This is a genomic window from Micromonospora sp. NPDC048935 (genome assembly GCF_043197875.1).
Classification (GTDB): Bacteria; Actinomycetota; Actinomycetes; order Mycobacteriales; family Micromonosporaceae; genus Micromonospora.
On the sequence record NZ_JBICTZ010000008.1, the window covers coordinates 237,027 to 293,599 of the forward strand.

Annotated in this window: 50 protein-coding genes (1 of these 50 only partly in view); 28 read left to right on the forward strand and 22 right to left on the reverse strand. The window is 71.7% G+C overall.

The features are described 5' to 3' along the window. The first annotated feature begins 81 nt into the window (after window positions 1-81). The 3 genes from ACGFIW_RS22855 to ACGFIW_RS22865 all read left to right on the forward strand — a co-directional run bounded on the left by ACGFIW_RS22855 (window position 82) and on the right by ACGFIW_RS22865 (window position 1,561). On the forward strand, window positions 82-729 hold the full coding sequence (locus ACGFIW_RS22855; protein WP_393319438.1) for an acVLRF1 family peptidyl-tRNA hydrolase: 648 nt from the start codon (window positions 82-84) through the stop codon (window positions 727-729). Window positions 730-824: 95 nt separating this feature from the next. Then, on the forward strand, window positions 825-1,124 hold the full coding sequence (locus ACGFIW_RS22860) for a muconolactone Delta-isomerase family protein (RefSeq protein ID WP_393319034.1): 300 nt from the start codon (window positions 825-827) through the stop codon (window positions 1,122-1,124). Between the two features lie 77 nt (window positions 1,125-1,201). Beyond that, complete coding sequence (locus tag ACGFIW_RS22865; RefSeq protein ID WP_393319037.1) at window positions 1,202-1,561, forward strand: YybH family protein; 360 nt, start codon at window positions 1,202-1,204, stop codon at window positions 1,559-1,561. Between the two features lie 63 nt (window positions 1,562-1,624). Here ACGFIW_RS22865 and ACGFIW_RS22870 read toward each other — a convergent pair whose 3' ends face one another. Beyond that, window positions 1,625-2,545 (reverse strand): neutral zinc metallopeptidase, encoded by a 921-nt coding sequence (locus ACGFIW_RS22870; protein ID WP_393319039.1) that lies wholly within the window; start codon window positions 2,543-2,545, stop codon window positions 1,625-1,627. Window positions 2,546-2,805: 260 nt separating this feature from the next. Here ACGFIW_RS22870 and ACGFIW_RS22875 point away from each other — a divergent pair, with 260 nt between their 5' ends. Further along, window positions 2,806-4,410, forward strand: a complete 1,605-nt coding sequence (locus tag ACGFIW_RS22875) for an ABC-F family ATP-binding cassette domain-containing protein (protein ID WP_393319042.1) — start codon at window positions 2,806-2,808, stop codon at window positions 4,408-4,410. Between the two features lie 13 nt (window positions 4,411-4,423). Here ACGFIW_RS22875 and ACGFIW_RS22880 read toward each other — a convergent pair whose 3' ends face one another. Further along, window positions 4,424-5,023 (reverse strand): cadmium resistance transporter, encoded by a 600-nt coding sequence (locus ACGFIW_RS22880; protein ID WP_393319045.1) that lies wholly within the window; start codon window positions 5,021-5,023, stop codon window positions 4,424-4,426. A gap of 216 nt (window positions 5,024-5,239) precedes the next feature. Between ACGFIW_RS22880 and ACGFIW_RS22885 the strand changes: the two genes are divergently transcribed. The 3 genes from ACGFIW_RS22885 (at window position 5,240) to ACGFIW_RS22895 (ending at window position 8,372) form a co-directional block, all read left to right on the forward strand. After that, entirely contained in the window at window positions 5,240-5,467 is a 228-nt protein-coding gene (locus ACGFIW_RS22885) for a helix-turn-helix domain-containing protein (protein ID WP_007462679.1), read from the forward strand. 46 nt (window positions 5,468-5,513) lie between these two features. Further along, window positions 5,514-6,281, forward strand: a complete 768-nt coding sequence (locus ACGFIW_RS22890) for an enoyl-CoA hydratase/isomerase family protein (RefSeq protein WP_393319048.1) — start codon at window positions 5,514-5,516, stop codon at window positions 6,279-6,281. 114 nt (window positions 6,282-6,395) lie between these two features. Continuing rightward, window positions 6,396-8,372, forward strand: a complete 1,977-nt coding sequence (locus ACGFIW_RS22895) for an ABC transporter ATP-binding protein (RefSeq protein WP_393319441.1) — start codon at window positions 6,396-6,398, stop codon at window positions 8,370-8,372. 39 nt (window positions 8,373-8,411) lie between these two features. Here ACGFIW_RS22895 and ACGFIW_RS22900 read toward each other — a convergent pair whose 3' ends face one another. From ACGFIW_RS22900 to ACGFIW_RS22930, 7 genes are all read right to left on the reverse strand, one after another. Further along, the gene (locus ACGFIW_RS22900) at window positions 8,412-8,822 is read right to left on the reverse strand and encodes a hypothetical protein (RefSeq protein WP_393319051.1); all 411 of its coding nucleotides are present in this window, start codon (window positions 8,820-8,822) and stop codon (window positions 8,412-8,414) included. Window positions 8,823-8,907: 85 nt separating this feature from the next. Next, complete coding sequence (mug, locus tag ACGFIW_RS22905; RefSeq protein ID WP_393319444.1) at window positions 8,908-9,507, reverse strand: G/U mismatch-specific DNA glycosylase; 600 nt, start codon at window positions 9,505-9,507, stop codon at window positions 8,908-8,910. A 167-nt stretch (window positions 9,508-9,674) separates the two neighbouring features. Continuing rightward, a complete protein-coding gene (locus ACGFIW_RS22910; protein ID WP_393319054.1) occupies window positions 9,675-10,436 on the reverse strand; it encodes an SDR family oxidoreductase in 762 nt (253 codons plus the stop codon). Then, the gene (locus ACGFIW_RS22915; protein WP_393319057.1) at window positions 10,421-10,960 is read right to left on the reverse strand and encodes a hypothetical protein; all 540 of its coding nucleotides are present in this window, start codon (window positions 10,958-10,960) and stop codon (window positions 10,421-10,423) included. Before ACGFIW_RS22915 ends, ACGFIW_RS22910 begins: the two co-directional genes overlap by 16 nt. Next, window positions 10,957-11,775 (reverse strand): DUF692 domain-containing protein, encoded by an 819-nt coding sequence (locus tag ACGFIW_RS22920; RefSeq protein ID WP_393319059.1) that lies wholly within the window; start codon window positions 11,773-11,775, stop codon window positions 10,957-10,959. Before ACGFIW_RS22920 ends, ACGFIW_RS22915 begins: the two co-directional genes overlap by 4 nt. Beyond that, window positions 11,772-12,695: a TIGR04222 domain-containing membrane protein gene (locus ACGFIW_RS22925; protein WP_393319062.1), complete on the reverse strand. Its 924-nt coding sequence runs from the start codon at window positions 12,693-12,695 to the stop codon at window positions 11,772-11,774. The genes ACGFIW_RS22920 and ACGFIW_RS22925 overlap by 4 nt, the downstream gene beginning before the upstream one ends. 83 nt (window positions 12,696-12,778) lie before the next feature. Next, entirely contained in the window at window positions 12,779-13,351 is a 573-nt protein-coding gene (locus tag ACGFIW_RS22930) for a TetR/AcrR family transcriptional regulator (protein WP_234591495.1), read from the reverse strand. A 78-nt stretch (window positions 13,352-13,429) separates the two neighbouring features. On the opposite strand from ACGFIW_RS22930, the gene ACGFIW_RS22935 reads away from it, so the two are divergent. From ACGFIW_RS22935 to ACGFIW_RS22945, 3 genes are all read left to right on the forward strand, one after another. Then, window positions 13,430-14,290, forward strand: coding sequence for a carbon-nitrogen hydrolase family protein (locus ACGFIW_RS22935; protein WP_393319065.1), 861 nt, complete (start codon window positions 13,430-13,432; stop codon window positions 14,288-14,290). Window positions 14,291-14,355: 65 nt separating this feature from the next. Continuing rightward, window positions 14,356-15,000 carry an HAD family hydrolase gene (locus ACGFIW_RS22940; protein ID WP_393319068.1) on the forward strand — a complete coding sequence of 215 codons (645 nt, stop codon included), beginning with the start codon at window positions 14,356-14,358 and terminating at the stop codon, window positions 14,998-15,000. A 291-nt stretch (window positions 15,001-15,291) separates the two neighbouring features. Beyond that, window positions 15,292-16,224, forward strand: coding sequence for an RIO1 family regulatory kinase/ATPase (locus ACGFIW_RS22945; protein ID WP_393319071.1), 933 nt, complete (start codon window positions 15,292-15,294; stop codon window positions 16,222-16,224). Window positions 16,225-16,266: 42 nt separating this feature from the next. Here ACGFIW_RS22945 and ACGFIW_RS22950 read toward each other — a convergent pair whose 3' ends face one another. Then, window positions 16,267-16,515, reverse strand: a complete 249-nt coding sequence (locus ACGFIW_RS22950; protein ID WP_393319074.1) for a DUF2630 family protein — start codon at window positions 16,513-16,515, stop codon at window positions 16,267-16,269. Window positions 16,516-16,994: 479 nt separating this feature from the next. On the opposite strand from ACGFIW_RS22950, the gene ACGFIW_RS22955 reads away from it, so the two are divergent. The 7 genes from ACGFIW_RS22955 to ACGFIW_RS22985 all read left to right on the forward strand — a co-directional run bounded on the left by ACGFIW_RS22955 (window position 16,995) and on the right by ACGFIW_RS22985 (window position 25,032). Further along, window positions 16,995-18,272, forward strand: a complete 1,278-nt coding sequence (locus ACGFIW_RS22955; protein WP_357558021.1) for a cytochrome P450 — start codon at window positions 16,995-16,997, stop codon at window positions 18,270-18,272. Continuing rightward, window positions 18,269-19,180 (forward strand): terpene synthase family protein, encoded by a 912-nt coding sequence (locus ACGFIW_RS22960; RefSeq protein WP_393319077.1) that lies wholly within the window; start codon window positions 18,269-18,271, stop codon window positions 19,178-19,180. The genes ACGFIW_RS22955 and ACGFIW_RS22960 overlap by 4 nt, the downstream gene beginning before the upstream one ends. Beyond that, window positions 19,177-20,808, forward strand: coding sequence for a prenyltransferase/squalene oxidase repeat-containing protein (locus ACGFIW_RS22965; protein ID WP_393319079.1), 1,632 nt, complete (start codon window positions 19,177-19,179; stop codon window positions 20,806-20,808). The genes ACGFIW_RS22960 and ACGFIW_RS22965 overlap by 4 nt, the downstream gene beginning before the upstream one ends. A gap of 97 nt (window positions 20,809-20,905) precedes the next feature. Next, window positions 20,906-23,539 carry a nitrate- and nitrite sensing domain-containing protein gene (locus ACGFIW_RS22970; RefSeq protein ID WP_393319082.1) on the forward strand — a complete coding sequence of 878 codons (2,634 nt, stop codon included), beginning with the start codon at window positions 20,906-20,908 and terminating at the stop codon, window positions 23,537-23,539. Window positions 23,540-23,628: 89 nt separating this feature from the next. Further along, complete coding sequence (locus tag ACGFIW_RS22975) at window positions 23,629-24,048, forward strand: roadblock/LC7 domain-containing protein (RefSeq protein WP_393319084.1); 420 nt, start codon at window positions 23,629-23,631, stop codon at window positions 24,046-24,048. Window positions 24,049-24,053: 5 nt separating this feature from the next. Then, the gene (locus tag ACGFIW_RS22980; RefSeq protein WP_357557950.1) at window positions 24,054-24,440 is read left to right on the forward strand and encodes a DUF742 domain-containing protein; all 387 of its coding nucleotides are present in this window, start codon (window positions 24,054-24,056) and stop codon (window positions 24,438-24,440) included. Next, the gene (locus ACGFIW_RS22985) at window positions 24,421-25,032 is read left to right on the forward strand and encodes an ATP/GTP-binding protein (RefSeq protein ID WP_357557951.1); all 612 of its coding nucleotides are present in this window, start codon (window positions 24,421-24,423) and stop codon (window positions 25,030-25,032) included. Before ACGFIW_RS22980 ends, ACGFIW_RS22985 begins: the two co-directional genes overlap by 20 nt. 479 nt (window positions 25,033-25,511) lie before the next feature. Here the strand turns inward: ACGFIW_RS22985 and ACGFIW_RS22990 are convergent, their stop codons facing one another. Then, a complete protein-coding gene (locus tag ACGFIW_RS22990) occupies window positions 25,512-28,364 on the reverse strand; it encodes an aconitate hydratase (protein ID WP_393319089.1) in 2,853 nt (950 codons plus the stop codon). A gap of 375 nt (window positions 28,365-28,739) precedes the next feature. Here ACGFIW_RS22990 and ACGFIW_RS22995 point away from each other — a divergent pair, with 375 nt between their 5' ends. Then, window positions 28,740-29,486, forward strand: a complete 747-nt coding sequence (locus ACGFIW_RS22995) for a DedA family protein (RefSeq protein WP_393319092.1) — start codon at window positions 28,740-28,742, stop codon at window positions 29,484-29,486. A gap of 85 nt (window positions 29,487-29,571) precedes the next feature. On the opposite strand, the gene ACGFIW_RS23000 is transcribed toward ACGFIW_RS22995, so the two are convergent. The 3 genes from ACGFIW_RS23000 to ACGFIW_RS23010 all read right to left on the reverse strand — a co-directional run bounded on the left by ACGFIW_RS23000 (window position 29,572) and on the right by ACGFIW_RS23010 (window position 32,393). Next, window positions 29,572-30,231, reverse strand: a complete 660-nt coding sequence (locus ACGFIW_RS23000; protein WP_393319095.1) for a C39 family peptidase — start codon at window positions 30,229-30,231, stop codon at window positions 29,572-29,574. Window positions 30,232-30,672: 441 nt separating this feature from the next. Further along, window positions 30,673-31,476 carry an ABC transporter permease gene (locus ACGFIW_RS23005; protein WP_393319098.1) on the reverse strand — a complete coding sequence of 268 codons (804 nt, stop codon included), beginning with the start codon at window positions 31,474-31,476 and terminating at the stop codon, window positions 30,673-30,675. Beyond that, the gene (locus ACGFIW_RS23010) at window positions 31,473-32,393 is read right to left on the reverse strand and encodes an ATP-binding cassette domain-containing protein (protein ID WP_393319101.1); all 921 of its coding nucleotides are present in this window, start codon (window positions 32,391-32,393) and stop codon (window positions 31,473-31,475) included. The genes ACGFIW_RS23005 and ACGFIW_RS23010 overlap by 4 nt, the downstream gene beginning before the upstream one ends. 157 nt (window positions 32,394-32,550) lie before the next feature. Between ACGFIW_RS23010 and ACGFIW_RS23015 the strand changes: the two genes are divergently transcribed. Beyond that, window positions 32,551-33,843 (forward strand): histidine kinase, encoded by a 1,293-nt coding sequence (locus ACGFIW_RS23015; RefSeq protein ID WP_393319104.1) that lies wholly within the window; start codon window positions 32,551-32,553, stop codon window positions 33,841-33,843. Continuing rightward, a complete protein-coding gene (locus ACGFIW_RS23020; RefSeq protein WP_393319107.1) occupies window positions 33,834-34,472 on the forward strand; it encodes a response regulator in 639 nt (212 codons plus the stop codon). Before ACGFIW_RS23015 ends, ACGFIW_RS23020 begins: the two co-directional genes overlap by 10 nt. A 28-nt stretch (window positions 34,473-34,500) precedes the next feature. Here the strand turns inward: ACGFIW_RS23020 and ACGFIW_RS23025 are convergent, their stop codons facing one another. Continuing rightward, complete coding sequence (locus ACGFIW_RS23025; protein WP_393319110.1) at window positions 34,501-34,689, reverse strand: hypothetical protein; 189 nt, start codon at window positions 34,687-34,689, stop codon at window positions 34,501-34,503. Window positions 34,690-34,708: 19 nt separating this feature from the next. Between ACGFIW_RS23025 and ACGFIW_RS23030 the strand changes: the two genes are divergently transcribed. From ACGFIW_RS23030 to pulA, 4 genes are all read left to right on the forward strand, one after another. Then, on the forward strand, window positions 34,709-35,461 hold the full coding sequence (locus ACGFIW_RS23030) for a hypothetical protein (protein ID WP_393319113.1): 753 nt from the start codon (window positions 34,709-34,711) through the stop codon (window positions 35,459-35,461). A 190-nt stretch (window positions 35,462-35,651) separates the two neighbouring features. Next, entirely contained in the window at window positions 35,652-36,350 is a 699-nt protein-coding gene (locus ACGFIW_RS23035) for a hypothetical protein (RefSeq protein ID WP_393319115.1), read from the forward strand. 99 nt (window positions 36,351-36,449) lie between these two features. Beyond that, the gene (locus ACGFIW_RS23040) at window positions 36,450-37,127 is read left to right on the forward strand and encodes a cellulose binding domain-containing protein (protein WP_393319118.1); all 678 of its coding nucleotides are present in this window, start codon (window positions 36,450-36,452) and stop codon (window positions 37,125-37,127) included. A 28-nt stretch (window positions 37,128-37,155) separates the two neighbouring features. After that, complete coding sequence (gene pulA / locus ACGFIW_RS23045) at window positions 37,156-40,143, forward strand: pullulanase-type alpha-1,6-glucosidase (RefSeq protein WP_393319120.1); 2,988 nt, start codon at window positions 37,156-37,158, stop codon at window positions 40,141-40,143. 70 nt (window positions 40,144-40,213) lie between these two features. Here the strand turns inward: pulA and ACGFIW_RS23050 are convergent, their stop codons facing one another. The 3 genes from ACGFIW_RS23050 to ACGFIW_RS23060 form a co-directional block, all read right to left on the reverse strand. Then, complete coding sequence (locus tag ACGFIW_RS23050; RefSeq protein ID WP_393319122.1) at window positions 40,214-41,872, reverse strand: hypothetical protein; 1,659 nt, start codon at window positions 41,870-41,872, stop codon at window positions 40,214-40,216. Window positions 41,873-42,154: 282 nt separating this feature from the next. Beyond that, entirely contained in the window at window positions 42,155-44,125 is a 1,971-nt protein-coding gene (locus ACGFIW_RS23055; protein WP_393319125.1) for a hypothetical protein, read from the reverse strand. 1,053 nt (window positions 44,126-45,178) lie between these two features. Next, window positions 45,179-46,660: an aminopeptidase P family protein gene (locus ACGFIW_RS23060; protein ID WP_393319127.1), complete on the reverse strand. Its 1,482-nt coding sequence runs from the start codon at window positions 46,658-46,660 to the stop codon at window positions 45,179-45,181. A 187-nt stretch (window positions 46,661-46,847) separates the two neighbouring features. Between ACGFIW_RS23060 and asnB the strand changes: the two genes are divergently transcribed. Next, window positions 46,848-48,809: an asparagine synthase (glutamine-hydrolyzing) gene (gene asnB, locus ACGFIW_RS23065; RefSeq protein WP_357077967.1), complete on the forward strand. Its 1,962-nt coding sequence runs from the start codon at window positions 46,848-46,850 to the stop codon at window positions 48,807-48,809. Window positions 48,810-48,888: 79 nt separating this feature from the next. Here the strand turns inward: asnB and ACGFIW_RS23070 are convergent, their stop codons facing one another. Then, window positions 48,889-50,010, reverse strand: coding sequence for a lytic polysaccharide monooxygenase (locus ACGFIW_RS23070; RefSeq protein ID WP_393319447.1), 1,122 nt, complete (start codon window positions 50,008-50,010; stop codon window positions 48,889-48,891). A gap of 368 nt (window positions 50,011-50,378) precedes the next feature. Between ACGFIW_RS23070 and ACGFIW_RS23075 the strand changes: the two genes are divergently transcribed. Together ACGFIW_RS23075 and ACGFIW_RS23080 are read left to right on the forward strand one after the other, a co-directional pair. Next, window positions 50,379-51,563, forward strand: coding sequence for an XdhC family protein (locus ACGFIW_RS23075; protein ID WP_393319130.1), 1,185 nt, complete (start codon window positions 50,379-50,381; stop codon window positions 51,561-51,563). A 115-nt stretch (window positions 51,564-51,678) separates the two neighbouring features. Further along, window positions 51,679-52,614: a PfkB family carbohydrate kinase gene (locus tag ACGFIW_RS23080; protein WP_393319449.1), complete on the forward strand. Its 936-nt coding sequence runs from the start codon at window positions 51,679-51,681 to the stop codon at window positions 52,612-52,614. A gap of 123 nt (window positions 52,615-52,737) precedes the next feature. Here ACGFIW_RS23080 and ACGFIW_RS23085 read toward each other — a convergent pair whose 3' ends face one another. Next, entirely contained in the window at window positions 52,738-53,568 is an 831-nt protein-coding gene (locus tag ACGFIW_RS23085; protein WP_393319132.1) for an MBL fold metallo-hydrolase, read from the reverse strand. Continuing rightward, a complete protein-coding gene (locus ACGFIW_RS23090; RefSeq protein WP_393319134.1) occupies window positions 53,565-53,969 on the reverse strand; it encodes a thioesterase family protein in 405 nt (134 codons plus the stop codon). The genes ACGFIW_RS23085 and ACGFIW_RS23090 overlap by 4 nt, the downstream gene beginning before the upstream one ends. Window positions 53,970-54,096: 127 nt before the next feature. Between ACGFIW_RS23090 and ACGFIW_RS23095 the strand changes: the two genes are divergently transcribed. Further along, entirely contained in the window at window positions 54,097-55,161 is a 1,065-nt protein-coding gene (locus tag ACGFIW_RS23095) for a phosphatase PAP2 family protein (protein ID WP_393319137.1), read from the forward strand. Window positions 55,162-55,183: 22 nt separating this feature from the next. Here the strand turns inward: ACGFIW_RS23095 and ACGFIW_RS23100 are convergent, their stop codons facing one another. Then, window positions 55,184-56,573 carry the 3' portion of a PH domain-containing protein gene (locus ACGFIW_RS23100; RefSeq protein WP_393319140.1) on the reverse strand. The gene runs 110 nt beyond the window's last position, so the window shows 1,390 of its 1,500 coding nt (coding positions 111-1,500); its start codon lies off the right edge, out of view; the stop codon is at window positions 55,184-55,186.

A 56,573-nucleotide genomic window follows, 5' to 3' on the forward strand; every position in this document is an offset into this window, starting at 1 on the left:
GGCCCACCCGCCGACCGACTGCGCCGGTCTGCCGTGCCGCCCGGGGGTCCGGACGGGCTCGCTGTGCCGTACGGTCGGGCGGTGACCAGTCGACCCGCAGCCGGCGGAGGCCGGTGGGTCGAGGTCGACCCGGCCCGTGTCGGTCGCTGGGTCGAGGGCTTCGCCAACCGGCACGGCCCGCCCAGCACCAGCGCGCAGGAGTACGGCCTGCTGCTCGCCGCCCCGGACGGGGCAACCGCCGAGCTGTACACCCCACCGGGTGCGCCGGCCGGCGTGGATGTGGCCGGGTTCGTGGCCGCCGCCGTCATGCCCCGTCGGATCGGCCTGCTGCTGGCCCGCAAGGGTGCGGTGGCGATCGGGGTGGCCGAGGGCACCGACCTCGTCGTCTCCAAGGTGGACACGCGGTACGTGCAGGGGCGCACCGCCGCGGGGGGATGGTCACAACATCGGTTCGCCCGCCGACGCGACAACCAGGCGAAGGCCGCGCTGGGTGACGCGGCGGAGTTGGCCGTACGGCTGCTGTTGCCGGAGGCGGCGAAGCTCGCCGCGCTGGTGTGCGGCGGTGACCGGCGGGCGGTGGACGGGGTGCTGGCCGACCGGCGGTTGGCCCCGCTCGTGCCGTTGCGGGCCGAGCGGTTGCTCGACGTGCCGGAGCCCCGGCACGCGGTGCTGGTCGCGGCGGTGGGCGCGGCCCGTGCGGTGCGGATCCTGGTGCGCGACCCCGACTGACCCCGGTGTGGTCCGGCGGTGCCGGAGGATCGACGACCGGCGCGCGAAACGGGGTTTCCGGCGTGCCGCCCGGCTGGTGGCCGGAGGATGGGCGCGTGGAGTTTCTGGTTGACATGGTGACGACGGTGCCGCGGGGAACCTCGGAGGACGGGGTCGCCGACATGCGTGCGCGAGAGGCGGCGCGTTCGGCCGAGCTGACGGCGCAGGGCAGTCTCCTGCGGCTCTGGCGACCGCCGCTGGCGCCGGGGGAGTGGCGTACGTGGGGGCTGTTCCAGGCCGACGACGCCGATGAGCTGGAAACCGTGCTCGCGTCGATGCCGCTGCGCGCCTGGCGGCGCGAGACCGTGACGCCGTTGACGCCGCACCCGAACGACCCGGGTCAGCCGCCCCGCTGAGCCTGGCGAGGACTGGCCCGCCGTGGGGCAGTTCGACAGGCACGCGCCGGGGCACGTCTTTCAGCAGGGAGGTCATCATGTCCGAGACGCAGATTCTGCGTGCGGTCCTCGACCGGTGGAAGTCGGCGGTCGACGCCCACGAGCCCGATCGGGTCGCGGCGTGCTTCACGGACGACGCAATCTTCCAGGGGTTGCAGCCGTACACGGTCGGTCGTGCCGGCGTCGCCGCGTACTACGCCGGGCAGCCGCTCGGCCTGACCGCCGCGTACGACATCCGGGAGGTCCGCCGTCTCGCCGAGGACGTGCTGCTCGGCTACCTGGAGGTGGAGTTCGGCTTCACCGACCGTCCGGCCCTGAGCGTCAACCTCGGTGTGCTCCTGCGGCGGGTCGACCACGACTGGCTCATCGGCCACTACCAGGTTTCGCGGCTCGCCTGACCCCGCCCCGAACGGCGATCGTGGCAGACCCGCCGTGGGGCCTGCCACAATGCCGCGACGAGGTCAGAGCTGGTCGGTGGCGAAGGTGTCGCAGGTCTTCGGGTCACCGCGGTCGTAGCCCTGGGTGAACCAGCGCTTGCGCTGCTCGGACGTGCCGTGGGTGAACTGGTCCGGGTTGACCCGTCCGCCGGAGCGTTCCTGGATGCTGTCGTCGCCGATCGCCTCGGCCGTGTTGACGGCCTCACTGATGTCGGTCTCGGTGATCGACGTGAACAACGGCTCCTGACCGGTCCTGTCCTTGCTCTCGGTCGCGTGCTTGGCCCAGGCGCCGGCGTAGCAGTCGGCCTGCAACTCCAGCCGCACGGAGGCGGAGCGGGGGCCGCTCTGGTCGCCCTGGCCGGCCTTGGCGTTGGTGCCGAGCAGGTTCTGGATGTGGTGGCCGTACTCGTGCGCGAGCACGTAGGGCTGGGCGAACTCACCCTTGGCGCCGAATCGCGACGCCAGCTCGTCGTAGAAGCTCAGATCGATGTACACCTTCCGGTCGGCCGGGCAGTAGAACGGGCCGACGCCCGAGTCGGCCTGACCGCAGCCGGTGTTCACGGCGGCCTGGAAGAAGTTCGTGTTGGTCGGCTCGTACGTGCCGCTGCCCAGCTCCGGGTACGCCTTCTGCCAGTAGGCCTGGATGCTGTTGACGTAGAGCGCGTTGCGGCAGCGCAGGTCTTCGAGGTGCTCAGGGTTGCTGGTCGCGCACACCTCCTTCAGGTCGGTGCCGCCGGCCTGCCCGGTGTCGTCGCCGTTGGTCATGGCGTTGAGGCCGAAGCCACCGCCGAGCAGCGCGACGAGCACGGCCACCACGATGCCGATGATGCCGCCGCGGCCGCCGCCTCCGGGGATCGGGAAGCCGATGCCGCCGCCCGATCCGCCACCGCGGCCCACGTCGTTGACCTGCGAGGTGTCGATTTCGGCCCGCTCGTTGAGTTCCATGCTGACCCCGATCGCCGTATGTCGGTGAGTGTCGTCTGTGTGTCGTTTCGTCCCATGAGGTGCCGGACGGGGTCCGGACAGGCATTCGGTACCCGATGATCTTGATCGGTAATCCGGGCGGCCCGCCGGGGAGCGCCCGGTACACTTGTCCCCGTGCCGCGCTGCGAAGGCTGAACCGCCCCGCGCCGACGGGCCCCGCCCGCCGGCGCTTTCGCGTGCCCTGAGTCAGCCTTCCAGACCCCGAGAGCGAGTCCCACGAGATGATCACTGCCACCGGCCTGGAACTGCGTGCCGGTTCCCGGATCCTGCTGTCCGACACCACCCTGCGCGTGCAGCCGGGTGACCGGATCGGCCTGGTCGGTCGTAACGGCGCCGGCAAGACCACCACGCTGAAGGTGCTCGCTGGCGAGGGGCAGCCGTACGCCGGCCAGATCGACCAGCGCAGCGCCATCGGCTACCTCCCGCAGGACCCGCGCACCGGCGACCTGGAGGTGACCGGCCGGGATCGGGTGCTGTCCGCCCGCGGCCTGGACGTGCTGATGTCCCAGATGCAGGAGATCGAGGCCCGCCTCGCCGAGGACGCCAACGACAAGCTGGTCCGGCGCTACGGCGCGCTGGAGGACCAGTTCGCCGCGCTCGGCGGGTACGCCGCCGAGGCCGAGGCCGCCCGGATCTGCGCCAACCTCGGTCTGCCCGACCGGGCGCTGGCCCAGACCATCGGCACCCTCTCCGGCGGTCAACGCCGGCGCATCGAGCTGGCCCGGATCCTGTTCCGCGACGCGGGCGAGAACGGCGGCGGCATCCTGCTGCTCGACGAGCCGACCAACCACCTCGACGCCGACTCGATCACCTGGTTGCGCGGCTTCCTCGCCAACCACAAGGGCGGCCTGATCGTGATCTCCCACGACGGCGCGCTGCTGGAGTCGGTGGTCAACAAGGTCTGGTTCCTCGATGCCACCCGGTCCGTCGTCGACGTGTACAACCTGGGCTGGAAGGCGTACCTGGAGGCGCGCGAGACCGACGAGCGACGTCGCCGCCGGGAGCGGGCCAACGCGGAGAAGAAGGCCGGCGCGTTGATGGCGCAGGCCGACAAGATGCGGGCCAAGGCGACCAAGACCGTGGCCGCGCAGAACATGGCCCGCCGCGCCGAGAAACTGATCTCCGGCCTGGAGGAGGTGCGGGTCGCCGACCGGGTGGCCAAGGTGCGTTTCCCCAACCCCGCGCCGTGCGGCAAGACCCCGCTCACCGCGACCGGCCTGTCCAAGTCGTACGGCTCGCTGGAGATCTTCACCGACGTCAACGTCGCGGTGGACCGGGGTTCCCGGGTGGCCATCCTCGGGCTCAACGGCGCCGGCAAGACGACCCTGCTGCGGATGCTCGGCGGGCTGCTCACGCCGGACACCGGCGAGGTGCACGCGGGCCACGGCCTGCGGCTGGGCTACTACGCCCAGGAGCACGAGACGCTGGACGTGGAGCGGACCGTGTTGGAGAACATGCGCGCCGCGGCCGTCGAGCAGTCCGACACCGACCTGCGCAAGATCTTGGGCGCGTTCCTCTTCTCCGGTGACGACGTGAACAAGCCGGCCGGGGTGCTCTCCGGTGGCGAGAAGACCCGGCTGGCCCTGTCCACCCTGGTCTGTTCCGGCGCCAACGTGCTGCTGCTCGACGAACCGACGAACAACCTCGACCCGGTCAGCCGGGAGCAGGTGCTCGACGCCATCGCCAACTACCCGGGCGCGATCGTGCTGGTCACCCACGACCCGGGCGCGGTGCTGGCGCTCAAGCCGGACCGCGCGATCCTGCTGCCCGACGGCGACGAGGACGCGTGGAGCGACGACCTGCTCGAGTTGGTCGAGCTGGCCTGACCGGGCGGGCGGCTCAGCCGAGCAGGTCGACCAGCCGGCCGAGCACACCGGAGCTGCCCAGGATCACCACCCCGACACCGATGAAGATCGTCGGCACCAGCCAGGCACCGGCGCGCTCGACCAGTCGGACCACCCGGCGGTGCCCGCCCAGCCAGGCCCCGGCGGCGCACCAGAGCGCGATCAGCAGCACGAAGACCAGCAGGAACACCGCACTGTCGGCGACCGGAAGAGCCCGGAAGACGGGTACGTAGACGGCCACGTTGTCGGCGCCGTTGGCGATCGTCACGCCGGCCACGCCGAGCAGGCCGGTGACGACAGCCGGAGTCTCGTCGTCGTCGGACCCCAGCAGCGCGCGGACGCCAAGCGCGATCGGCAGCAACCCGAGCAGCCCTGTCCACGGGTCCGGCACCACCAGGAGGCCGGCCGCGATCACCGCGCTGGCCAGTGCGAGCGCGCCGATGCCGAGGTACTGGCCGGCGACGATCTGCCAGGGGCGGGGCCGGCCGGTGGTGCGGGCCGCGACGAAGAACAGGGTCAGGATGACGATGTCGTCGATGTCGGTGGCGGCGAAGACCACGGCGGCTCCGGCCGCGGTGCCCAGCAGGTCGATCACGACCGAAGATTACGGGTCGCCGGCAGCCGCCAGCATCCGGCGGTGTGTACGCCCAGACGCCGCCCGAGGTCGATTGCCAGGATCACTCTATCGGGAAGCTGACATTGCATAGCGTGTCGGTTGGCGAAGAGTTGATATCTGGCGCATGATCGTTCGAGGCGGTCTAATAGGTGGGACCGTATCCGAACCGCACAGTCTGGGACGTGAGGACACAGCATGGCAGCCACTGGCACAGCCACCAGCACTGAGAAGGGTCGCCGGATCGTCGGAGCCGAGCGTCAGACGCTCGCCAAGGACCTGGTAAAGCGGTACACGTCGGGGGAGAGCATCCGCGCGTTGGCGGCCTCGACCGGCCGTTCCTACGGGTTCATCCACCGAGTGCTCACCGAGTCAGGGGTGCAGCTGCGTCAGCGCGGCGGTGCCCGACGCCGCAAGAAGGCGTGACCCGCCTCCCCGCGTCGTCGACAAGCGCGACGCCCCGGACCGCCCGGTGACCACCGAGGCGACCGGGGTTCGGTTGACCTGCGACGGGCCGGTTGCCACGGTGACGTTGTGCCGGCCCGACGTGCTCAATGCCCAGACACCCGCGATGTGGCGGGCGATGAGCGACTTCTCCCGCGATCTGCCCGGCGACGTGCGGGTGGTGGTGGTCCGGGGCGAGGGGCGTGCGTTCTCCGCCGGCCTCGACCTCGCGGTGGCTGGCGCTTCCGGCCCCGGCTCCTTCGCGGAGCTGGCCACGCTGCCCGAGCAGGAGTGCGCCGAGCGCATCGCGGACTTCCAGGCGGGCTTCACCTGGCTGCACCGCCCGGACGTCATCTCCGTCGCGGCCGTGCAGGGGCACGCGATAGGCGCCGGCTTCCAGCTCGCGCTCGCCTGCGATCTGCGCGTGTTGGCAGAGGATGCGAAAATGTCGATGGCTGAGGTGACCCTCGGCCTGGTGCCCGACCTGGCCGGCACGAAGCGCCTCGTGGAGCTGGTCGGCTACGCGCGGGCCCTGGAGATCTGCGCGACCGGCCGCCGGTTGGACGCCGCCGAGGCGGACCGGATCGGGCTGGCGACCCTGGTGGTGCCACCAGCCGAGCTGGACGGCGCGGTCCGCGACCTCACCGCCGGGCTGCTCGCCGGTGCCCGCGACGCGGTCGTGGAGATCAAGGCGCTGCTGGCGGGCGCGGCGGGGCGGTCGCACGCCGACCAACAGCGCGCCGAGCGGGAGGCACAGACCCGCCGACTGCGCGACCTGGCCGGCCAGGGAGAATAGGTAAGGACCGGACGGGAAGATCCGGGTTACGACCGAGGTTGTCACAGTCGTCGGGAGAATTGACCTGACGGTGCAGTCCGCCCGACGACCCGGAGGTGAGCGATGTCCAACCCGATGTCCGGCGGTGGCATGGCCGGGTGGAGCATGCTCCGGGCGATGCGCAACAGCGACGAGGTCTCCACGCACCGGCTCAAGCGCGGGGTCGCCCGACGGATCGTGGCCTTCGCCCAGCCCTACCGGCGTGACATCGTCGTCTTCCTGTTCACCGTGGTCCTGGCCGCCATCATCGGCGTGGCCACACCGGTGCTCGCCGGCGACGTCATCAACGCGATCAACCGGGGCGGCACCGAGGCCGGCCGACTCGTGGTGCGGCTGGCCCTGTTCATCGCCGGGCTGGCGGTCGCCGACGCCCTGCTCTCGCTCGCCCAACGGTGGTATTCGGCCCGCATCGGCGAGGGCATCATCTACAACCTGCGCACCCGCGTCTACGACCACGTGCAGCGGATGCCGTTGCAGTTCTTCACGCGTACCCAGACCGGTGCCCTGGTCAGCAGGCTCAACAACGACGTGCTGGGTGCCCAGCGGGCGTTCACCTCGACGTTGTCCGGCGTGGTCAGCAACGTCATCCAGCTGGTGCTCACCGCGGCGGTGATGTTCACCCTCTCCTGGCAGATCACCGCGCTCTCGCTGGTGCTGTTGCCGATCTTCATCATCCCGGCCCGCCGGGTGGGTCGGCGGCTGGCCGACATCACGCGCGAGTCGTACAACCTCGACGCCAAGATGAACGCCACCATGACCGAACGGTTCGGGGTGGCCGGCGCGCTGCTGGTGAAGCTCTTCGGTCAGCCCGAGATCGAGGCCCGCCGGTTCGCCGGCCGGGCCGAGCGGGTGCGTGACATCGGCATCCAGTCCGCGATGTACTCTCGCACGTTCTTCGTGGCGATGTTGCTGGTCGCCTCACTGGCGCAGGCGCTCACCTACGGCCTCGGCGGCTGGCTCGCGGTGACCGGCGGTGTCAGCGCGGGCACCGTCGTGACGCTCGCGCTGCTGCTCACCCGCCTGTACGGTCCGCTCACCGCGCTCTCCAACGTCCGGGTGGACGTGATGAGCGCGCTTGTCTCGTTCGACCGGGTCTTCGAGGTGCTCGACCTCCAGCCGGGCATCGTGGAGAAGCCCGACGCGGTGGTGGTGCCCCGGGGCGCCGGCCGGGTCGACTTCCGGGACGTGCGGTTCCGCTACCCGAGTGCCGCCGAGATCTCCCTCGCCTCCCTGGAGGAGGTCGCCACCCTGGACCGCACCGTCAACGAGCCGGTGCTCAAGGGGGTCTCGTTCAGCGTGGAGCCGGGGCAGATGGTCGCGCTCGTCGGCCCGTCCGGCGCCGGCAAGTCGACGCTGTCGATGCTCATCTCCCGGATCTACGACGTCACCGACGGGCAGGTGCTGGTCGGCGGGGTGGACGTGCGGGACGCGACGCTCGCCTCCCTGCGCGACGAGATCGGGGTGGTCACGCAGGACTCGCACCTGTTCCACGAGACGATCGCCGAGAACCTGCGGTACGCCAAGCCGGACGCCACCGACGACGAGATCTGGGCGGCGCTCGCCGGCGCGCAGGTCGCCGACCTCGTCCGGTCGCTGCCCGACGGGCTGGACACCACAGTGGGGGAGCGCGGCTACCGCTTCTCCGGTGGCGAGAAGCAACGCATCGCGATTGCCCGGCTGCTGCTCAAGGCCCCGTCGATCGTGATCCTCGACGAGGCGACCGCACACCTGGATTCGGAGAGCGAGGCGGCGGTGCAGCGGGCGCTGTCGGTGGCGCTGGCCGGGCGTACCGCGCTGGTGATCGCGCACCGGCTCTCCACAGTCCGCGACGCCGACCAGATCCTGGTCCTCGACGGCGGTCGGATCGTCGAGCGGGGCCGGCACGAGGAGTTGGTCGCGGTCGGCGGGCTCTACGCCGAGCTGTACCGCACCCAGTTCGCGGTCGCCGACTCGCCCACCCCGTTCGTCGACGCGACCGGCCCCGAGCCGGTGGTCATGCCACTGGGCACGTACCGCGCCGACGAGGTGCTGCCGCCCGCCGCCGCCAACTGACGTTCGGCGACCGGGCCGTCCCCACCGGGCCTGTTCGGCTCAGTCGGCCACGAAGGCAGCGATGATGCTGGCGAACGGCGTGCAGGCGAACACACCGTACGCGGCGGCGAGAGCGGTGGAGGCGACGCACCACCGGTACCGGGATGCCGAGCAGCGGCGGCGCGTCGCCACCAGCACACCGACCCCGATCACCGCGAGCAGGATGCCGGGCACCGGCCCGAGCAGGGTGAGGTAGAGACCCGGCACGCCGAGCAGCCAGCCCGGCAGGATGAAGGTCCAGGTCGGCGGGTACGGCCGGGGGGACCACAGGTAGGGAACGACGGCCGCGGCGAGGTAGGCCGCCACCGCGTACACCTGGAGGCCGACGAGAGTTCGGATCGGCCCGGTGGACGCCTCGGTGGGGGTCTCGACTGCCGAACCCTGGGCCGTGCCGGCTGACAGATCCGTCATTGTCACTCCACTGTGGCGGCATCGCGGTCTGCGCTGAGGGTAGGTGCGCCCCGTGCCGCGCGACCAGCTCGTCGCCGACCGCTGGTCAGAATGCCGCCCCGTGCAGCTCGGCGAAGGCCAGGCCCAGGGTGACCGGGGTGAAGTGCGCGTTCAGGCCGCTCGGGTTGGGCAGCACCCACAGGCGGGCGCCGGCCAGCGACTCCGGCTGCGGCCCGAAGGCGGCCTTCGGCCGTTGAAAACCGATCCGGTACGCGGTCACCCCCACCACCGCCACCCAGCGCGGCCGGTACCGGGCCACCTTGTCGGTCAGGATCGCCGCGCCGTCGAGAAGTTCATCGGTGCTCAGCTCGTCCGCGCGGGCGCTGGCCCGGGCGGCCATGTTGGTGATGCCGAGCCCGAGCGCGGGCAACTCGCCCTGTTCGCTCGGGTGCAGCAGGCGGGGGGTGAAACCGCCCCGGTGCAGGGCGGGCCAGAACCTGTTGCCGGGCCGGGCGAAGTGCCAGCCCGTCGCGGCCGACCAGAGGCCCGGGTTGATGCCGACGAAGAGCACCGCCAACCCCGGCGCGAGCACGTCGGGAATGGTCCGATCGGCGGCCGCCGCCAGCTCCGCCCGGGTGGGTCGGGCTGGCTCTGCCCGGGTGGGTCGGGCGGTGCGGGGCGCTGCTGGCTCTGCCCGGCGGTTGATCGACTCGGGTTCCTGAAAGTCGGGGTGTCCTGGTCGCGTCGACCGCCCGGTTTCCTTGAAGCCGAGTCGATCAACGGCCGGGTGGTCCGGCTTGGCCTTCTCGGGCGACGTCGCGGCGGGGGTCCCGTCGGGGGTCGCGGCAGGGGCAGGTCGCGCCCGGTCGGCTGTCACAGCCCGCGCAGCGCGCCGCCGTCGACCGGCAGGGTGATGCCGGTGAGGTAGCTCGCGGCGGGGGAGAGCACGAACGCGGCCACCCGGCCGAACTCGGCCGGGTCGCCGATGCGGCGCAGCGGGATGGTGGCCTCCGCCTCGGCGCGGGCCCGTTCCGGATCGCCGGTCGCCCCGAAGAGCTCCCGGTTGCGATCGGTCATGATCCGGCCGGGCAACAGGCCGACCACCCGTACGCCGCGCGGGCCGAAGTCGTCGGCGATGTCCTTCGCGGCCCCGACCAGCCCGGGCCGCAGGCCGTTGGAGATGCCGAGGCCGGGCACCGGACCTCGGGCCGAGGTGGAGAGCACAAGCCCGATCGCACCGCCCTCGGGCAGCGCGGCGGCGATCGTGCGGACCGCACGGATCGTGCCCAGGAAAACGGTCTCGAAGGAGAGCCGCCACTGCTCGTCGCTGATCGCGGCGGCGTTGCCCGCCGGTGGCCCGCCGACCGAGATCAGCGCGCCGTCGAGCCGGCCGAAGTGCTCCCGGGCGGCGGCGACGAGCTGCTCCGGGGTCGCCGGGTCGGCCAGGTCGGCGGTCAGCCCGACGGCATGCTCGGGACCGCCGAGCTGCTGCGCGGCGGCGGCCACCGCGTCCGGGTCGCGTGCCGAGAGCACCACCCGCGCCCCGTCGGCGACGAGGCTCTGCGCGGTCGCGTAACCCAGACCGCGGGAGGCACCGGTGAGGACGTACACGCGGTCGGTCAGTCCGAGATCCATAACTCCGATCCTGCCGCATCCGGTACGGCGTCGCCAGCAAGGGTGGACACCCGCGGGGCGGGGCGCAGCAGGCGTACCCGGCCGGCGATCTGCACCGCCACGGCGCCGCCGGCGCGGCCCACCGCCGGCAACCGGCGCGGACGCGGCGTGCCACGCCCGTCGTAGCGCAGGCGCGCCTCCCGGACGGCCAGCTCCTCGGCGGCAGCCGGGGGCAGCGCATCCTGTTCGCGCAACGTCCGGGCCAGGTCCCAACCGTCGCGCAGTGATCCGGCGGTGGGTCGTCGGGCGGCCCAGTCGGCGAAGGTGGTCGACCACCCGGCACCGAGGCCGGCGGCGAGCAGCGGCCAGTGCCGGGCCACCTCGCCGGCCCGCTTGCGCAGCAGGGCCGCGCGGGTGGCGGCCAGCGGGCCCGGTGCGAACCCCGCCGGTGGCTCACCACCGGCGACAAGCGCCGCGACCAGTTCGGCCTGCCGTTCGGCGAGCCCCACGCGGGGCGTGGGCGCGCGGTCAGGTGTGCCGGTCATGTCACGGCCGGAAAGCCCGCCACGGCGGCCAGGGTGTCCAGTTCGGCCCGCAGCTCGGCGGCCGGCGGGTAGTGGCCGTCGCGTTCCAGCAGCAGCGCCGGCGGTCGTTGCCGCGCGCAGAGCGCGCCGACCAGCTCCAGCACCGCCGCCGGCACCGGGTCGGTGTGGGTGTCGTGGTAGAGACCGGCGTGCTCCGCGCCCCCGGCCACGTGGGCGTACGCGACCCGCTCCAGCGGCAGACGGTCCAGCAACGCCAGCGGGTCGCCGCCGCGGTTGCGGGCGTTGGCGTGCACGTTGGCCACGTCCAGCAGCAGCAGCGCCCCGGTCCGGTCGAGGATCTCGGTGAGGAAGTCCGCCTCGTCCAACTCGTCGTCGGGCCAGTCGACAAGCGCGGCGATCGGTTCCAGCGCGATCGGCACCGGAAGCTCGGCCTGTGCCCGCGCCACGTTGGCGCAGACCGCGTCGACGGCCTCCCGGCTGCGCGGCAGCGGCAGCAGGTGCCCGGCCTCCAGGCCGCCCGCCCGGACGAACGCGATGTGCTCGCTGACCAGCGGCGCGTCCAGGCGCTGTGCCACCGCGGCCAGGTGGGCGACCCGGGCCGGGTCGACCGGCTCGGCGCCGCCGAGGGAGAGCCGCACCCCGTGCGGTACGACAGTCACCGCGCGTTCCCGTAGCTGCGTCAGGCCGGGTGGGAGCGGCCCGGTGGCGGGCACTCCCTCGGCCACCACCTCGACGAAGCGCAGCCCCGGCAGCTCGGCCACGAAGCCGGCGATCTCCGGTCGCCAGCCGATACCGACACCGGACGGGCCGGTCATCCGCCGCACCCCCCGCCGCCGCCGCAGCCGCCGCCACCACCGCCGCCACCGCAGGAGCCGCCGCCGCCACAGGAGCTGCCGCCACCGGACGATCCGTCGGAGCCACCCGTCCAACCGCCGCTACTGGAGATGGCCTGGCGCTGGATCTCGGCCTGCTCGGCGAAGCCCGGGTCGAGCGCCCAGAGCGAGGCGGTACCGAACAGGGCCACGCCCATCGCGGCGCCGGCCGCACCGTAGGTGGCGTACGCCGGCGCGGAGGCCGGCGACAGGTGGGTGTGCTGGCGGCGGATGTCGCGCAGCGCGGCCTGCCCGGCTCGGGTGCGCCTGGGCGCCCGGGCCACCAGCAGCGTCGCGACCAGCAGCCCGGCCAGGGTGAGGAGCAGGTAACCCACCGGACGGCCGTTGCCTAGGCCAAAGAGCAGCCGGAGTACGCCGAGGCCCAGCAGGGTCAGCAGGGCCGTCCGCCAGAGCCTGGCCCGCTGGCGCTGAGTGTCGTTCGCCAGCAACCCACGCTGTTCCAGGCCGTTGCGGAGCTGGTCGAGCGCGGTGCGTACACGCTGGTCCTGGGGCAGGTCGCGGACCCGCGCGTGTTGGTGGGCGGCCCAGTGGATTGCCTGGTCCAGGGGGGTGAGCCCGGACGGCGCGGCACCCACGGTGGTCAGCCGGCGGTCCGGGCGCACGGCGATCGCGCCGCTGCCCCGCAGCCCCCCGAGTGCGGCGTGCACGGCGAGCTGGGGCCCACCGTTGAGGTACGCGACCTGCTGCGGCCCGAGTGGATCGAGCGTGTGGTGCCCCGGGGCGGTCAGCAGGCGGACCCGGTAGTAGGCCGCGATCGCGACCACCACGACGGCCGTCGCGATGTAGTACCGGAGGAAGGTCGGGCCGGGGATGCCCCAGGTGTCGCTCGCGTGGACGATCATCGACTGCTCCTGTCACCGGAGGGATCGGCGGCCCCATTGTGGGGCAGCCTCGCCACGGTCGAGTGACCGGTGTCCCCGCGCGGTCAGCGGCGGCGGACCGCCTCCTCGACGAGGTCGAGCACCGGGCCCAGGTCACCGGCGGGCCGGCCCATCGCCAGGTGCAGCACCAGGCCGTCGTAGGCCAGCTCCAGGAACTGGGCCAGCACGTCGATCGGAACGTCCTCGCGCAGCACCCCGGCGTCACGCTGGCGGGCCAACCGGTCGCGGGTCGCCTCGGCGATCGCGGCGGACCGCTCGGCCCAGCGCTTGGCGAACGCGGGGTCGGTGCGCAGCCGGCGGGAGACCTCCAGTTGGCTGCCCAGCCAGCCGGTGGTGTCGGGGGAGACGGCGCGGGCGAGCAGGTCGCGCATCACCTGCACCAGACCGTTTCGGGCCACCGTCTCGACCATGGCCGCCGCGTCGTCCTCGGCGACGGCCAGGAAGAGCGAGTCCTTGTCGCGGAAGTGGTGGAAGATCGCGCCGCGGGACAGGCCGGTGGCCTCTTCGAGGCGGCGTACTGTCGCCCCCTCGTAGCCGAGCCGGGCGAAACACGCCCGCGCGGCGGCGAGGATCTCCTGCCGGCGCGCGTCGAGCTGGTCCTGGCTTACTCTGGGCACGCGTCGATCGTCGCAGGTCACCCACGGGGCACGCAAACCGTACGTACGGCTTGGTATGTCGCCGACTACCATCGCCCGGTGACCCCGCCCCACACCGTGCCCACCGCTCCGCTGACCGTGGCCACCGTCCAGGCCACGCCCACGCCGGGTGACGTCGCCGGAAACGCGGTCGCCGCCGCGCATCTGGTTCGCCGAGCCGGTGAGCTGGGCGCCCGGGTGGCCGTCCTGCCGGAGTTGTTCCTCTGCGCGTACCACCCGCCGACCCTCGCCGCCGACCCGGCCGGCACGGACGTCGCGGCCGATCCGGCCGGTGACGTCGCGGATCCCCGGCTCGACCCGCTGCGCGTCGCGGCGCGCGAGGCCGGCGTCACCGCGCTTGTCGGTGCCGCCGCCCGACACCCGGACCGACGGCGGACCATCGCCGCGCTGATGGTCGACCGGGCCGGCGCGGTCCGGGTCGGCTACGACAAGCAGCAGTTGTGGGGCAGCGAGCGCGACCTGTTCAGCGCCGGGGACCGGGGTGCCACGCTACTCGTCGACGACTGGCGGCTCGGGCTCGGCATCTGCTACGACGGCTGTTTCCCCGAACACGGCCGGGCCGCCGCCCTCGACGGCGCACACGGTTACCTGTGTCCCAGCGGATACCTGACCGGCTCCGAGCACCGCCGGGACCTCTACTACGCGGCGCGAGCCCTCGACAACACGATGTTCGTGGTCTTCGCCAACGCGGTCGGCGGCGTCGACCCGTGGCGGTTCAACGGCGGCGCCGCGATCTACGACCCACAGGGACGGGCGCTGGCCCGGGGCGCCGACGAGGGCACGGCGGTGCTGGTGGCGACGCTGGACCCGGCCGAGTTGGCGGCCACCCGATCGGCCCATTCGATGCTCGCCGATCGACTCGCGGACCAGGGCGGCCCCCGGTCGTCGATGTCCGGCTGAGCACATCGTCAGGTAGGTACCCGCTGCATCTGTTGGCGGACACATCGGTCCCGTAGGGTGCCCGAGTGCCACTGCTCCTGCTGGACCTGGACAACACCCTGCTGGATCGGGCCGGGCCGTTCCGCCGCTGGGGTGAACGCTTCCTGGACGGCATCGGCGCGCCCCCCACCGACATCGACTGGCTGATCTCGATTGACGCCGACGGTCTGACCGACCGTTGGGACCTCGCCGACGCCATCCGGGACCGCTACGAGCTGCGCATCCCCTCGATCGACCTGGTGGAGGACCTGCACGACGGGGTGGTGGAGCAGACCCGGCTCGACCCGCTGACCGCCTGCGCGCTGCGGATCGCCGACGACGCCGGCTGGGTGCCGGTGGTGGTCTGCAACGGCACGCTCCGCGTCGACGACGCCAAGATTCGCCGGACCGGCCTGGACCGCTACGTCGCCGACTGGGTGATCTCCGAGGAGGCCGGGGTCAGCAAGCCCAACCCGCGGATCTTCGCGCTCGCCGCCCAGCGGGTACGGATGCCGTTGCGCGGTGCTTGGGTGGTCGGCGACAGCCCGGAGGCCGACATCGGCGGCGCCGCCGCGGTCGGGCTGCCCAGCGTCTGGCTACACCGGGGTCGCACCTGGTCGGACGTCCGGTTCGCGCCCAGCCGCACCGTGGACGGGCTGATCGCCGCGGTCGCCACCATCCTCGCCCACTAACACCCGCGCGCCCGCCCCGGCGCGCCCGCCCCTGCCGCAAGATCCGCGCAAGATCCTTGATGGTGCTGCCTCGGGACGCTTCGAGACGGCAAGATCCCTGATGGTGCTGCCTCGGGACGCTTCGAGACGCGGTAATTCGGTTGACCGGTCGACGCGATGAGCCGAGCATTGTCGGCGCATGGTGCACCCCGGGCGTGTGTCCGGTCGAGGGAAAAGGAGGTCGGTCATGGCCGTCTTCTCAGGTCGCTTCCAGCCGCCTTTCTCAGCCTCGACCAAGGGAACCTCACCACAGTGCGCGATCATGACCTTCCGGCGCTGGAGCGCCGGAGCCGCGGCAAGAGCCGCTTCGACGACGACGAACCGCAGTTTCTGAAGCGCGGGCGGCACACCGAGCCGCCCGCAGACCCGGACAGCGACCCTGACCCGGCCACCGGCGAACGCTGGTCGTCCTGGGACGACGCCGTCCACGGACCCGAGCCGCACCCCGACTGGCTCGTCACCGAGTTGGCCGCCAAGGACGCCGAGTTGGGTGTGCTGAAGACCGGCAAGGAGGCGGACGTCCACCTGGTCCGCCGGGCCGTGCCCGACACCGACCGGTCCTGCCTGCTGGCGGTCAAGCGTTACCGCGACCCCGAGCACCGGCTGTTCCATCGCGATGCCGGCTACCTGGAGGGTCGCCGGGTGCGCCGCTCCCGGGAGAACCGGGCCATGGCCGGCCGGACGGCGTTCGGCCGGCAGATGATCGCCGGGCAGTGGGCGGCCGCCGAGTTCGCCGCCCTGGCCCGGCTCTGGGAGATCAGCGCCGGGAACGACCGGATCGCCGTGCCGTACCCCGTGCAACTGCGGGGCACCGAGCTGATGCTGGAGTTCGTCGGTGACGCCGAGTCGGGGCAGGCGGCACCCCGACTGGCCCAGCTGCGACCCGGTCTGGTCGAGCTGCGCGACCTGTGGGCCCAGCTGGTGGAGGCACTGCGGGTGCTGGCGCGGGCCGGCTACGCCCACGGCGACCTGTCGCCGTACAACCTGCTCGTACACCGGGGTCGACTGGTGGTGATCGACCTGCCGCAGGTGGTCGACGTGGTGGCGAACCCGCAGGGGCCGGAGTTCCTGGCCCGTGACGTGCGGGTGGTCGGTGCCTGGTTCGCGGCCCGGGGTCTCCCCGCCGAGCAGACCGACCCCGCCGCCTTGACCAGCGAGTTGTTGCGCGAGGCGGGCCTGCGCTGATCGGCGCGGGTCGGGCGGCGCGGACCGCCCGACCCGCCACGGTTACTGTAGGTAGCGCTCCACCTCGGGCTTGGGTCGCTCGCCCTGTGCGTCCGGGTCGCCGTGGGTGTCCCGGGCGGCCCGTCTGCGGCGCAGGAGGTCCCAGCACTGGTCGAGGGACTCCTCCAGGGCGCGCAGCCGCTCGCTGGTCTCGCCCTCGGTGCCCGACTCGTGGGCCTGGGCATCCGCCCGCAGCCGGTGTTCCTCATCGACCAGTTCGGTGATCCGGTTCAGGATGGTCTTGTCGTCCATGACAAGAGCCTGGCACAGGGTGCCGGGCATCGCCCGGATTCGGTCGTTCCGCCGGCTCGGCGCGTGGGCGCGGGTGGGGCGGGGCCGAGCCGACGATTCCCCGGGCGGACCCGACAAGTGAAGAGCGAGTGACGTTCGTCACTATCGAAGATCACCCCTTTTGACCGAGGACCCCGACCACCGTCACCTGCGACATCCGTCGCGGGCCCGCAATTCGGCGCTCCGATTCTCCGGTGACGCAATCCTTGCGCATGAAAATTTCACGTAGTGCGCCTAGATGAAGTCGGTTGCGCGGTGGCATGCTCCACGAATACCTAACTCCGCATAGTCGTTCCGCGACACCGAGTATCCACAAGGGAGTGTCAGTTCCCGTGGTAGCACCTCACACCGTGCCGGTTCAGCCACGACGGGCGGGCTCGGTCCCGCTGCGCCACGTGGTGCCCAACCTGTTCCGTGATCCGGCCCGCACCCTGGTCGAGATGGGCGAACGGTCACAGGGCGAGGTGGTGAAGCTCAGCCTCGGTGCGTTCCGGCCCTACCTGGTCACCCGGCCGGAGCACCTGCAACGGGTTCTGCGCGAGAAACCCGACAACTACGTCCGCGCCGGTGACGGTCTGCAGTGGCGCCCGCTGAAGCGGTTGTTTGGCGACGGCATCCTCAGCGACGGCGAATACTGGAAGAACAGCCGCCACGTGCTCCAGCCGCTGTTCACCGCCCGGCGGGTCGACTCACTGGTGGACCGGCTGGCCGAGGCGATCGAGGATGCCGTCGACGAGCTTGACGAGCCGGCCCGCACCGGTCAGCCCGTCGACATGGGCACCGTCCAGGCCCAGATCGTCTGCTCGGCGATCATGCGGGTCTTCTTCGCCGACAAGATCTCGGTGCCGCAGGCCATGCGCATCATGCAGGCGCAGGACGCGATCGCCTGGTCGGTGATGCCGCGGCTGATGGTGCCGTGGGCGCCGCTGGCCATGCCGATGCCCGGCGACCGGGCCTTCCGCAGTGCCGTCCAGGTCATCGACGACACGCTGCTCCCGATCGTGCGCGCGGCCCGGGAGACGGCCGAGACCGATGGCGACGACATCATCTCCACGTTGTGGCGGGGGCGCACGGAGGCCGGCGGGCGGCTCGACGAGCGGCAGGTCCGCGACGACACCGTCTCCATGGTCGCCACCACCACCGAGACCACGATCAGCGTCCTGACCTGGCTCTGGCCGCACATCGCCCAGGACGAGCAGATCGCCGAGCGACTGTACGAGGAGATCGATCGGGTGGTCGGTGACGCGCCGGTCCGGCGTGAGCACCTGCGCGAGCTGCGCTACACCCGGCAGGTGCTCGACGAGTTGCTGCGGCTCTACCCGATCGGCTGGCTCTTCCCGCGGCGTGCGGTGGAGGCCGACGTGATCGGCGGCGTCCGGATCGAGGCCGGCGCGACGCTCGTGGTCAGCCCGCTGATCACCCACCGGATGTCCGCCTTCTGGGACCGGCCCGACGTGTTCGACCCCGACCGCTTCGACCCCGAGCAGGTCCGGCACCGGCACCGGTACGCGCACTTCCCCTTCGGCGGCGGCCCGCACCAGTGCATCGGCATGCACCTGTTCTACCTGGAGGCGATGCTGATCGTGGCCACCGTGCTGAGCCGGTTCCGCTTCAGCCTGCAACGGCAGGCCGTGCCCGGCATCAAGGTGGCAGCCGCGCTGCGTCCCCTTGAGCGGGTCGAGGTGACCCTGCGACCGGTACGGAGCGTCTCCGCATGACCGCGGAGCTCGCGTCGCCGCCGACAGTCGGTGGCGACCAGATGGCGCTGGCCGCGGAGCAGGGCCGGATCTGCGCACTCGCCGCGAAGGGCCAACGTGACCTGGCCGAGCGTGCCGCCGCGTACCCCGATCTCTTCCCGGCGCGACCGTTCGACCCGGCGCTGTTCGGCAACGTCGCGATGGCCATCGCGTTCGGGGCGCCCTGGTGTGACCTCGACCAGTTGCGCGTCACGAACCGGGCCGTGTTGTGGGGCTTCGCGGTCGACTGGCTCGTCGACCACGAGGCGCGCAGCCGGGACGAGATCGACAGGTTGACGGCGGGCTGCCTCGCGGTGGCCGAGGGCGGGGCACCGGCCGAAGGCGACTCCCTCGGCCGCTTCCTCGCCGAGCTGCGCGACGAACTGGCCGCCGTGCCGGCGTACGCGACCCACGGGGCGGTGTGGCGCACCGAGTTGCGGACGATGTTCGACGCCATGGCGCGGGAGTGGGACTGGAAGCAGGCCGCCGACACCGGCGTGCTGCCCACCCTCGACGAGTATCTGGCCAACGCGGCGAACCTCGCCTGCACGGTGGTCAACGTCGCGCACTGGATCCACTCCGACGATCCCGCGACACTGGCCCACCTCGACGCGCTCGTGGTGGCCAGTGACCAGGTGCAACGGATCATCCGGTTGGTCAACGACCTGGCCAGCTACGAACGCGACAAGCGGTGGGGTGACCTCAACGCGTTGATGGTGGTGCCGGAGCGGGCCGACGTCGAGCGCCGGATCACCGACCTGGTGGCGTACGCCCGCGAACTGCTCGACCCACTACACGCCACCTGCCCGGTGCCGGCCAACTACCTCGCCCGGCAGATCGGCTTCAGCACGGGCTTCTACGGGTCGACCGATTTCTGGGGTGTGTCGTGACCACCGCACCAGCCGCCGGTGCCCGGGGCGAGTCGGCGGTGGCCGCGTCGGCCCGGGAGCTACTCGCCGCCCTGGTGCTCGAGCCGGCGGGCCGGGTCGGCCCGTCGGTGTACGAGACCGGCCGGGTCGTCGCCGACGCACCGTGGCTCACCGGTCATGATCGACGGCTGCGGTATCTGCTCGACGCCCAGCGTGCCGACGGCGGTTGGGGCGGTGCCGACGGCTACGCCGTGGTGCCGACGGTGAGCGCGGTGGAGGCCCTGCTCGGAACGCTGCGCGGCACCGAGGACACCGTCCCGGACCCACTGGCCGCCGCGGCTGTCCGCGGGTTGGAGGTGCTCGCCGACCGGCTGGGCAGAGGCACCCCGCTCCCGGACACACCGGCGGCCGACCTCATCGTTCCGGCCCTGGTGGAGCGGATCAACGACCACCTCGCGTTCTTCGCCACCCGCGACGATCGGAGGTTCGCCGACGGGCTCCGTGCCCTGCCCGGCGTGGACCGCCGACGGCTCGACGCGGTACGCGCGCTGGTGGGCAGCGGCCGTCCGGTGCCGCAGAAACTGGTGCACGCCTTCGAGGTGCTCGGGCCGCTCGCGCGTCGGCACGGCGGCGTGGCCCCGGTCGCCGGGGCCATCGGTGCGTCGCCGGCCGCCACCGCGGCCTGGATCGGCGACCCGGCGACACCCGGCGCCGACCCGGAGGCGCTGGCCTACCTGCGCGACGCTGTCGGCCCTCTCGACGGGCCGGTGCCCTGCTGTACGCCGATCACCGTGTTCGAGCGGGCCTGGGCGCTGAGCAACCTGGCGCGAGCGGGAGTGCCGGTCCGACCCGCCCCGAAGCTTGTCGCCGAGTTGTCCGCCGCGCTCGGCCCGCAGGGCACCCAGACCGGGCCGGGGCTACCCGCCGACGCGGACACCACCTCGGTCACGCTCTACGCGCTCGCCCGCTCCGGTCACCCGGTGGACCCGGCGAGCCTGCTGCGGTTCGACCTCGGCACCCACTTCTGCACCTGGCAGGGGGAGGACGGCCGGTCGGTCACCACCAACGCGCACGTGCTGGAGGCACTCGGCTGGCACGCCCGGCACACGTCGGCCGGTGCGAGCCGCTACGCCGACCGGGTGGCCGCGCTGGCCGGGTGGCTGGGCGACGAACAACAACCCGACGGCTCCTGGGCCGACCGCTGGCACGCGTCGCCGTACTACGCCACCTCCTGCGTCGTGGCGGCCCTGGACCGGTACGCCCCGGCCGACATCGCCGGATCGGCGGTGGACCGGGCCGTGGACTGGTTGGTCGCCACCCAACGGGCCGACGGGGCCTGGGGGCGCTGGGCGGGCACCGCGGAGGAGACGGCGTACGCCCTGCACGTGCTGCTCGGGGTGCGTCGAGCGGCGCGCCCGGGGGTGCCGGAGGCGATCGGCCGTGGGCTGCGTCATCTGACCGAAGTGGACGATGGTGCCGAGCACCCTCCACTGTGGCATGACAAGGATCTCTACGCCCCCGTGCTGATCATCCGTGCGGCCGTCCTCGCCGCCCGGCAGTTGGCGATGACCAGGTCCGACCTGGTGAGCAACCCGGGCCCGGTCGCCGCGGCGCGCCCGTACGGTGGTCACATGATCGGCAGCGCTTGAGCATTAGCCCCGGACGCTGCTAGCGTGCGCCGGGGTCGATGCGTGCATGACGCACTCCTGACTGAACAATCACACAGGCCGCGCCAGGGACGGTGTAATGGGTTCCCGCAGTACGAATCTGCGTACCAAGGTTGTCGCTCTTCTCGTCTCGCTTGTCGCGCTCTGGGGCTTCACGGCCTGGGTCACCATCCGGGACGGGGTCAACCTGCTCGGTGTGCAGACGCTGGACACCAAGGTCTTCGATCCCACCGAGCCGCTGCTGTTGCAGTTGCAGTCGGAGCGTCGGGCGTCGCTGACCTACCTGGGCCAGCCCGACGAGGCGCAGCGCGCGGCGCTTGCCCAACTGCGGCAGCGCACCGACGAGTTGGCCGAGACGTTCACCAGGTCCACGGAGGACTGGCAGGTCGGCACGCTGGGCAGTGACGCCCTCGACCAACGGATCAAGGCTCTCATCACCGGTCTGGACGAGCTGAACAAGACCCGCACGGCTGTCGACGACCGGAGCATCGACCGGGCCGGGGCCATCGCGACCTTCACCGGTGTGATCGAGTCGATCTACCGGGTGTACGACGTGCTCGGCAATCTCGACGACGACCAGGTCGCCGAGGACACCTCCGCGCTGATCGGCCTCAACCGGTCTCGGGAGCTGCTGTCCCAGGAGGACGCGCTGCTGGCCGGTGTGCTGGCCGCCGGGCGGATCACCGCGGCCGAGCGGGCGGAGTTCACCCGGATCGTCGGTGCCCGGCAGTTCGCCGCCTCCTCGGCGCTGGTCCGGCTCCCCGCCAGCGACCAGGGTCGCTACCAGGCGATGTCGACGGGCCCCACCTTCACCCGGCTGACCGTCCTGGAAACCCAGGTCATGCAGGGCGCCGGTGCCGGGCGCCCGCCGCTCACCGCCACGGAGTGGGGTGACACGACCGGCCCGGCGCTGACCGAGATCCGTGCGGTCGTGCTGGCCGGCGGTGACGGCGTCGTCGACCGCGCCACCCCGGTCGCCGTCGGTGTCGTCGTCCGGCTGGCGCTGGCCACCGGCCTCGGTCTGCTCGCCGTCATCGCGTCGATCATCGTGTCCATCACCACCGCCCGCGCCCTGGTGCGGCAACTGGAACGGCTGCGCGGGGCGGCCTTCCGCCTCGCCAACGAGCGGCTGCCCGGCGTGGTCGAGCGGCTCGGTCGCGGCGAAGAGGTCGACGTGGCCACCGAGGCACCACCCCTGGAGTTCGGCACCGACGAGATCGGCCAGGTCGGCAAGGCCTTCAACGCGGTCCAGGAGACCGCGATCCGCACCGCCGTCGAGCAGGCCGAGCTGCGGCGTAACGTCCGCGAGGTCTTCCTCAGCCTGGCTCGGCGTACGCAGGCGTTGGTGCACCGCCAGCTCACCCTGCTCGACGCGATGGAACGGCGCGAGCACGACGCGGAAGAGCTTGAGGACCTGTTCCGGGTCGACCACCTGGCCACCCGGATGCGGCGCAACGCGGAAAACCTGATCGTGCTCTCCGGCTCCACGCCGGGTCGGGCGTGGCGGCGCAGCGTCCCGATGGTCGACGTGGTGCGTGGTGCGGTCGCCGAGGTGGAGGACTACACCCGCGTCAACGTGCTGCCACTCGGGCCGGTCTCCCTCGCCGGCCGCGCGGTCGGCGACATCATCCACCTGCTCGCCGAGCTGATCGAGAACGGCCTGTCGTTCTCGCCGCCACACACCACGGTCGAGGTTCGCGGCCAGTTGGTGGCCAACGGGTTCGCCCTGGAGATTGAGGACCGGGGCCTCGGCATGAGCGAGGAGGACCTGGCCGCCGCGAACCACCGCATCGTCGACCAGTCCGAGCTGAACCTCGCCAACGCCGCCCGGCTGGGGCTCTACGTGGTGAGCCGACTGACCGAACGGCACGGCGTACGGGTCCGGCTCAAGGAATCCGCGTACGGCGGCACCACGGCTGTCGTGCTCATCCCGCGGGAGTTGGTCGCCGAGACCGGCGCGGGCGCGGAGGACTCCGGCGAGATGCGGCCCGGTTCCCCGGCCATCGCACTGCCCCCGGCGGCGAGCGGCACTCCCGCTCTCGACGCGGACAGCGGCGGCCGACCGGCCATCCTCGCGCCGGTCGCGCTGGCCACCGCACCACACGTACCGGGCTCGGCGGCAGCGGGCACGCCGGAACCGGTGGACCAGACCGACCCGCTGGCCGCGGACAGCACCGCGACACCGCAGGGGGAGGGGAGCGTCGTGGAGGCCGGTCTACCCACCCGACAGCGGACGACGCCGGCGACCGAGACACCGGAGTTGCCGATCCGTGCCCGACGGGGCCCGGGGCAGCCCGCCCTGGAAGCCCCCACGGTGCCCACCGGCCTGCCCGCCGTTGATGCTTCCCGGCGGGCGGACAGCGCCGTCGAACCCGCTGTCAACCGTTCGCAGCGGGCGGACAGTGTCGTCGAGCCCGCTCTCGGCGGCGGGCCGGTGCCCGCCGGGGCCGAGAGGGACCGCACCCACTCGGGCCTGCCGGTCCGGGTTCGGCAGGCGAACATCGTCCCCGAGTTGCGCGACGACCCGGCGGCCAGCGAGACCGACGACGACGACGTGATACGTCCGCCGGAGCAGGTGCGTCGCATGATGAGCTCGTACCAGACCGGCACCCGGCGAGGCCGGACCGACGCGGCGAGACTGCTCGGCGGCGTGTCCGATGCCCCGCCGGCGGGAACGTCCGAGCCTACCGACGAGCACCCCACCGCTACCTGACCGACCGCCGCGGACGCGGTTTCCGCACGAAGTGACGGTCAGCCCGAGACGAGTACGGCGCATGAGCCGGGCGAGAAGAGGACGACGAAGTGGCGCAGAAGACGGCTTCGAGTGCCGACCTGACGTGGTTGCTGGATGACCTGGTGGGCCGGGTGAAGCAGGCCGAGCACGCGGTCGCGCTCTCCACCGACGGTCTGTTGATGGCTTCCTCCCAGGGGTTGAGCCGGGACGACGGCGAGCATCTCGCCGCGATGGCGGCCGGTATCCAGAGTCTGGCGCGGGGCGCCGGTAAGCGCTTCGGTGGTGGGCAGGTGCAGCAGACCATCATCGAGATGCAGTCGTCGTTCCTGTTCGTCACCGCGGCCGGCCGCAACGCCTGCCTGGCGGTGTTGGCCAGCGAGGACGCCGACGTCGGGCTGATCGCCTACGAGATGGCGATGCTGGTGACCCGCGTCGGCAAGTACGTCGCGTCGCCGTCGCGCACCGATCAGCCGGCCGGCGAGAGGTAGCAGCGATGACGGTGCAGGGGGAGTCAGCAGAGCAGCAGTGGGTGGATGACCACGCGGGCCCGGTGGTGCGCCCATACGCGGTGACCCGCGGGCGGGCCCGCCCGGTCACCGGCACGTTCGACCTGATCTCCCTGGTCACCGCGACCCGAGCCGAGGTAACGCCGGAGGTTGGCCTCGGCCCGGAGCACCTGGCGATCGTCGGGCTGTGCCAACGCATACAGTCCGTCGCCGAGATCGCCGCCCATCTCGATCTGCCGGTGGGCACCATCCGGGTGCTCCTCGGTGACCTGGCGGCTCGCAGCCTCGTGCAGGTCCGCGAGCCGCAGACCACGGCCGGCCTTCCCGACAACAGCATCTTCGAGGCGGTAATCAATGGACTACGGGCACTCTGACCGGCCGGCGGGAGCGACCCCACTGCCCACCGCGATCAAGATCCTGGTCGCCGGCGGCTTCGGTGTGGGCAAGACGACCATGGTCGGCGCGGTCAGCGAAACCCGACCGTTGCGCACCGAGGAGGTGCTGACGGAGTCGGGGGTCGGCATCGACGACCTGTCCGGGGTGGAGGGCAAGACCACCACCACCGTGGCCATGGACTTCGGTCGGATCACCATCAGCGACGACCTGGTGCTGTACCTGTTCGGTACGCCCGGCCAGGACCGGTTCTGGTTCGTCTGGGACGAGCTGGCGTTGGGCGCCATCGGCGCGGTGGTGCTGGCCGACACCCGCCGCCTCGCCGACTGCTTCCCGTCGATCGACTACTTCGAGGGCCGGGGCACTCCCTTCGTGGTGGCGGTGAACTGCTTCGAGGGTTCCCGGCAGTACCGGCTCGACGAGGTGCAGGCCGCCCTCAACCTCGACCCGGGGGTGCCGGTGCTGCTCTGCGACGCCCGGCAGCGCGAGTCCAGCAAGGAGGTGCTCGTCACCCTGATGGAGCACGCCATGAAGACCCGCGAGGCCCGCCGCCGCGCCGCCAACGGAAACTGACCGGGTTTTTTCGGGGGAGAGCGGCCGGGCGTGGTTGACTGCGCCTGCTCTTCACCTGCTGCCCTCCGGGGCTGGCCCTCGACGCCCGGGTCGCGTTGACGTTGCGCCGTGTGCGGTGTTCCGACCGCGGACATCGCCCGACTCCTGCTGGTCAGCGAGTCGACGACGACCCGACGGCTGACCCGGGCCCGCCCCGCGCCATCCGGCCCGGCGGTGCAGGTGCTCCTCGTGCCCTTTGCTCTGCACCCGCCCATGCGCCAGTTACGGACCGTTCGTGGTGCGCGGGCGGGTGCAGAGCAAAGGACCGCAACCTGAACCCGGGCGGCGGGCCCGGCTGCCCACCGCGGGCGGCGACAACCCATGCGGCCCGGCGCCATGACCGGGCCGATTGAGGCCGCCGCCGAGTCGAGAGCGAGGAGAAACGCAAGGGCCGCCACCCGCAAACGCGGGAAGCGGCCCTTGCGCCGGACGTCGGTACGTCAGTTGGCGATCATGCGGCGCAGCACGTACTGCAGGATGCCGCCGTGCCGGTAGTAGTCCGCCTCACCCGGGGTGTCGATCCGCACCACGGCGTCGAACTCCACGCCGGTGTCGGTGCTGACCTGCACGGTACGCGGGGTGTCCCCGTCGTTGAGGGCGGTCACCCCGGTGATGGTGAACGTCTCGGTGCCGGTGAGACCGAGCGACTCGGCGGTGACATCCACCGGGAACTGCAGCGGCAGCACACCCATGCCGATCAGGTTGGAGCGGTGGATCCGCTCGTACGACTCGGCGATGACCGCCCGGACACCCAGCAGCATGGTGCCCTTGGCCGCCCAGTCCCGCGAGGAGCCCGAACCGTACTCCTTGCCGGCCAGCACGACGAGCGGGATGCCCGCCTCCTGGTAGGCCACCGAGGCGTCGTAGATCGAGGTCTGCTCGCCGGTGAGGTGGTTGACGGTGAAGCCGCCCTCCACCCCGGGCACCAACTGGTTACGCAGCCGGATGTTGGCGAAGGTGCCCCGGATCATCACCTCGTGGTTGCCCCGCCGGGAGCCGTACGAGTTGAACTCGTGACGCGGCACGCCGTGCTCGGCGAGGTACGACCCGGCCGGAGAGTCGGCCTTGATCGCGCCGGCCGGCGAGATGTGGTCGGTGGTCACCGAGTCACCCAGCTTGGCCAGCACCCGGGCACCGGCGATGTCGACGACCGGGCTCGGCTCCTGCTGCATGCCCTCGAAGTACGGGGGCTTGCGCACGTAGGTGGAGTCGCTCTCCCAGGCGAAGGTGTCGCCGGTCGGGGTGGGCAGCGACTGCCACCGCTCGTCGCCGGCGAAGACATCGGCGTACGCGGCACTGAACCCGGTCGCGCCGATCGCCTGGGCGATGACGTCCTGGATCTCGGCGCTGTTCGGCCAGATCTCCCGCAGGTAGACCGGGTTGCCCTCGGTGTCCTCACCGATCGGCTCGTTGGCCAGGTCGATGTCCATCGTGCCGGCGAGGGCGTAGGCGACCACCAGCGGCGGCGACGCCAGGTAGTTCATCTTGACGTCCGGGTTGATCCGGCCCTCGAAGTTGCGGTTGCCGGACAGCACCGAGACCACCGTCATGTCGTGCTCGTTGACCGCGGCGGACACCTCCTCGGGCAGCGGGCCCGAGTTGCCGATGCAGGTGGTGCAGCCGTAGCCGACCAGGTTGAAGCCGAGCTTGTCCAGGTACGGCGTGAGGCCGGCCCGCTCGTAGTAGTCCATGACGACCTTCGACCCGGGCGCCAGGGTGGTCTTCACCCACGGCTTGCGGGTCAGGCCCTTCTCGACGGCGTTACGGGCCAGTAGCGCGGCACCGATCATCACCTGCGGGTTGGACGTGTTGGTGCAGGAGGTGATCGCGGCGATCACCACGGCGCCGTGGTCCAACTCGTACTCGACGCCGTCGGCTCCGGTGACCCGGACCGGGTTGCTGGCCCGACCACCGGCACCGGCCGCCGCGGTCTCCAGGTCACGCGGCTCGTCGGCCGGGTCGCTGAACTCGTTGGCCGGCGGGTCGCTGGCCGGGAAGGATTCGGCGCTGGCCTCGTCGGCCGGCCCGTTGGCGCCGCGCGGCAGCTCCTCCCGGGCCACGCTCGGCTTGAGGTCGCGCTCGCCGGTGGAGTCGTCGGCGACGTAGTCGGTCAGCGCCGAGCGGAACAGCGTCTTGGCGCTGCCCAGCGGCACCCGGTCCTGCGGGCGCTTCGGGCCGGCGAGTGACGGCTCGATGGTGCCGAGGTCCAGCTCCAGGCGCTCCGAGTAGTCCGGCTCGTGGTTCGGGTCGTGCCAGAGGCCCTGCTCCTTGGCGTACGCCTCGACGAGCGCGACCTGCGCGGCGTCGCGACCGGTCAGCTCCAGGTAGCGGACCGTCTCCGCGTCGATCGGGAAGATCGCCACGGTGGAGCCGTACTCCGGGGACATGTTGCCGATGGTGGCCCGGTTGGCCAGCGGCACGGCGCTCACGCCGGGGCCGTAGAACTCGACGAACTTGCCGACCACACCGTGCTTGCGCAGCATCTCGGTGATGGTCAGCACCAGGTCGGTGGCGGTGGTGCCGGCCGGCATCTCGCCGGAGAGCTTGAAGCCCACCACCCGGGGGATCAGCATGCTGACCGGCTGGCCGAGCATCGCGGCCTCCGCCTCGATGCCGCCGACGCCCCAGCCCAGCACGCCCAGGCCGTTGACCATCGTGGTGTGCGAGTCGGTGCCGACCACGGTGTCCGGGTACGCCTGGCCGCCGCGCTCCATGATGGTGCGGGCCAGGTACTCGATATTCACCTGGTGCACGATGCCGGTGCCCGGCGGCACGACCTTGAACTCGTTGAACGCGGTCTGGCCCCAGCGCAGGAACTGGTAGCGCTCCTTGTTGCGCTCGTACTCCAGCTCGACGTTGCGGGCGAACGCGTCCTCGCGGCCGAACAGATCGGCGATGACCGAGTGGTCGATGACCAGCTCGGCCGGGGCGAGGGGGTTGACCTTGCTGGCGTCGCCGCCGAGGTCACGCACGGCCTCGCGCATGGTGGCCAGGTCGACCACGCAGGGCACGCCGGTGAAGTCCTGCATGAGCACCCGCGCCGGGGTGAACTGGATCTCCACACTCGGGGCGGCGGTGGAGTCCCATCCGCCGAGCTGGCGGATGTGGTCGGCGGTGATGTTCGCGCCGTCCTCGGTCCGCAGCAGGTTCTCCAGCAGGATCTTCAGGCTGTACGGCAGCCGCGCGTGGCCGTCCACCTTGTCGATCTTGAAAATCTCGTAGCTCGCGTCTCCGACGCGTAGCTGGGTCTTCGCACCGAAGGTGTCGAGGCTCGCCACGTCGTACTCCTTCACACCAGCGACCGTGAGTAGTCCTGAGCAGTCTGTCGCACCGGTCGGGATGCCGCCGAGGTTAGGTGACACTTACCGCCGATTCCGCGCTCAACAAAACCGTACGTCCGTCTTGCTAGTTGCGCAACCCGGGGCGTTGCCCTCGCCCCCATCCTCACACCTAGCCTCCTAGGACGCGTTAGGGGGAGTGTCGTGGCAACCTGATCGCACCGTTCGCGGGCACCTGGCGATCTCACCGTCGACCTCGCCGTCCATGGCGCGTCGGGCCAGCCTGGCCGCCGGCTGGGTCGGCCGGGGCGGTCGGGCGGCACCGGTCGGGCCGGTCGGGGCGGCTGGGCGCGGGTAGGGTTCGAGGCCCGGTCGGAGGAGGGGTCAACCGTGTTCGACGTCCAGCACTGGCTCGTGTCGCTGCCACCGATCGCGGTATATCTGCTCGTCGGCGGGGTCATCGGCGTGGAGAGCATGGGCATCCCCCTGCCCGGCGAGATCGTCCTGGTCAGCTCCGCGCTGCTCGCCGCCACGGGCGTGGTCGAGCCGGAGTGGGTTGCCACCGCCGCGGCGACCGGCGCGATCGTCGGCGACTCCATCGGGTACGCGGTCGGCCGTCGCGGTGGTCGTCCACTGTTGGCACGGCTGGGCCGGCGCTTTCCCCGGCATCTCGGTCCCGCCCAACTCGTCCGAGCCGAGCAGAGCTTCGCCCGCTACGGCGTCTGGGCGGTGTTCTTCGGCCGGTTCGTGGCACTGCTGCGGATCCTGGCCGGCCCGCTCGCCGGGGCACTGCGCGTGCCGTACCGGCGGTTCCTGCTGGCCAACGCCGCCGGTGGGCTGGTCTGGGCGTTCGGCACCACCTACCTGCTGTTCACCGTGGGCCGGGCGGCCGAGCACTGGCTCAAGGACATCTCCTGGGCCGGGCTTGTCCTCGCGGTGCTCGCCGGTCTCGGCAGCACCTGGTGGCTACGCCGACGGGCCCACCGCTTCGAGGCAGCCGACCCAGCGGTGGACGATGAGCCGGCGGTGGACGCCAAGCCGGCGGTGGACGCCAAGCCGGCGGTGGACGCCAAGCCGGCGGTGGACGCTGGGCCGGCGGCGGACGCCAAGCCGGCGCGCGTGGGCCGGGAGCCCTGATTCGAGTACGCCGAAGGGCCGGCCCCCGTGGTGGGGTCCGGCCCTTCGGTGGTGCTGGCTGTGTGGTGGTGCTTGTTGGTGTGGGTCAGTTGGTGGCGTAGCCGCGGGTGGCGATCCAGTCGGCGAGGTGCTCGACGGTCACCTCGTAGGAGGCCTGGTTCGGGTCGGCGGAGTCCGCGATCCTCACGATGGTGCCGTTGTCGCGGTAGCCGACGACGCTGATGTAGTGCCCACCCTCGTAGGAGTGCGTCGTCCCAGCGGTGTCGGTGGTGGTGCCGGCGATGTTGGCCACCACAGCCCGGCCGCCATCCACGGTCTTGACGATGTCGGCGCGCAGGGTGTCGGTCTGCTTGGCGTCGGCGTCGGGCTTGCTGATTTCGACGCTGTGGTAGGCGTCGGCCTTGCCGGTTTCCTTGTTCAGGACCGGGGTGATGTCGTTGATGCTGTTGGTGCCGGCCTCGGTGGTGCCCATCTCCTTGGCCATGTCGTCGACGTTGATGTTCTTGCCCTGGACGCTGAGGGCGTTTCGGGTGGCGGCGGGGCCGCAGTAGTAGAAGTTCGGCTGCGCTTCGTAGCGCACACCCAGCTGGCGCTCACCGTGACCCTTGCGGTCGGTCTGGGTCTGGGTGGTCGGCTTGGCGTCCGACGCGGCGTAGGCGGTGGTGACGGGTCCGGCGATGGCACCGCCGGTGAAGGCGAGTCCAGCGGCGGTGAGGGCGGTCTTACGGATCAGATCGGTACGCATGGTGGCGTGCTCCTCTGCATCGGGGGCACCCGCACACACCGGGGGGTGGGTGGTGGTGCGGGGGGAAGTTCACGGCAACGCCAGCGATCCCCGGGGGACCTGCTCGGGGCGTTGCGGGGGACGTAACGACCCCCGGCGGCGAGGCATTCCACCGCACTGACCCGGGGGCTGGGGGGTGTAACCGTGGCACCTCGGCGGGTGTTCCCCGGGGGTGCCGCACACCAGAGCCCGGCAGGCTCCGGCGGCATGCCAGGTATAACGACCCCGCCCGACCGGCCATTCCGCCGCCGGAGTGGCCCCGACCACCCGACACCGATCACCAAACCCGACAACTCGCCCACCGTGCCCACCTGGCTAACCGACACGGCGGACGAGCCGGCGTGATCGACTCGGGTTCACGGAAATCGCGGTGTCCGGATGCCGGGGACACCCCGACACGACTCAGGCGTCTCTGCGGCGCAGTTGCCATGCGGCGAGCCCGAGCACGATGACGGTGTAGAGGCAGAACAAGGCGAATCCGGTCCATGGGCCGAGGGTGAGGGGGTCCCGGTGGACAGCGCTGACGGCTGCGCCGGCCGGCGTCGGCAGATACCGGTATGCCGCGTCGGACACTGACTCCGGCAGCAGCCCGAGCACGAGCTGTGGTGCGAACAGCAGCCCGAACAGCGCCGAGATCCCGCCGGCGGTGTTGCGCAACAGCGCACCCAGACTGAGGCCGAGCAGGCCCACCGCGGTCAGGAACAGCGCGCTGCCGAGCACGGCCCGTACCACCCCGGGCTCGCCGAGTCCGGTATCCAGGTCCTTGGCGGACAGGATCGACTGGCCGGCGAGGAACGACGCGAGCACGGCCGGAACGGAGATCACGAGGGTGGTGAGCCCGAACGCGACCGCTTTGCCCCACAACATCGGCAGGCGGTGGGGCACCGCCGCCAGGCTCACCCGGATCAGTGCGGTGGCGTACTCGCCGGTGATGAACAGCACGCCCAGGACGCCGATCGCGAACTGCGCCAGTTGCACGCCGGAGAGGCTGACCGAGACGGCGTCGAACGTGGTCGGATCCGCGGGCGGGCGGGCGACGCGCAGCGTGGTGTATGCCAGCCCGACGCCGATCACGAGCACGACCGTGGCCAGCAGGCACCAGATCGTGGACGGCAGGGAGCGCAGCTTGATCCATTCCGAGCGGATGACGCGCGCCTGGCTGACGTGCTGCTCGCCGAGGTACGCGGGAAGGGTGATGTTGGTCATGGCGTCGCTCCAGAGGTGTTCGCGCGGTGCTCGACCGCGTCGCGGGTCAGATCGATGAATGCCTCTTCCAGTGAGGCCTGCTGTGCGGTGAGTTCGAGCAGAGTGATGCCGGCCGCGCCGGCGGCCATGCCGATCTGGTCGGTCGTCAATCCCGACACCGTCAGGGCGTCGTCCCGGTCCAACGAGACCTCGATGTCCGGCCCGGACAGGCGGGCGGCGAGCGCGGCCGGGTGGGTGGTGCGCACCCGGACCACGCTGCGGCTATCTGCCTGGACGAACTCCGCCACACCGGTGTCGGCGATCAGTCGGCCCTTGCCGATGACGATGAGGTGCTGGGCGGTGAGCGCCATCTCGCTCATCAGGTGCGAGGAGACGAGGACCGTTCGGCCTTCGGCGGCGAGGCTCCGCAACAGCGCGCGCACCCAACGGATGCCGTCGGTGTCGAGCCCGTTGAGCGGTTCGTCGAGGATGACCGTGTGCGGGTCGCCCAGCATGGCCGTGGCGATGCCGAGCCGCTGCCCCATCCCGAGCGAGAACGCGCCGGCCCGCCGCCGCGCCACGCCGGACAAGCCGACCGCCTCGATCACCTCGTCGACCCGTGAGCGGTGAATGCCGCTCGTGCGGGCCAGCGCCAACAGATGGTTGTACGCGCTGCGGCCCGGGTGGATCGAGCGGGCGTCCAGCAGCGCGCCGACCTCACGCAACGGCGCGGTGTGCGCCCGGTACGGCTTTCCGTTCACCAGCACCGAACCGCTCGTCGGTGCGTCCAGCCCGAGGATCATCCGCATCGTGGTGGACTTGCCGGCGCCGTTCGGTCCGAGGAAACCGGTCACCATTCCCGGCTTGACGGTGAATGTCAGCCCGTCGACGGCGAGCTTGTCGCCGTACCGTTTCGTCAGTTCCCGTACCTGGATCATGTCTTCGCTCCTCACCTCGTCCGACTGACGTTTACGCTGCCAGCGCGTGACGGCGCGGTAAGTGGGGCGGGCAGCCGGACGCCCTGAGGTTTTCCGCACCCCGGGCGGTGGGGTTGCCCCCTTGGCCGACCGGTGCCGGGATACCTAGCGTGAGCACATGACCTCAGCGGGAGTGGGAGCGATGACCGATGAGCGGGCCACCGGGCCGCTCGGCGTGCTGGGTCCGCTGTCGTCGCCGCGTACCTGGCAGGCGACCTTCCACGTGGTGGCTGGGATGTTCCTCGCCGCCACCACGGGCACGGTGCTCTGCCTCGTGGGCGTGCTGTGGTGGGCCGCCGTGGCCAGCCTCGTCGAAGGGCCGACCGGTCACCGGCTGCTCCCCGTGCTGTACGTGGTCGTCGCCGTCCTGAGCCCGCTGGCGCTGCCACCGTTCGCGCGGCTCTTCAGCGCGCTGCAACGGCGGCGGTTCCGGGCGCTGCTCGGTGTCGAGATAGCCGCGCCGAAGCACGATCCGGGCAGCGGCTGGCAGCGGATCTACCAGCCGTGGACCGTCGGAACCACCTGGCGTCAGCTTGCCTACCATCTGCTCGCCCCACTGCTGGGCGGCCTCGGTGGGGTGATCGTCGTGCTCTGCTGGTCGGCGCTGCCGCTCACCGCCCTGTTTGCCGAGCGGGTGTCCGGGGTGGGGTACGCCCTGTGGTTCGGTGGTGCCACGGTCCTGCTGCTCGCCGCGCCGTGGGTCGCGCGCGGCATCGCCGGGGCCGACACGGTCGCGGCCCGGGGCCTACTCGGCCGCAGCCACGCCGAGGAGCTTGCCGAGCGGGTCGAGTCCCTGGCGCTCAGCCGAGCCGACCTGGTCGAGGCCGCCGACACCGAACGGCGCCGGATCGAGCGGGACCTGCACGACGGTGTGCAACAGCGTCTCGTCTCCCTCGCGATGAACCTGGGCATGGCCCGCGCCGCCTTCGCCGACCGGCCGCCGGAGATTCTGGGGGTCGTCGCCGCGGCCCACGACGAGGCCACCGCCGCGCTGGCCGAACTGCGCGACTTCGTTCGCGGCCTGCACCCGGCCGTCCTCAACGACCGGGGACTCGACGCGGCGCTCTCGGGCATTGTCGCGAGGGCGCCGCTGCCGGTGAAACTGCACGTGGACGTCGTGCCGCGCTGCTCGCCGAGTGTCGAAGCGATCGCGTACTTCGCCGTCTCCGAGGCGCTGACCAACGTTGCCAAACACGCGAACGCGAGCCGGGCCGAGGTCGTGGCGAAGCGCGTCGGCGACCGGCTGATCGTCACGATCACCGACGACGGTCGCGGCGGCGCGTCGGTCGTCGGCGCCGGCACCGGCCTGCGCGGCCTGTCGCAGCGGGCAGCGGCCGTCGACGGCAGCCTCAGCGTGGTGAGTCCGCCCGGCGGGCCCACAACCGTTACGGTTCATCTCCGATGCGAGTAGTGCTAGCCGAAGACTCGGTCCTGCTGCGGGCCGGTCTCACCAAGTTGCTCACCGACGGTGGCTTCGAGGTCGTCGCCGCGGTGCCCGACGCCGGGCAATTGCTGACCGCCGTCGACACGCACCGACCCGACGTCGTGGTGGTCGACGTGCGGATGCCTCCGACCCATACCGACGAGGGCATCCGGGCCGCGCTCGTCATCCGACGGCAACACCCGAAGATCGCGGTGTGTGTGCTCTCGCAGTACGTGGAGGAACGGTACGCCACCGATCTTCTCTCGGTCGAGACCAGCGGGGTCGGCTACCTGCTGAAGGACCGGGTGGCGCAGGTGTCGGACTTCCTCGACGCGCTGCGTCGGGTGGCCGCCGGCGGCACCGTGCTGGACCCGGAGGTTGTCGCCCAACTGCTGGTGCGCCGCAACGACCCGATGCAGCGCCTGACACCACGTGAGCAGCATGTGCTGCGGCTGATGGCGGAGGGTCGCTCCAACACCGGCATCACGGAGGCATTGAAGGTCAGCCACAGCGCGGTCGAGAAGTACGTGAGCAACATCTTCACCAAACTCGACCTACCGCCCACCGACACGGATCACCGCCGGGTGCTGGCCGTGCTCAAATACCTCCGCACCTAGCCCTGCGCTCTCTACAGGCGACTGTGGGTCAGGCCGGGTCGCCGGGTTTCGCGGCGTCGCCGGCTTGGGCGTGCCGTTCCAGCAGGCGCTGCCGGATCTCCTCCGGGGTGTACGCGCGTCGGCGTCGCTCGGCCCGCGCGATGACCACGCCGGAGGCCGCCACGCCGGCGAGGCCGGCCAGCCCGAGAACCTTCCACCACCGCAATCCTTGCCGCATCGGCCTAGGCTAGTCCCTCATGAGCATCAGCCTGGATGAGGCCGTCGAGTTGACCCGTACCGGAGACGTGTGGGTTTTCCGGGGTCGCAGCGTGCCGGACCGGGCGATCCAGTTCACCACCAACAGCCCGGTCAACCACGTCGGGATGGCGGTCGTGCTGGACGACATGCCCCCGTTGATGTGGCATGCGGAGCTGGGTCGGTCGTTGCCGGACCTGTGGTCGGGCACCCACCAGCGTGGCGTCCAACTGCACGATCTGCGGGATGCGGTCTGCGTCTGGGCCAACCGGTACGGCCAACGGGCCTGGCTGCGGCAACTGGACCCGCCGGCCGACGGTGAGATGGAGCGGGCGGTGCTGCGGACGATCGCGCGGCTGGACGGCACGCCGTTTCCGTCGACCGCGCAGCTCGCGTGGCGCTGGGTGCGTGGTCGGGTGCCGACGCTGCCGCGCCTGGGCGGCCTGCCCGCGCTGCCGCTTCTGAACCGGCCAGCACCTCGGCCGACCCCGACCGTCAACGGCAGTTCGGCTACCGATGCCACCTCGGCCACCCCCGGCAGGCCGGCTGGCTCGGCGGGGGAACGGGACCGGGCGTTGGAGACGGCGTACTGCGCCGAGGTGGTGGCAGTGACCTACGAGGCGATGGGGTTGCTGCCGGCGGGCCGGCGTCCGAACTGGTACGACCCGGGGCGGTTCTGGAGTGGGGACGACCTTGGCCTGGCCGCCGACGCGCGGTTGGGTGCGGAGATCGAGGTACGGGTGCCGCCGCGCTGAGCTACAGCTTCTCGTTCACGTCCGCGGCGGCGCTGTCCTTCGTGGGTCTCGGATGACGGACCATTCATCTGCACGGTCGTCCGGACGGGCTGACCGACCCGGGCCGGTTGGCCCGATCCGTACCCGCCCGGTTTCCGGTCCGCGCGCCGCTGGCTACGCTGTCGCGTCGGTGGGGACGAGGGGAGACCTGATGGCAGTGCGGCCGGATGGTGCGGCAGGGTCACGGGCGGCGCGGGTGTTGACGTCGGCGCCGTGGATCGTGGTGCTGCTCGGTGTGTGTGCGCTGGTGGTGCTCCTGGTGATCGCGCTGCTGTCGTTCCGGACCCGGGAGCGGGAAGTCGCGCCGCGGGCCGCGCCTCCGGTGTTCCTGCCGACCGTGCCGGCTGCCTCGTCGGCCACCGGTGGGCCGACGCCGGCCGGTGTGGAGCGGCGTTCGGTGTCGCCGCGGCCGTCGCGCAGCAGTCGGACGCCGTCGCCACGGGTCACCGTGACCGGTTCGCCGACTCCACCGCGGACGAGCGTTCCGGCGGAGCCTGCCGCTCCGTTGGTGTCGGGTGCGCCGGCGGAGCGCGCGGTCAGCGCCCGGTACCAGGTCGGCACGAACGGCCGGGACGGCGACGCGGCGGTGCTGTCCATCGCGAACGAGTCGGGTCGGTCGATGGACTGGCTCGTGGAGTTGACGTTCGACGACGACCTGTGGGCTCTGCGGGTCGCTGACGACTCGGGGGTCTCGGTGCGGGGTCGCGGGCACGGTGAGTTCGTGTTGCGCGGCACCCGTTCGCTGGACGCGGGTGACTCTCGGACGCTGCGACTGCGTGTCGGTTGGGGCGAGTCGGCGCAGCGGCCGCTCCGGTGCACGATCAACGGGGTCGACTGTCGGCTCGGCTGAGCGGGGGTCGGGTTGGTGCCGCGGCGGGACGCGTCGCGGGCGCTACCGGCCCCGGCCGCCGATCGCTAGGCTGCCCGGACGGTGTGCTGAGGGAGGTACATGTCCGGCATGCGTCGTGCCCCGCGACTGCCGCACGGTCCGGCTGCGATCGTGTCGTCGCCCTGGATCGTGGTGGGCGCTGGTGTCCTGGTGATGGTGGTGTTGCTCTTCATGGCCCTGGGTGCGTACCGGGGGCGTAGTCCTGCGCCGGACGGCGCGTCGAGGCCGCCGGCGTTGCCGCTGCCGACGCTTGTGGAGGTGCCGAGTGCTCCCGGCCCGGCGTCGTCGCCCCCACCGGTACGGCCGGGGTTGTCCGGGCGGGCGAGCGGGCTGCCGCCGAGCGCCACGGCCGGTTCGCGGTCACCGTCGGCCAGCCCGTCTGCCGGTGTGCCACGGTCACCGGGCGGGGCTCCGCAGGGGCAGCCGGCGATGAGTGGGCGCTACCGGGTCGTGCAGAGCTTCGACGGGGGTTTCATCGGTGAGGTGGCGATGGTCAACCGGTCCGCCGAGGGTCGTGGATGGACGGTCCGGTTGGAGTTCTCCGGTGGGCGGTTGGTGACGGCCTGGGTGGAGGGTGTGCCGCAGGGGACGGTGCGGCAGGCCGGCAGCGGCTTCACGTACGTCAGTGGGGTGGACGTGCGGCCCGGGGAGTCGGTGTCGTTGCGGTTCCACATGGAGCGGGCCTCCAGCGCCCCCCGGGTGTGCACGGTCGACGGGGTGCGTTGTGGCGGATTCTGAGCCGCGGGGCGGAACTCGGGAGTGGGCGGTGGTGCACTACCAGCGCCCCGTGGGTGGGTACGACGACTGGGGGCTGTACGCCTGGGGTGACATCGACCCGGCGTACGTCACCGAGTGGCCCACGGGGCAGCCGTTCGCCGGGGAGGACTCCTACGGCCGCTTCGCGAGGGTGAGACTCAAGCCGGGCGCGACGTCGGTGAACTTCCTGGTTGTCGACAGGGCCGGTGCGAAGGACGTCGCCCAGGATCGCGGCATCGACGTCACCCGGACCGGGGAGATCTGGCTGAGACAGGGCGACCCGGCGATCTACCCGAGCAGGCAGGCCGCGACCGGAGAGCCGGACCCGCCGGTCGAGGAGGACACCGCCGTCATCCACTACCGGCGGGCCGACAACACCGACATCGGCAAGCAGAAGGCGCACTGGATCGACAGGTCGACAGTGGCGTGGCAGACCCCGCCGACCGACGGCAGGACGTACGCGCTGGTCGCCGCGCCGGCCGGCGGGGTCAGCGTGGTCGACGGGGAGCTGACCGGGGCGTACACCAGCCTGCCGCTGCGGGCGCAGCGCAACGGGCTCACCGAGGCCCAGCGCGACAGGTTCCCGCACCTGTGGTCGTACCGGAGCCTCGCCCTTGACCGGCGTGACCTCGCGAAGGTCCCGGCGGCGCTGCGGGGGCAGTTGCTGGTCACCGAACGCGACGCCGAGGGTGCGCTGCTCGCCGCGACCGGGGTGCAGATCCCCGGCGTGCTCGACGACGTGTACTCCCGGGCCACCGACGCCACCCTCGGCCCGACGTTCGACGGGCGGACACCGAGCCTCGCGCTGTGGGCGCCGACCGCCCAGGGTGTGGCGCTGCACCTGTTCGACTCGCCCACCGCGTCGCCGACGACGGTGCCGATGCGCCGCGACGACCGCACCGGCGTCTGGTCGGCGCGCGGTGACCACACCTGGACCGGCAAGTTCTACCGGTACGAGGTGCGGGTGTGGCAACCCGCGGCACAACAGCTGGTCACCGCGTCGGTGACCGACCCCTACTCGGTGGCCCTGGCGGCGGATTCCACCCACAGCCAGTTGGTCGACCTGCACGACCCGGCACTGGCCCCGCCCGGGTGGCGGACGCTACGCAAGCCGGCCCCGGTGGCGAAGGCGCAGATCAGCGAGCTGTCGGTGCGGGACTTCTCCATCGCCGACGAGACCGTGCCGGTCGAGCGGCGGGGGACGTTCCTCGCCTTCACCGACCCGGCGACGGCCGGCATGACCCACCTGCGGGCGCTCGGCGACGCCGGTGTCACCCACCTGCACCTGCTGCCCGCGTTCGACTTCGCGACCGTCCCGGAGCGGCGGGCCGACAGGCGCGAGCCGGCCTGCGACCTGGCCGCGCTGCCACCGGACTCCGCCGAGCAGCAGAAATGCGTGGCGGCGGTCGCCGACACCGACGGCTACAACTGGGGGTACGACCCGCTGCACTACACCGTGCCGGAGGGCGGCTACGCCGTCGACCCGGTCGGCGCGGCGCGGACCACCGAGTTCCGGCGGATGGTCGCCGGGGTGAACGACGCCGGCCTGCGGGTGGTGATGGACGTGGTCTACAACCACACGGCCGCGGCCGGCACCGACCCGAAGTCGGTGCTCGACCAGGTGGTGCCCGGCTACTACCACCGGTTGCTGGAGGACGGCACGGTGGCCGACTCCACCTGCTGCGCCAACACCGCCCCCGAGCACGCCATGATGGGCAAGCTCGTGGTCGACTCGCTTGTCACCTGGGCGCGGCAGTACCGGGTGGACGGTTTCCGGTTCGACCTGATGGGCCACCACCCGAAGGCGAACATCCTGGCCGTCCGGGCGGCACTGGACCGGCTGACCGTCGCCCGCGACGGCGTGGACGGGCGGTCGATCCTGCTCTACGGCGAGGGCTGGAACTTCGGCGAGGTCGCAGGCGACGCACGTTTCGTGCAGGCCACCCAGGCCAACATGGCCGGCACCGGCATCGGCACCTTCAACGACCGGCTGCGCGACGCGGTGCGCGGCGGTGGACCGTTCGACACCAACCCGAGGGTGCAGGGCTTCGCGTCCGGGCTCTACACCGACCCGAACGGTGACGCGGTCAACGGGTCACCGGCCGAGCAGAAGGCCCGCCTGCTGCACGCCCACGACCTGATCAAGGTGGGTCTGACCGGCAACCTGCGCGGGTACCGGTTCACCGACACCGCCGGGCGGCAGGTCACCGGTGCGCAGGTGGACTACAACGGCTCCCCGGCCGGCTACACCGCCGCGCCGGGGGAGGCCGTCAGCTACGTCGACGCGCACGACAACGAGATCCTGTACGACGCGCTCGCGTACAAGCTGCCGCAGGCCACCTCGGCGGCGGACCGCTCCCGGATGCAGGTGCTGGCGTTGGCCACCGTGGTGCTGGGACAGGGCACCGGGTTCGTCACCGCCGGCACCGAACGGCTGCGGTCGAAGTCGCTGGACCGCAACTCGTACAACTCCGGTGACTGGTTCAACCAGATCCGCTGGGGCTGCGAGCGGGGCAACGGGTTCGGCGTCGGCCTGCCGCCCGCGCCCGACAACGAGGACAAGTGGCCGTACGCGAAGCCGCTGCTGGCGGACCCGGCGCTGGTGCCGGACTGCGCGGCCATCACCACCACCGACGCCCGGTACGCCGAGTTGCTGCGCATCCGGGCGTCGTCGCCGGTGTTCGGCCTCGCCACCGCCGAGCAGGTGCAGCGGCGGGTGGCGTTCCCGCTGTCCGGGGCGCGGGAGACGCCGGGCGTGTTGACCATGACGCTGGACGCCCGGGGGTTGGGTGGGCCGTGGGCGTCGGTGACAGTCGTCTTCAACGGCACGCCGTCGGCGGCCACCCAGACGGTGACCGGTCTGCGCGACGCGGACGTGGCACTGCACCCGGTGCTCGTCGAGTCGGCCGACCCGGTGCTGCGTACCGCCTCGTTCGATCGGGCGTCCGGCACCCTCAGCGTCCCGGCGCGCAGCGTGGCGGTGTTCGTCGGGAGGTAGGTGACGTGAACCGGCCCCCTTCCGCGTGGTGCGGAAGGGGGCCGGCCCGTGGTGCTGGTGTCGTGCGTGATCAGGCGAAGCAGTTCTCGATGGTGCCGCCCGGGATGGCCGAGCAGTTCGTCGGACGGTTCGCGGTGATGGCGGACTTGTCGTCCACGCTCACCTCGCCGAAAAAGCTGAAGACGCCGCCCGGAGCGAAGGTGGAGAAGTTGTGGGCGACCTTCGTCTTCGACAGGTTGACCTCGCCGAAGATGTTGAAGATGCCGCCGCCGACCCCGATCGGGCCCACGGCCCGGTTGCCGACGACCTCGCTGTCGCGCAGCGTGGTGACGCTGTCGGCGTTGAAGAGCCCGCCGCCGAAGAAGCCGGCGGTGTTGTCCTTGATGGTGCTCTTCTCGAAGGTGGCCACGCTGTCGAAGGCGATGGCCGCGCCGCCACCGACACCGGCGGTGCTGTTCTTCTCGATCGTGACGTTGTGCAGGTTGAGCTGGCTGTCCGCCGCCGCGAGGCCACCGCCCGCGAGGACCGCGGTGTTCGAGGTGAACTTGGTCTCGTACGCCGTGGTGTTGCCCTCGATGTCGAGGTAGCCACCGCCGAAGCCCAGCGTCTCGTTGTCGGTGATCTCGCTCTTCTTGAGCTCGACGGTCCCGCCGTCGACGTCGTCGGTGAAGATCTCCGCGGCGCCGTTGGAGATGCCGCCACCACCGATGACGGCGGTGTTGTCATTGATCTTCGACTCCTCGACCTTGAGCAGGCCGGCGTTGAAGACACCACCACCGAAGAAGAAGGCGGTGTTGCGGGTGACGGTGCTGTGCCAGATCTTCGTGGTGCCGAAGTTGGCCACACCGCCGCCGTTGCCGCCGGACTGGTTCAGGACGACCTCGGATTCCAGGATCTCGGCGGTGCCGCCCGGCTGGACCAGGATGCCGCCACCGTCGTTCTCCTCCGGCTGCTGCACGAGCGGCGTGACGACGCCCGGCTTGGCCTTCGGGGTGACCTTCGGTGCGGCCTTCAGGCCCGCCTTCGGGTTGGCCTGCCGCGCGGTGAGCGCCTGGGCCAACGGCGTGCCGGCCTTCACCTGGGCCGCGAGCGCCTCGGAGTCCGAGTACGCCGCCCAGACCGCTGCCGGCTCGACGCCGTTGTCCAGTTCGAGGGTCTGGCCACCCTTGATGGTCAGGCCCTTGATCGTGAGGTGCCCACCGCTGCCGACGTTGAGGATGCGGAAGTAGTCCGCCGTGGCTTCCCGGGAGATCGTCGTGTGCTCACCCTTGAGGGTGATGTGCTCGGTGATCACCGGGAGGCCGTTGCCCTCGTAGTCGTTGCGGGTCAGGTTGTAGGTGCAGCCCTTGGCCAGCTCCAACACACCGCCGTGCTTGTTGTTGGCGAACACGATCGCCTGGATCAGCTTGTCGGTGTCGCAGGGCACCTCCTTCCCGCGCTCGTGGTCCTTGTCCTTCTCGCGGTCCTTGTCGCGGTCCTTGTCCTTGTCGCGGTCCTGGGCCTTGTCCTTGTCCCAGTCGCGTCCTTCGTCACCCCGCTGGTCGCCGTCCTTGCTGACCTGCGTGGTGTTCCAGTTCAGGCCGACCGCACCGGCGCTGCCCGCGACGCCCACCGCCGCGAGACTGATCACGCCCGTCAAACCGGCCACGCCACTGGCGAGCCAGAGCTTGCGGCGGCGCTTGGCCGCCGCCCGCCCGGAGGCTTCGTTGTTCGTTAGGTAGTTGGACATCGGAGCTCTCTGCCCTCTCCTCGTACCAGACAGGGTCGCCGCCGTCAGACGGACGTCCCCTGCTACAAATCGGTTGTAGCTCCCAAAACCACCGTATGAGAAGGTTCCTCGCCTCGCGGGCTTATCCGAGAAAAGCCCACATTCGGTTCATGTTCTATCCAGTGGGGCCCGGACCACCCAAGCCGGCCCACGGGCCCGTGAGCTGCCCAAACGGGGACGCCCCTCCGGGCCGTGACCGGCTCGGAGGGGCGCGCCCTCTCTATGTGGTTCAGCCCCACCCGATCAGGCGAAGCAGTCCCGAACGTTGAAGCAGTTGGTCGGGCGGTTGGCGGTGACCGGGGACTCGTCGTCCAGCGTCACCGTGCCGCCGATGCTGTTGAAGATGCCCCCCGGCTCAAGGGTGGAGAAGTTGTACGCCACCTTCGTCCGGTGGAGTCTGACCTCGCTCCCCTCGGCGTTGACGATGCCGCCGCCGCGGGCGAACGGACCGACGGCCCGGTTGCCCACCACCTCGCTGTCGCGCAGCGTGGTGACGCCGTCGTCGTTGTAGAGGCCGGCGCCGGACAAGCCCGAGGTGTTGTCAGTGATCCTGCTGTTCTCGATCGTCGCGACGCTGTCGGAGCTCACGAACAGGCCGCCACCCTCGCGGGCGGCGCTGTTCCTGGCCACCGTGGCGTCCTTGAGGGTGAGCTGGCTGTCCGCCACCGCGACGCCACCACCCTCGAGCACCGCGGTGTTGTCGCCGACCGTCGTCTGGTGCAGCGTCGTGGTGCCCTCGACATCCAGCACGCCGCCGCCGAAGCCGAGCGTCTCGTTGTCGGTGACCTCGCTCTTGTGGACCCAGACCGAACCGCCCTCAACGCCCTCGGAGCGGATCGCCGGCGCGCCGTTGGAGATGCCACCGCCACCGATGATTCCGGTGTTGTCCTTGATCTTCGACTCGTCGACCTGGAGTACGCCGGCATTGAAGATGCCGCCGCCGACGAAGAAGGCGGTGTTGTGCGCGACAGTCGTCTTGCTGAGCCTGGTGCTGCCGAAGTTGGCCAACCCGCCACCGTTACCACCGGCCTGGTTGTAGAGCAACTCGCTGTCCAGGATCTCCGCCCGACCACCGGGCTGCACCAGCACCCCGGCACCGTCGTTGAATCCCGGCTCCGCCACCAGCGGCGCCACCGCCGGCCCGGCCTGCGCTGTCGCGGCAACCGGCTTGGCCGCTGCTGCGGCTCTGGTTGCTGTTCCCGCTGGAGCCTCGGCCGCGGTGGGCTTGGCCGCTGTTCCCGCTGCGGCCTTGGCTGCGGTTGGCTTGGCCGTCGTGGGCTTGGTTGCCGTGGGCTTGGCCGCCGTGGGCTTGGCCGCCGTGGCCTTAGCCGCGGTTGGCTTGGCCGTCGTGGGCTTGGCCGTCGTGGGCTTGGTTGCCGTGGGCTTGGCCGCGGTTGCTGCGCGGGATCCGGGCACTGTGCTCGGCGTGGCCGCAGGTTCGTTCGCCGCGCCGGCCGTGACCGCCGGCTTCGTTGCCGCGCCGGCCGCGACGGAGGAGACCAGGGCCGAGTACGGTGCCCAGACCGTCGCCGGGTCGGCGGTCACCGATGGCTGAAGAGTCTGGCCGCCCCTGATGCTCAGGCCCTTGAGGGTGAGGCGGCCGCCGGCTCCGACATTGAGGATGCGGAAGTAGTCGGCGGTAGCCTCACGGCCGATCGTGGTGTGCTCGCCCCTGAGGGTGATGTTCTCGGTGATCACCGGGAGGCCGTTGCCGTCCTGGTTGCGGGTCAGCGTGTAGGTGCAACCCTTGGCCAGTTCCAGTACGCCGCCGTCCTCGTTGTTGGCGAACGTGATCGCCTGGATCAGCTTGTCGGTGTCGCACGGGACCTGCTTGTTGCGGTCCTTCTCCTCGCGCCTGTCGTCCTCGCGCCTGTCGTCCGTGCGTTTGTCGTCCTTGCCGGACCGGTCGTCGAAGCCGCTCCAGTCGCCGCCGTTCCACTCGTCCCGGTCGCCGTCCTCCTTGGCACCGTCCTTCTTCGCGCCGTCGTCGTTCGCGCCGCCGGCGTCGCCGACGTGCTGCCGGTTGGTCGACGGCTGCGCGTCGGACACCCGCTCGGATTTGGGCTTGTCGTCCCGGGCGGCCACACCGCCGAGGGCCGCCAGGCCGACCACGCCGGTCAGCCCGGCCACGCCGGCGACCCAGAGCGCCCGCCGTCGTCGTGTCGGCGGAGCTGTCGAGGCCCCGCCGTCGGTACTCGTTACGTCGTTGGACATCAGAGCCTTCCGCCCTTCTCTGCTACCAGACGGGGTCGCACCACCCGAAGCGTCACGACCAGCTACAAATAGGTTGTAGCCTCCGATGCCCACCGTATGAGAACCATCCTCGTGATGAGGACTTATCCGAGATAACCCCGCATTCGGCTCAATTCGGGGCAGGTGTGGTGAGCACGTCGGGGTTGGCACGAAGAGCGCGAGCAGTTCGAGCCCCCGCGAACGGTGCTGCTGGCGAACGGAAGTCCCGCCACTTCCAGTGGCGGATGGGGTGGGTGCCACGTCGGTGGCGGTGGGGTGGGTGCCACGGTCCGGTGGCGGGTGGGGCGTCGGGTGCTCGTGCTCGTTGCCGGGCCGCGGTCGCGGGCGCGGGGGTCGACGTTGCGTCGGACGGCAGGCCGAGTGGGATGTCGGGCCGAGTGGCTGCCGGGCCGAGTGGCTGCCGGGCCGAGTGGATGTCGGGCTGGGTGGACGGGCGTGATCCACTCGGGTTTCTTGATGACGCGGTATCGGCGTGGTGGGGACACCGCGATTTCAAGAAAACCGAGTGGATCAAGCGCGGGCGGGGCGTCGACAGGGCCGGGGCGGGCACGGCACCTGGCTGGGCCATGCGTGGCGCCGACCGGGCAGGGCCTGGCGTCCACTTGGCCGGGCGACGGCTGGGTCGGGCCTTGCGTCCACTGGCGGGAGTGGCGCCCATCGGGCCGCACCCGGCGTGGGCGGGCGGGGCGTCGGCGGGGTGCTGGGCGTGGGCGGGCGGGGCGTCGGCGGGGTGCTGGGCGTGGGTGGTGGGGCGTCGGGTGCTCGTTGCCGGGCGGCGGTCGCGGATGCGGGCACGGGGGGTCGACGTCGCGTCGGGATGGCAGGCCTGGATAGCGGGTAGGGCGGATGGCGGGTAGGGCGGATGGCGGGCTGGGTGGACGGGCGTGATCCACTCGGGTTTCTTGATGACGCGGTATCGGCGTGGTCGGGACACCGCGACTTTAAGAAACCCGAGTGGATCATGCGCCGGCGGGAGCAGCCGGGCTGGGTGGGGTGTCGGTTGGGCCGGAGCGGTCAGCCGGGCAGGCGGGGGCCGGCCTCGCGCTGCTCGGCCAGCCAGGTCTCCACCTCGTCGGAGGTGCGCGGCAGCCCGGAAGAGAGGTTCACGGCGCCGGTCGCGGTGACCAGCACATCGTCCTCGATCCGGATGCCGACGCCGCGCAGCTCGGCGGGGACCAGCTCGTCCTCCGGCTGGAAGTACAGACCCGGCTCGACGGTGAGCACGTAGCCCTCGCCCAGTGCGCCGTCGCGGTAGGTCTCCTTGCGGGCGTTCGAGCAGTCGTGCACGTCGATGCCGAGCATGTGGCCGAAGCCGTGCAGCGTCCACCGCCGGTAGATCGTCGACTTCTCGTCCATCGCCTCGTCCACGCTCACCGGCAGCAGCCCCAGCTCGGCCAGGCCCTCGGCGAGCACCCGCATGCAGGTCAGGTGGACGTCCTTGAACTTCACCCCGGGGCGGATGGCGTCGATGCCGGCCTGCTGCGAGGCGTACACGATGTCGTAGACCTGGCGTTGCAGGGCGGTGAACCGGCCGTTCACCGGCAGCACCCGGGTCACGTCCGCGGTGTAGAGGTTGCGGCCCTCGACACCCATGTCCATCAGCAGCAGGTCGCCCGGCCGGGTGGCGCCGTGGTTGTGCACCCAGTGCAGGATCGTGGCGTGCTCGCCGGCACCGACGATCGAGCTGTACCCGACGTCGTTGCCGTCGTGGCGGGCCCGCAGCGCGAAGACGCCCTCCAGCAGCCGCTCGGAGACCGCCCGGTCGGCCGGCAGGATCCGGGCCACGTCCTCGAAGCCGCGCACGGTGGCGTCGATCGCGTCCTGGAGTTGGCCGATCTCCCACTCGTCCTTGACCAGCTTCATCTCGGAGATGGCGATCGCCAACTCCCGGTCGCGGGCCGGCTGGCCCTCGGCGCGGGGCCCGTCGTAGGGGCGGACGGCCGCGTCCACCTGGGCGTCGAAACCGCGCAACACCCGGGTACGCCCCGGCGCCAGGTCGGCGAGCGTCGCCTCCAGGCCGGTCAGGTCGGCGGTGGGCAGGCCCAACTCGGTCGACTTCTCGCTGAGCGTGTGCCGCCGGCCCACCCACAGCTCGCCGTTGCGGCTGCGGAAGAACTCGTCGGTCTCCCGGGACGAGCGGGGCCGCATGTACAGCGTCGCGTCGTGCCCGGAGCCGTTGGGGCGCAGGACCAGCACGCTGTCCGCGTCGTGGTCGCCGGTCAGGTAGGCGAAGTCGCTGCCCGGCCGGAACGGGTAGTCGGTGTCGTTGGCCCGGACCTTCTCGGTGCCGGTGGGGATGACAAGCGTCTCGCCGGGGAACGCCGCGGAGAGTGCCGCACGCCGCTTGGCGTAGTTGGGCGTCTCCGGGCGGGGCGCCACGGGGAGCGCGGTGTCGCGCCAACCCTGCCGCATGAACGACAGGAACGCCTCCGGGAAGTCCGGATCGTGCGATTCCGTGCCGTCTGTCGGCGTACCGTCGGTGCGTCCCTCGGTCATTGCGCCGCTCCCTCCGCGTCGTTGCTGCTCCCGACCGTACCGCGAGCCCGGTTTCCGCTGCCGCCCGCCGGCAGCGGGCTGGTCCACGCCCGCCGGGAGCTGGCTCGTTGGTGTCGGCGTCCGCCGGGCCGGGTGGATCGACGGACGGCTGCGACGGGTCGACAGCGCGCGTGGAAAGATGGCCACCATGTGCGGACTTCTGGCCTTCTTCAGCGCGAACGGCAACGCCGCCGCGCATCGCGACCACATCGCCGGAGCGTTGGAATGCCTGCACCACCGCGGCCCCGACGAGACCGGGGTCGAGGTGGTCGGCGACGCCTCCGGCCGGTACGCGGACGGCGTGTTCGCCCACAAGCGGCTGGCCATCATCGACGTCGCGTCGAGCCACGAGCCACTGCCGTACGCGAACGGCCGTTACCTGCTCACCTTCAACGGTGAGATCTACAACTACATCGAGCTGCGCGAGGAGCTGATCAGGAACTTCGGCGCCCAGTTCGCCACCGCCGGGGACGGTGAGGTGATCGTCGCCGGCTACCACTTCTGGGGTGAGCAGGTGCTCACCCGGCTGCGGGGCATGTTCGCCTTCGTCATCTGGGACCGGCAGGAGCGGCGCGCGTTCGGTGGCCGGGACTACTTCGGCATCAAGCCGCTGCACTACCTGGAGACCGCCGACGGGCTCTACCTGGCGTCGGAGAAGAAGGCGCTGCTGCCGTTCGCGCACAGCAACTACCAGGGTGACGCGGGTGTCGACGCGGCCAACCTCAGCCACTACCTGACGTTGCAGTACGTGCCGGAGCCCGGCACGCTGCACAAGGGCATCAGTCGGATCGGCTCGGGGGAATACCTCACCTGGACGCCGGGCGGGCGGATCGACGTACGTCGGTGGTATAGGCCGGTGTTCCGGCCGGCGCCGGTCGACGACGAGCAGAAGCTGTACCACGAGATCCGGGAGACGCTGCGGGAGAGCGTGCGCATGCACATGCGCTCGGACGTGCCGGTGGGCTCGTTCCTGTCCAGCGGCATCGACTCCACGGCGGTGGTCGCGCTGGCCCGGGAGTTCAACCCGAACATCCTCACCTTCACCGTCGGCTACGACGTACCGGGATATTCGGAGATCGACGTCGCGCAGGAGTCGGCCCGGCACCTGGACGTCACCACCATCCCCACCAAGATCGGTCCGCAGGACATGATCGACGCGCTGCCGAAGATCGTCTGGCACCTGGACGACCCGGTGGCCGATCCGGCGCTGGTGCCGCTCTACTTCGTGGCCAAGAAGGCCGCCGAACATGTCACGGTGGTGCTCTCCGGTGAGGGTGCGGACGAGTTCTTCGGCGGCTACACGATCTACCGGGAGCCGCTGTCGCTGGGCACCGTCAACGGTCTGCCCGGCGGGGTGCAGAAGGGCCTGCGCGCGGTCTCCAAGGCGATCCCGCAGGGGGTCAAGGGCAAGAGCTTCCTGGAGCGGGGCACCACCCCGATCGAGGAGCGTTACTACGGCAACGCGCGGATGTTCACCGAGGAGGAGAAGCAGCACCTGATGCGGCGCTACGACCCCTCGGTGCGCTACACCGACGTCACCGCCCCGATCTACGCCGAGTGCACCGAGCTGGACGACGTCACCAAGATGCAGTACGTCGACCTGTACACCTGGTTGCGGGGCGACATCCTGGTCAAGGCCGACCGGATCTCGATGTCGCACTCGCTGGAGGTGCGGGTGCCGTTTCTCGACCGTGAGGTCTTCGACGTCGCGGCGAAGATCCCGGTGGACCTGAAGTTGCCGCCGCGCTCCGACGCCACGAAGTACGCGATGCGCCAGGCGTTGCAGGGTGTCGTGCCGCCGGCCATCGTCAACCGCAAGAAGCTGGGCTTCCCGACCCCCACCCGGGTCTGGCTGCGCGGCGAGATGTACGAGTGGGCCCGGCACGTGCTGAGCACCTCGGGTGCGGGTGACCTGCTCGACCTGTCGTACGCGCTGCGGTTGCTCGACGAGCACAAGCGGGAGGAGGCCGACCACTCCCGCAAGGTGTGGACGGTGCTGATCTTCTGCATCTGGCACGCCATCTTCGTGGCCAAGACCCTCGACCCGGGCATCCAGCGCAACCAGTCCGCCCTGCTCACGAAGCCGGTCGTCGGTTCGATGGTCCGCTGACACCCTGTTGATCAAGAGGTTTGCGTCACCCGGAGTCGTTCCGGTGACGCAAACCTCTTGATCATTCAGGGCGTGGTGGTTACTTGCGGGCGCAGGTGACCGTCGGGAGCCCGTTCGTTCCTGTGCTGCTGGCCAGGAAGCCGAACGTGGTGGAGCCCTCCGGTGCGACTGTGCCGTTGTAGTTGACGTTCGTCGCCGTCACCGACGAACCGGACGACGTCTGCGTGGCGCCCCAGATCTGGCTTATCGACTGCCCGTTGGGCCAGGTCCACCTCGCGGTCCAGCCGTTGAACGGCGTACTGCCGTGATTCATGACCGTGACCTCGCCCTGGAAGCCACCCTGCCAGGTGCTGCTCACCTTGTAGACCGCCATGCAGTCACCGCCCGGCGCTGGCGTCGTCGGGTCCGGCGCTGGCGTGGTCGGGTCCGGCGGCGGGGTCGTCGGGTCCGGCGGCGGAGTGGTCGGGTCCGGCGGAGGCGTGGTCGGGTCGGGCGACGGCGAACCGGTGCCGGGGCCCACCCCGGTCACCTGACCGCTGCCGCCGTCGAAGGTCACGTCGGAGCAGCCGAAGAAGTTCTCCTGCGAGTCCGAGCGGACCCAGCGGGAGTAGATGATGTGCCGGCCACTCTTACCCGACGGCAGGTTGCCGCTGAAGTAGTAGTGCCCGTCGTTGCTGCCGACCGAGCCGCGCTGCGGCGGGTTGGTCACCGTCAGGAACGGCTGCTCCAGGTCGCTCCAGGCCAGGGCCCGGGTCGGGCTCCAGCTGTCCTTGGTCACGTAGAAGTAGAACGTGCCCGGGTGGTGCGCCCAGTTGCTGTACTTGAAGTCCAGCCGGGCCCCGGAGGTCAGGTGGGTCAGCGGCCAGTCGGTGCGCGGCAGGTCGTAGCCGCGGAAACCGGTGTTGCCGCCGCTGCACAGTTGCCCGTCCGGGATGAAGCCGGTGGTGCGGCCGCCAGCGTCGGAACGCAGCACGCTGAACCAGTTGTAGAGCGAGTTGGCCCCGCTCTGCGCCACCGCGGCGGAGCACGCGGGGTTGTTCGGCCTGATCTCACCGGTCTGGCTGCGGCCGTCCTGCCAGCACAGGTAGGTGCGGCTGCCCGGCGTCATCGCCGCGCCGTGCGCCTCGGCCGGCTGGGGACTGGACGCCAGGGCGACAGCGCCCAGCGCGAGGGACATGGCCGCGGTGAGCAACGCGGCCATACGGGAACGGTTCACGGGTTCTCCTGACTCGCGAGGCGCGCTGCTCGAGCCGCCCCGTCGCGATCGGGTGGGATGTGGCCTGCTCGCCCCGCAGAGGTGAGCGGCGCGGTGAGCACAGCGGACGTGTCCCGGCGGGAAATGGCCGGTGGACGTGCGCCATCAACGGTCCGGTCAGGACCGGCGCCCTCGCGTGTGACGAACCCGGCAACCGGCGGCGCCGCAGCCCTCGCACCGCCCGGTACACCTCATCCCACCACGCCACCCGGCTGCGACGCAATAGCCGTTCCTCGATGAATGAGTTGACCCACCGGCCGCCCTCGAACGCCATATCCTGCGGACGGGGACGACGCGACGAAAGGGCGGCGGCGGTGCCGGACGTGTTCGACGAGGTGCACCGCCGGTGCCGCGCCGGTGAACCGGTCGCGGTGGCCACCGTCGTGGCCACCTGGCGCTCCGCGCCCCAGCCGCCCGGGGCCACGATGGCGGTCGCCGTCGACGGCACGGTCACCGGCAGCGTCTCCGGCGGCTGCGTCGAGGCCGACCTCTACGAACGGTCCCGCCGCGTCCTGGACACCGGCGCACCCGAGCTGATCCACTACGGCATCGGCGACGACGACGCGTACGCCGTGGGCCTGACCTGCGGTGGTGTTCTCGACGTGTTCGTGGAACGCGTCGACGCCAGCGCGCTGCCGGAGATGGAGGCGGTCGCCGCCGCCCGCCGAGGCGGCCAACCGGCGGCAGTGGTCACCTGCGTGGCGGCCGATGCCGCCGACCCACCGGGCGCGGTGCCGACCGATCCGGCTCGCCGGTTGGGTCGGCGGCTGGTGCTGACCGGCCAGCCGCCGACGACCGCGCCGACGACGACACCGCGGCCACCGATCGGCTCGCTCGGTGACGACCGGCTCGACGACGCCGCCCGTGTCGACGCCCTCGGGCTGCTGGCCGCCGGGCACAGCGGGATGCTCCGGTACGGCTACCACGGGCAGCGCCGGGGCAGCGGCATCAGCCTCTTCGTGACCGCGTACGCCACACCGCCCCGGATGATCGTCTTCGGGGCGATCGACTTCGCCGCCGCGGTGGCCCGGATCGGGGCGTTTCTCGGCTACCGGGTCACCGTCTGCGACGCCCGGCCGGTCTTCGCCACCGCACGGCGCTTCCCCGAGGCCGACGAGGTGGTGGTGCGGTGGCCGCACCACTATCTGCGGACGGAGTTGGACGCGGGCCGGGCCGACGGGCGGACGGTGGTGTGCGTGCTCACCCACGACCCGAAGTTCGACGTGCCGTTGTTGGAGGTGGCGTTGCGCCACCGGTTGGCGTACGTCGGTGCGATGGGTTCGCGGCGCACCCACGACGAGCGGCACAAGCTGCTGCGCGAGGCGGGGCTCAGCGCGGCGCAACTCGCCCGGCTCGCGTCCCCGATCGGGTTGGACCTCGGTGGTCGTACCCCGGAGGAGACCGCGGTGAGTGTGGCCGCGCAGATCGTCGCGGCCCGCTGGGGCGGCAGCGGCCGCCCCCTCGCCGCGCTCGACGGGCCGGTCCACCCGCCGGGGTAGCGCGGCGCCGGTGCGCCGCCTTCGGCGCCCGGCGGGCCGTGCGCTGTGCCAGCCTGGTGGCACGGCGGTCGGCTCGGTGCGGCGGCCGGTGGCGGGCGACGACGAGAGGAACGGCATGGGGTACGCGGTGGTGCTCGGCGAGGCGCTCGTCGACCTGCTCGACAGCGAGCGCGACGGGGAACGGGTCTACCGGCAGGCGGTCGGCGGCGGGCCGCTCAACGTCGCCGTCGGGGTGGCCCGCCTCGGCGGTGCGGCACAGTTCGTCGGCTCGCTCGGCGACGACGCGCTGGGTGGCCGGATCCGCGCCTTCCTGACCTGGGCCGACGTCGGGGTGGCCGGGGCGGTGACGGTGCCGGCGCCGACCACGCTCGCGGTGGTCACCTACGCCGGGCCGGAACCGGACTTCCGCTTCTACGGCGAGCCGCCGTCCTACGGCCTGCTCGGCCCCGACGACCTGGATCTCGCGCTTGTCGAGGGCGCCGACGTGCTCTCCTGCGGCTCCATCGCGATGCTCCAGCCCCGCACGCTGGCCGCCGCCCGACGCGCCTGGTCGCTCGCCACCGGGCTGCGGGTCTTCGACCCGAACGTGCGCCCTCGGGTGCTGGACGGGCCGGCCGCGCTGGAGGGGTTGCGCGAGGTGGTGGCCGAGTTCGCCGCCGGCGCGCACCTGGTCAAGCTGAGCGCCGCGGACGCCGGGCTGCTCTACCCGGGTGAGCCGGTCGAGGGCGTGGCAGCCTACCTACGCGAGTTGGGTGCCGCCACGGTGGTGGTGACGCTCGGCGCGGCGGGTGCGGTGCTGGCCGCCGCCGAGGCCGACCCGGTCCGGGTGCCGGCCCCGAAGGTCGACGCGATCGACGCCACCGGCGCCGGCGACTCGGTGCTGGCCGCGCTGATCGCCGACCTGCTCACCGACGGCGAACCGGACTCCCCGGCGGGTTGGGTCGAGCGGGTCGCCTTCGCGCTGCGGGTGGCGGGCCTGGTCTGCGAAAGCCCCGGCGGTGCCACCGCCATGCCCACCCGCGCCGACGTAGAACGCCGCTTCCCAACCTGACCCCACCGCGCGCGCTCCCCGCGCGCCCGGACGCGCCGATCTTGCACTTTCGGTCGGTGCCTTGGTGGGAGTTGTCGATTTTTGTCGCGACAGAAACTGCAAGATCGCGGGGTGGGGGGGCGGTTAGACCTCGCCGTTGAGCTCGTTGTAGCCGCGGCGGGCGGCGACCAGGGCGGCGCGGGCGCCGAAGGGCGCCTCGGCGGCCACCCTCTCCGGGGGCGCGCTGCCGGTGTGCGCGGCCCGGATCAGCCAGGCCAGCCTCACCAGGTCGGCGTGTTGCGCGCGGACGAAATCGACGTCCACCGGATCGCCGTGACCCGGCACCACCACCGTGCGCGCGGTGGTCAGCCGCAGCAGGTCCGCGACCGCGTCCGGCCACCGCAGGGGGTACGAGTCCTCGAAGGCGGGCGGGCCACTCTGCTCCACCAGGTCCCCGGCGATCAACACGTCGACGTCGGGCACGTGCACCACCAGGTCGGCCTCGGTGTGCCCCCGCCCCGGATGGCGCAGCAGCACCCGCCGGCCACCCAGGTCCAGCCACGTCTCGATCCGCACGGTGTGCGTCGGGGCGAGCAGCGGGGTTTCGGCCAGCTCGGCGGCGAGGCCCGGGTGCTCTGCGCGCACCTCCTCGTACGCCTCCCGGCGCAGCCGCTCCGGGTCCGTGCGCAGGGCCGTGGCGGCCAGCTCGTGCGCGTACACCGGGCGGGGTGGGTCGCCGGCCAGGACCGCGTTGCCGAAGCAGTGGTCGTAGTGGTGATGGGTGTTGACGAGCGTCAACGGACGGTCGGTGACCGCCCGGACGGCGGCGGCCAGCTCGGCGGCCTGGGCGGCCGACGAGAGCGTGTCCACCACAAGCGCCTCGTCGTCGCCGACGACCAGGGTGACGTTGACCCGCAGCAGCGGCTCGCGGAGCACGTGCACCCGGTCGGCGACCTCGACGAAACCGGCCGTCACGACGCCCGCCCGGCCCGCTCGACGAAGCGTTGCCGGTCCACCAGGATCCGGTCCACCCGGCCCCGGGCCACCGTCTGCTCACCGTCGCTGACGGTGACCTCGAACGACAACCGACGACCGTCGACGGTCGCCAGCAGGGCCTGCGCCCGGACCGTCCGGCCCACCACGGTCGGCACCAGGTGCTCCAGCTCGACGCGCGTCCCCACCGTCGTCGACCCCGCCGGTAACCCGGTCGCCGTCGCCGCGACCGTGGCGGCCTCGGCCAGCGCGAGCACCCGGGGAGTGCCCAGCACCGGTACGTCCCCCGAACCGACCGCCTGGGCGGTGTCCGCGTCGGTGACCGTCAACTCGACCTGGGCCGTCAGACCCGGCGCGAAGGCCGGCTCGGGCTGCTCCTGCATGCTCGCCAGCCTAGGGGCTCACCGGACACGTCGGGCACGCGCCCGGCGATCCGGGCGCACCCACCCGCAACGACCACCGGGTGGTCCCCGTCGGTCGATGCCGTACCCGTCGTTAACCTTGACCCCGATGGCCGTCGTGACTGACCCCCAGCCCCCCGCCCGGACCGACCCGCCCGCGCCCGGCGACGGGGGTCGTCGGCGCGTCGTCGCGATGGGCGTGTGGGCGGTCGCCTTCGTCGCCGCGTGGCTGGCGATCGGGCTCCCCACCGACCCCACGTACGCCTTCGTCTGGATCTGGGCCGCGACAATCGCCTGGAACAGCGACCGGCCGTGGCGCAGTCACCTGCGCTTCGCCCGGGACTGGGTGCCGGTGGTGCTGCTGTTCGTCGTCTACAACCTCTCGCGCGGGTTCGCCGACAACGGGGCCACCCCGCACGCGATGGAGTTGATCGTCGCCGACCGGTTCATGTTCGGCTGGGCCACCGGCGGCGAGGTGCCCACCGTCTGGTTGCAGCAGCACCTCTACCACCCGCAGGTGCACTGGTGGGACATCGCCGCGAGCTGGGTGTACTTCTCGCACTTCGTCGTCGCGCTGACCGCCGCCGCGGTGCTGTGGCTGCGCGACCGGCACCGCTGGGCCGCGTACATGCGGCGCTGGGGCTTCCTGTGCGCGGCCGGCCTGGTGACCTACTTCATCTACCCGGCCGCCCCGCCCTGGTGGGCAGCACAGAACGGCCTGCTCACCGAGGTCGCCCGGATCTCCACCCGGGGCTGGAAGGCGTTCGGCATGCACGGCGCCGGCAACGTGCTCAACGCCGGCCAGATCGCGTCCAACCCGGTCGCCGCGATGCCGTCGCTGCACACCGCGTGGGCGCTGTTCGTGGTGCTGTTCTTCCTGACCAGCACCCGCCGCCGCTGGTGGCCGCTGCTGCTCGCGTACCCGCTGGCGATGACCTTCACCCTGGTCTACTCGGGTGAGCACTACGTGATCGACGTGTTGGTCGGCTGGGCGTACGTGGGGCTGACCTTCCTGGCGGTCGGCCTGGCGGAACGTGGTTGGGCTGCCTGGCGGGCCCGCCACCCGAAGGTCGGGCCCACCCCGCCCTCCGAGCACCCCGCCGCCCCCGAGGAACCAACCGTCGAGCCCCCATCACTCCGCAAACCAACCACCCAGATCCCCGCCGACCACTAACCCCCCCGGGGTGGGGTGGGGGTTAGGTTTGGGTTTGGGCCTGGTGTGCTCGGTCGGTCAGGTCTGCCGCCAGGGCCCAGGCTTCTGCCAGGTCGCGGTCCTGGGCGGTGGCACCGGAGCCGCCCGCCGTGTCCGCGTGCACGGAGGCCAGGCCCAGGCGGCGCTGGAGGGGCCCCTGCACCACCCGCACGCTCTGGATACGGGCGTACGGCACGATCACCACCTGCCGGGTGAGCCGCCCCGACCGGGTGGCGAACACCTCCTCGAACAGCCCCGCGCCGAGCGCGCGACGGCCCAGCGGGTGCAGCCACCGGGTCCGGTGCGGTGGGGGGCTCAGCGTCAGCGTGTCGAGGCGTACCCCGGGCAGCACCTCGGCGACGATCATCGTCGCCGTCGGCAGGTCACCGACCGGCAGTAGCCGGTCGGGCCGGTTGCGGTCGTCGGCCTCGGCGGCGGAATATCCCGCCACCTCCAGGCGAAGCCGCAGCCAGCCCTTCACCCGCCAGAGCAGCGGCCAGGTGGCCCGCACGGTCTGCACCCGCGCCAGCGGTACGGTCTGCGCCCGCGTCTCCAACAGGCCGTTGTGCACCCGCAGCGTGCCGCCGTCGCGGGCCAGCCGGAAGTTCCAGTCGTCGAGGACCCGGCGGATCGGTTGCAGGAGCACACCAGCCATCGCGGTCAGCGTGCTCGCCACCGCCACGAACGACCACGAGCCCGCCGTGACGAACTGCACCACGACGAAGGCCACACCGAACGGGAGCAGGAACGCCTGCGGGGTGAGCAGTTGGCTGACCAGGAGGCTCTGGTTGCGTACCGCGTGCAGTGGCCGGCCCGGCGCGGCCACCGGTGGCGCCGCCGCCCCCGGGACCACCGCGGGCGCCGCGTGGCCCGGCCCGGTCGACTGCGTCACCCCGCCGGCCAGCGCCAGCAGCCGCTCGCGCAGCCGGGCCGCGTCGGCCACCCCGAGGTACGCCAGTGGCGCCTCGGTCTTGCCGCCGCCGACCACTTCCAGGCGCAGCTCGGCCAGGCCGGTGAGCTGGGCGAGCAGTGGCCGGACCACCTCCACGGCCTGTAGTCGCTCCAACGGGATCGCCCGGGTACGCCGCCAGAGCAGCCCTTCGTACACCCGTAGTTCGCGACCCACCACGTGGTAGCCGGTGTTGTACCAACTGATCACCGACAGCACTGTCGCGCCGAGCGCCAGCACCCCCACCATGGCGGCGAACGCGCCGAAGCCGACCCGGGACAGCGTCGACCACGACAACCCGGCGATGACCACGAACAGGGACTTGGCGCCGTGCAGGAGCGGGCTGAGCGGGTGCAGCCGCTGCCGGGGCTCGCCCTCGCCACCGCCCGGGGACGACGGCCATCCGGCGTGCTGGGCGGGTGGCACCGGCCCGTGGAGGGCCGCG

Excerpts from the sequence above, each read along its gene's own strand:
- ACGFIW_RS23040 (WP_393319118.1), top strand. The coding sequence starts at position 36,450 with ATGTCCGGCATGCGTCGTGCCCCGCGACTGCCGCACGGTCCGGCTGCG.
- ACGFIW_RS23020 (WP_393319107.1), top strand. The coding sequence starts at position 33,834 with ATGCGAGTAGTGCTAGCCGAAGACTCGGTCCTGCTGCGGGCCGGTCTC.
- asnB (WP_357077967.1), top strand. The coding sequence starts at position 46,848 with ATGTGCGGACTTCTGGCCTTCTTCAGCGCGAACGGCAACGCCGCCGCG.
- ACGFIW_RS23060 (WP_393319127.1), bottom strand. The coding sequence starts at position 46,660 with ATGACCGAGGGACGCACCGACGGTACGCCGACAGACGGCACGGAATCG.
- ACGFIW_RS23050 (WP_393319122.1), bottom strand. The coding sequence starts at position 41,872 with ATGTCCAACTACCTAACGAACAACGAAGCCTCCGGGCGGGCGGCGGCC.
- ACGFIW_RS23015 (WP_393319104.1), top strand. The coding sequence starts at position 32,551 with ATGACCTCAGCGGGAGTGGGAGCGATGACCGATGAGCGGGCCACCGGG.
- ACGFIW_RS23035 (WP_393319115.1), top strand. The coding sequence starts at position 35,652 with ATGGCAGTGCGGCCGGATGGTGCGGCAGGGTCACGGGCGGCGCGGGTG.
- ACGFIW_RS23095 (WP_393319137.1), top strand. The coding sequence starts at position 54,097 with ATGGCCGTCGTGACTGACCCCCAGCCCCCCGCCCGGACCGACCCGCCC.
- ACGFIW_RS22910 (WP_393319054.1), bottom strand. The coding sequence starts at position 10,436 with ATGGATCTCGGACTGACCGACCGCGTGTACGTCCTCACCGGTGCCTCC.
- ACGFIW_RS23025 (WP_393319110.1), bottom strand. The coding sequence starts at position 34,689 with ATGCGGCAAGGATTGCGGTGGTGGAAGGTTCTCGGGCTGGCCGGCCTC.
- ACGFIW_RS23090 (WP_393319134.1), bottom strand. The coding sequence starts at position 53,969 with ATGCAGGAGCAGCCCGAGCCGGCCTTCGCGCCGGGTCTGACGGCCCAG.
- ACGFIW_RS22980 (WP_357557950.1), top strand. The coding sequence starts at position 24,054 with ATGACGGTGCAGGGGGAGTCAGCAGAGCAGCAGTGGGTGGATGACCAC.
- ACGFIW_RS22865 (WP_393319037.1), top strand. The coding sequence starts at position 1,202 with ATGTCCGAGACGCAGATTCTGCGTGCGGTCCTCGACCGGTGGAAGTCG.
- ACGFIW_RS23080 (WP_393319449.1), top strand. The coding sequence starts at position 51,679 with ATGGGGTACGCGGTGGTGCTCGGCGAGGCGCTCGTCGACCTGCTCGAC.
- ACGFIW_RS23070 (WP_393319447.1), bottom strand. The coding sequence starts at position 50,010 with ATGGCCGCGTTGCTCACCGCGGCCATGTCCCTCGCGCTGGGCGCTGTC.
- ACGFIW_RS22915 (WP_393319057.1), bottom strand. The coding sequence starts at position 10,960 with ATGACCGGCACACCTGACCGCGCGCCCACGCCCCGCGTGGGGCTCGCC.
- ACGFIW_RS22895 (WP_393319441.1), top strand. The coding sequence starts at position 6,396 with ATGTCCGGCGGTGGCATGGCCGGGTGGAGCATGCTCCGGGCGATGCGC.
- ACGFIW_RS22875 (WP_393319042.1), top strand. The coding sequence starts at position 2,806 with ATGATCACTGCCACCGGCCTGGAACTGCGTGCCGGTTCCCGGATCCTG.
- ACGFIW_RS22985 (WP_357557951.1), top strand. The coding sequence starts at position 24,421 with ATGGACTACGGGCACTCTGACCGGCCGGCGGGAGCGACCCCACTGCCC.
- ACGFIW_RS22925 (WP_393319062.1), bottom strand. The coding sequence starts at position 12,695 with ATGATCGTCCACGCGAGCGACACCTGGGGCATCCCCGGCCCGACCTTC.
- ACGFIW_RS23005 (WP_393319098.1), bottom strand. The coding sequence starts at position 31,476 with ATGACCAACATCACCCTTCCCGCGTACCTCGGCGAGCAGCACGTCAGC.
- ACGFIW_RS23055 (WP_393319125.1), bottom strand. The coding sequence starts at position 44,125 with ATGTCCAACGACGTAACGAGTACCGACGGCGGGGCCTCGACAGCTCCG.
- ACGFIW_RS23000 (WP_393319095.1), bottom strand. The coding sequence starts at position 30,231 with ATGCGTACCGATCTGATCCGTAAGACCGCCCTCACCGCCGCTGGACTC.
- ACGFIW_RS22955 (WP_357558021.1), top strand. The coding sequence starts at position 16,995 with ATGGGCGAACGGTCACAGGGCGAGGTGGTGAAGCTCAGCCTCGGTGCG.
- ACGFIW_RS22870 (WP_393319039.1), bottom strand. The coding sequence starts at position 2,545 with ATGGAACTCAACGAGCGGGCCGAAATCGACACCTCGCAGGTCAACGAC.
- ACGFIW_RS22960 (WP_393319077.1), top strand. The coding sequence starts at position 18,269 with ATGACCGCGGAGCTCGCGTCGCCGCCGACAGTCGGTGGCGACCAGATG.
- ACGFIW_RS22900 (WP_393319051.1), bottom strand. The coding sequence starts at position 8,822 with ATGACGGATCTGTCAGCCGGCACGGCCCAGGGTTCGGCAGTCGAGACC.
- ACGFIW_RS22920 (WP_393319059.1), bottom strand. The coding sequence starts at position 11,775 with ATGACCGGCCCGTCCGGTGTCGGTATCGGCTGGCGACCGGAGATCGCC.
- ACGFIW_RS22970 (WP_393319082.1), top strand. The coding sequence starts at position 20,906 with ATGGGTTCCCGCAGTACGAATCTGCGTACCAAGGTTGTCGCTCTTCTC.
- ACGFIW_RS22950 (WP_393319074.1), bottom strand. The coding sequence starts at position 16,515 with ATGGACGACAAGACCATCCTGAACCGGATCACCGAACTGGTCGATGAG.
- ACGFIW_RS23030 (WP_393319113.1), top strand. The coding sequence starts at position 34,709 with ATGAGCATCAGCCTGGATGAGGCCGTCGAGTTGACCCGTACCGGAGAC.
- ACGFIW_RS22885 (WP_007462679.1), top strand. The coding sequence starts at position 5,240 with ATGGCAGCCACTGGCACAGCCACCAGCACTGAGAAGGGTCGCCGGATC.
- ACGFIW_RS23010 (WP_393319101.1), bottom strand. The coding sequence starts at position 32,393 with ATGATCCAGGTACGGGAACTGACGAAACGGTACGGCGACAAGCTCGCC.